The sequence below is a fragment of the Klebsiella sp. 54 genome (genome assembly GCF_018223875.1).
Taxonomy (GTDB): Bacteria; Pseudomonadota; Gammaproteobacteria; order Enterobacterales; family Enterobacteriaceae; genus Klebsiella; species Klebsiella quasipneumoniae.
The window spans coordinates 57,672-115,342 of sequence record NZ_JAGRRA010000003.1 but is presented as its reverse complement, the minus strand read 5'-3'; the positions used below and the strand labels follow the sequence as shown (position 1 = coordinate 115,342).

Sequence of the window (57,671 nt, the reverse complement as noted above, 5' to 3'; positions counted from 1 at the left end):
AAGTAGTAGTGATTAAGGTGGCGCAGAATAAAGGGATCTGCGCGCTGTTCAATAAAGGGGTTGGGCCAGTTATTCATCAGGCTTTCCTTACGTGTTCACTGGTTTTCAGTTCCTGGTATTCATTCAGCTCGCTGTAGTTGCTGCGGCGCTTCTCTAAATCGCTCTGGATCTGGCGCATCAGGGTGCGGTCAACTTTCAGCAGGCGCACCACGCCGGCGGTGATCAGGTAGCCGACGCCGGGGATAACCGAGAACAACAGCACGATGCCGTTGAGGGCGGAGGCGCTTTGCGCTTTGGCGCCAGCGTCGTAGCCGTACCATGACAACAGGAATCCGACCATCGCCCCGGCGACCGCCAGGCCGACTTTGAGGAAGAACAGATTGCCGGAGAAGCTAATGCCGGTGATGCGCTTGCCGGTTTTCCACTCGCCGTAGTCGTCAACATCGGACATCAGCGACCAGTGCAGCGGGGAGGGAATTTGATGCAGGATGTTGAGCAGGAAGTAGAGCACCATAATCAGCGTGGTGGCGTGCGGATTAAAGAAATAGAAGGCGCAGGAGAAGATCGCCAGCACGATATTGGTCCAGAAGAAGACCTGCAGTTTGCACCAGCGGTCGGTGAGGACTTTTGCCAGCATGCTGCCAATCATCATCCCGACCACGCCGAGGCTGATAAACAGAGTGGCAAAATGGGTGCTTTGCCCCATTACCCAGGTGACGTAGTACATGGTGGCGGCCATGCGGATAAAGCCCGGACAGACGTTGCACAGCGTGAGCAACAGGATGCGTACCCACTGGTCATTTTTCCACACGTCTTTGAGATCTTTTTTCAGTTCATCATTGGTCTGTACCGCCGGGTGGATGCGTTCGCGTACGGTAGCGAAGCAGAACAGGAACATACACATGCCGATGAAGGCCAGCACGGTCATCGCCATCTGATAGCCCTTCGCTTTATCGGCGCCGCCGAACCAGTCGACCATTGGCAGTAGCGTCAATGACAGCAACAGCGTGGCGATACCCACCATCACGAAACGATAAGACTGGCAGGCAACGCGCTCTTTCGGATCGGCAGTCATCACCGTTCCCAGCGAGCAGTAGGGGATGTTAATCGCGGTATAGGTAATCGACAGCAGAAAGTAGGTGACAAACGCATAGATGACTTTGCTGTTATAGGTCCACTCAGGAGTGGTGAACATCAGTACGCTGAACAGGGCGTAGGGGAAAGCAATCCACAGCAGCCATGGACGAAAGCGGCCATATTTACTGCGGGTGCGGTCGGCGAGGGCGCCCATGATCGGGTCGGTCACCGCATCGATGACGCGCACCGACAGCAGCAGTACGCCCACCAGCGCCGGCGCCAGACCGAAAATATCGGTATAAAAATAGTTAACAAACAGCATGATGGCGCCAAAGATGATATTGCATCCGGCATCCCCCATCCCATAACCAATCTTTTCTTTTATTGAAAGTCTATTGTCTGCCATGTGCGGTCTCTCCGTTGCAGTATGGAGAGAATTATTGGCTGCTATCGAGAGAATTACGTTGCAGGAACGCGTTGACGATATGGATAAAAAAGCTATGGAGGGGAAAGTGTGAAGCAGATAACAATGCTCTGCGCCCGTCATTCAGGGAGGGGGCGCAGAGCAAAGAGAATTATTGATGAGATGTATTATTGTGCTTTTATGGTGGCGGCGGCTTTCTGTTTAAACAGATAGCCCACGCCCAGCACGGCGATCCATACCGGGATCAGCCAAACGGAAATCGCCATCCCCGGGGTCATCAGCATAATTACCAGCACCGCGGCCATAAACAGCAGGCACACCCAGTTACCCAGCGGGTAGAAGAGGGCGGGGAAGCGAGTGGTGACCCCCTGCTGCTGTTTGGCGCGACGGAATTTGATATGCGCGAGGCTGATCATCGCCCAGTTGATCACCAGGGCGGAGACTACCAGCGCCATCAGCAGGCCAAATGCGGATTCCGGCGCCAGGTAGTTGATCAGCACACACAGGGCGGTGACCACGGCGGAGACGAGAATGGTATTCACCGGCACGCCGCGTTTGTCGACGCTGAGCAGCGCTTTCGGTGCGTTCCCCTGCTGGGCAAGACCGAACAGCATACGGCTGTTGCAGTAGACACAGCTGTTATACACCGACAGGGCCGCCGTCAGCACCACTACGTTGAGGGCGTTTGCCACCAGCGTATCGCCAAGCTCATGGAAAATCAGGACGAACGGACTGGTGTCCGCAGTCACACGCGTCCACGGCAGAAGCGAGAGCAGGACCGCCAGCGAGCCAACATAGAAGATCAGGATACGGTAGATAACCTGGTTAGTGGCTTTCGGGATGCTTTGCTCCGGGTTATCCGCTTCCGCCGCGGTGATACCCACCAGCTCCAGACCGCCGAAGGAGAACATGATGATCGCCATCATCATTACCAGCCCGGTAAAGCCGTGCGGCAGGAACCCGCCTTGATCCCAGAGGTTACGTACCGTCGCCTGCGGGCCGCCGTTGCCGCTGAACAGCAGCCAGCCGCCGAACAAAATCATCGCCACAACGGCGACCACTTTGATAATGGCAAACCAGAACTCCATTTCCCCGAACACTTTCACGTTGGTCAGGTTAATGGCGTTGATGGCGATGAAGAAGACCGCCGCTGAGGCCCAGGTCGGGATTTCCGGCCACCAGAACTGGATATATTTGCCGACGGCAGTGAGTTCCGCCATGGCCACCAGGACATACAGTACCCAGTAGTTCCAGCCGGAGGCGAAGCCGGCAAAGCCGCCCCAGTATTTATAAGCAAAGTGGCTAAACGAACCGGCTACCGGCTCTTCTACCACCATTTCGCCCAGCTGACGCATGATCAGAAAGGCGATAAAACCGGCAATCGCGTAACCAAGAATGATACCCGGGCCGGCGGACTGAATGACGGACGCGCTCCCCAGAAACAGGCCGGTGCCGATAGCCCCGCCCAGCGCGATGAGCTGGATGTGGCGGTTTTTCAGGCCGCGCTTCAGCCGATCGCCGTGCTGTTGACCTTCCATATGAAACCTCGTGTGTGGTTATTTTTTGTGTACGTCATCCGTCAGGTTGCTGCTTCACTGCTGTCCCTGCCAGAAAGCATAGCCAGCGAAAATTTGGGCGACGTGGCCCACTTTTTACCTGAGTGATGGCGCGCACATATTGTTGTGTTTGTGTATTTAACGACTTCCGTTTCTGTATTGTTTTGTTTACGGAAGGCGGTGCGGTAATTAAGAAAAAGGCCTTTCGTCTCAGGGAGAATAGTGGTAAGCGCGTTTGAATGCACCTGCTTTATGAAGGGATGATGACCATGTGTCTAAAAAGACATCAATAGACACATTCTGTATTATTCCGACGCACTGCTTCTTTCTGATTATTTATTCAATGATATTGTCTTTATATTCATTTATTGGGTCATTGAATCGGTTCAGATAGCGTAATTTTTCGTTTCCATTAAGTTAATGCTACCTCTTTATGAGTAAACGTAACATTTGTGCAAGGTTACATTTCTGAAATGTTATTTCTGTAAGGTTGTTAAAATGTCCGTCGTTTACTGATTTCAATCAAAACCTGTATGGACAGAAGGTGAATACTTTGTTACTTTAGCGCTACGAACTTTAAATTGGTAAGACCAATTGACTCCGGGCTAATGGCAGAGACAGGGAATATGGCCTACAGCAAAATCCGCCAACCAAAATTATCCGATGTGATAGAGCAGCAGCTGGAGTTTCTGATCCTTGAGGGGACCTTGCGCCCCGGTGAAAAACTCCCGCCTGAACGCGAACTGGCTAAACAGTTCGACGTTTCCCGCCCCTCGCTGCGTGAGGCGATTCAACGCCTCGAAGCCAAGGGCCTGTTGCTTCGTCGTCAGGGAGGTGGAACGTTTGTTCAGAGCCGCCTGTGGCAGAGCTTCAGCGATCCGCTGGTCGAGCTGCTGTCCGATCACCCTGAATCCCAATTCGATCTGCTTGAGACCCGTCACGCGCTGGAAGGCATTGCAGCTTATTACGCGGCGCTGCGCAGCAATGATGAAGATCGCGACCGTATCCGCGAGCTGCATCAGGCTATTGAGCGGGCTCAGCAGTCGGGCGATCTGGACGCTGAGTCCGGCGCCGTCGTCCAGTACCAAATCGCCGTCACCGAGGCGGCACACAATGTGGTTTTGCTCCATCTGCTAAGGTGTATGGAGCCGATGCTGGCGCAAAACGTGCGTCAGAACTTTGAATTGCTGTATGCCCGCCGGGAAATGCTCCCGTTGGTCAGCAACCATCGCACTCGCATTTTCGAGGCGATAATGGCCGGGGAGCCGGAGCAGGCGCGTGAGGCGTCGCACCGTCACCTGGCGTTCATTGAGGAAATTTTGCTGGACCGTAGCCGTGAGCAGAGTCGTAGAGAACGCTCGCTGCGTCGTTTACAGCAACGAAAGGACGAGAACTCCGGTTCTTAAGCGCCATTTTTAGAGCGCGGCAACTAAACGCAGAACCTGTCTTATTGAATTTTTGGTTGTTCAAAGGTGAAGAACGAAGAGTTCAATGGGACAGGTTCCAGATTAATCAACGATTAGATAGATAAGGAATACCCCCCATGTCAGAACGTTTACCAAATGACGTGGATCCGATCGAAACTCGCGACTGGCTACAGGCGATCGAATCGGTCATCCGTGAAGAAGGTGTTGAGCGCGCTCAGTATCTTATTGATCAACTCCTTTCTGAAGCCCGCAAAGGCGGGGTGAAAGTGGCTGCTGGCGCATCAACCGGCGGTTACGTCAACACTATTGCCGTTGAAGATGAGCCGGAATATCCGGGTAATCTGGATCTGGAACGTCGTATCCGTTCTGCGATCCGCTGGAACGCCATCATGACCGTTCTGCGCGCATCGAAAAAAGATCTCGAACTGGGCGGCCACATGGCTTCTTTCCAGTCTTCCGCAACCTTCTACGAAGTGTGCTTCAACCACTTCTTCCGCGCACGCAATGAGCAGGATGGCGGCGACCTGGTGTACTTCCAGGGTCACATCTCTCCGGGCGTTTATGCGCGTGCGTTCCTGGAAGGTCGTCTGACTGAAGAGCAGATGAACAACTTCCGTCAGGAAGTTCACGGTAAAGGTCTGTCCTCTTATCCGCACCCGAAACTGATGCCGGAATTCTGGCAGTTCCCGACCGTTTCTATGGGCCTGGGCCCAATCGGGGCGATTTATCAGGCTAAATTCCTGAAATATCTGGAACACCGTGGTCTGAAAGACACCTCCAAACAAACCGTTTACGCGTTCCTGGGCGACGGTGAGATGGACGAGCCGGAATCTAAAGGCGCGATCACCATCGCGACCCGTGAGAAGCTCGACAACCTGGTGTTCGTTATCAACTGTAACCTGCAGCGTCTTGACGGTCCGGTCACCGGTAACGGCAAAATCATTAACGAACTGGAAGGCATCTTCGCGGGCGCTGGCTGGAACGTTATCAAGGTTATCTGGGGCGGTCGTTGGGATGAGCTGCTGCGTAAAGACACCAGCGGTAAGCTGATTCAGCTGATGGAAGAAACCGTTGACGGCGATTACCAGACCTTTAAATCCAAAGACGGCGCTTATGTGCGCGAGCACTTCTTCGGTAAATATCCGGAGACCGCTGCGCTGGTTGCCGACTGGACTGACGAGCAGATTTGGGCCCTGAACCGCGGTGGCCACGATCCGAAGAAAGTTTATGCTGCTCTGAAAAAAGCGCAGGAAACCAAAGGCAAAGCGACCGTTATCCTCGCCCATACCATTAAAGGTTACGGCATGGGTGACACTGCTGAAGGTAAGAACATCGCTCACCAGGTTAAGAAAATGAACATGGACGGCGTTCGCTACGTCCGCGATCGTTTCAACGTGCCGGTTGCCGATGCCGATCTGGAAAAACTGCCGTACGTCACCTTCCCGGAAGGTTCCGAAGAGCACACCTATCTGCACGCTCAGCGTCAGAAACTGCACGGCTATCTGCCGAGCCGTCAGCCGAACTTCACTGAGAAGCTGGAGCTGCCGACGCTGGAAGATTTCCGCCCGCTGCTGGAAGAGCAGAATAAAGAGATCTCTACCACTATCGCGTTCGTTCGTGCCCTGAACGTGATGCTGAAGAACAAATCCATCAAAGACCGCCTCGTGCCGATCATCGCCGACGAAGCGCGTACTTTCGGTATGGAAGGTCTGTTCCGTCAGATCGGTATCTACAGCCCGAACGGCCAGCAGTACACCCCGCAGGACCGTGAGCAGGTTGCATACTACAAAGAAGACGAGAAAGGTCAGATCCTGCAGGAAGGGATCAACGAGCTGGGCGCAGGCGCATCCTGGCTGGCTGCGGCGACCTCTTACAGCACCAACAACCTGCCGATGATCCCGTTCTACATCTACTACTCGATGTTCGGGTTCCAGCGTATCGGCGACCTGTGCTGGCAGGCAGGCGACCAGCAGGCTCGCGGCTTCCTGATCGGGGGTACTTCCGGTCGTACGACGCTGAACGGCGAAGGTCTGCAGCACGAAGATGGCCACAGCCATATTCAGTCTCTGACTATCCCGAACTGTATCTCTTACGATCCCTCCTACGCCTACGAAGTGGCGGTCATCATGCATGACGGCCTGGAGCGTATGTACGGTGAGAAACAAGAGAACGTTTACTACTACATCACTACCCTGAACGAAAACTACCACATGCCGGCCATGCCGGAAGGCGCCGAGGAAGGTATCCGCAAAGGTATCTACAAACTCGAAACCATCGAAGGTAGCAAAGGTAAAGTTCAGCTGCTGGGCTCCGGTTCTATCCTGCGTCACGTCCGTGAAGCAGCGCAGATCCTGGCGAAAGACTACGGCGTGGGCTCTGACGTGTACAGCGTCACCTCCTTCACCGAACTGGCGCGTGATGGCCAGGATTGCGAACGCTGGAACATGCTGCACCCGCTGGAAACCCCGCGCGTGCCGTACATCGCTCAGGTGATGAACGACGCTCCGGCAGTGGCATCCACTGACTATATGAAACTGTTCGCCGAGCAGGTTCGTACCTACGTACCGGCTGACGATTACCGCGTACTGGGTACCGATGGCTTCGGTCGTTCCGACAGCCGTGAAAACCTGCGTCACCACTTCGAAGTCGATGCTTCCTATGTGGTCGTTGCAGCGCTGGGCGAACTGGCTAAACGTGGTGAAATCGATAAGAAAGTGGTTGCGGACGCAATTACCAAATTCAACATCGATGCAGAAAAAGTTAACCCGCGTCTGGCGTAAGAGGTAAAAGAATAATGGCTATCGAAATCAAAGTACCGGACATCGGGGCTGATGAAGTTGAAATCACCGAGATTCTGGTCAAAGTGGGCGACAAAGTTGAAGCTGAACAGTCGCTGATCACCGTAGAAGGCGATAAAGCCTCTATGGAAGTCCCGTCTCCGCAGGCTGGCGTCGTGAAAGAGATTAAAGTCTCCGTCGGCGATAAAACCGAGACTGGCAAACTGATTATGATTTTCGATTCCGCCGAGGGTGCAGCAGCCGCTGCACCTGCGCAGGAAGAGAAGAAAGAAGCCGCTCCGGCCGCCGCTGCTCCAGCAGCTGCCGCGGCAGAGAAAGAAGTGAACGTGCCGGACATCGGCGGTGACGAAGTTGAAGTCACTGAAATTCTGGTGAAAGTGGGCGATACCGTTGCGGCTGAGCAGTCTCTGATCACCGTCGAAGGCGATAAAGCCTCGATGGAAGTGCCGGCGCCGTTCGCGGGTACCGTGAAAGAGATCAAGATCAACACCGGCGATAAAGTGTCCACCGGCTCCCTGATCATGATCTTCGAAGTGGCGGGCGCTGCGCCTGCTGCCGCACCTGCTCAGGCTGCTGCTCCGGCGGCGGCTGCTCCAGCTGCGGCTGGCGGTGCGAAAGACGTTAACGTACCGGACATCGGCGGCGACGAAGTTGAAGTGACCGAAGTGATGGTAAAAGTCGGCGATAAAGTGGCTGCTGAGCAGTCCCTGATCACCGTCGAAGGCGACAAAGCGTCTATGGAAGTGCCGGCGCCGTTCGCGGGCACCGTCAAAGAGATCAAAATCAGCACCGGCGATAAAGTCAAAACCGGCTCCCTGATCATGGTCTTCGAAGTGGAAGGCGCTGCGCCTGCCGCCGCACCGGCTCAAGCGGCTGCGCCGGCACCGGCTGCAGCTCCGGCTCAGGCCGCTAAGCCTGCCGCGGCACCGGCTGCGAAAGCGGAAGGTAAAACCGAATTCGCTGAAAACGACGCTTACGTCCACGCCACTCCGCTGATTCGCCGTCTGGCGCGCGAGTTCGGCGTTAACCTGGCGAAAGTGAAAGGCACCGGCCGTAAAGGTCGTATCCTGCGCGAAGACGTTCAGGCTTACGTGAAAGACGCTGTTAAGCGTGCTGAATCCGCACCGGCGGCTGCCGCTGGCGGCGGTATCCCGGGCATGCTGCCATGGCCGAAGGTTGACTTCAGCAAGTTCGGTGAAATCGAAGAAGTGGAGCTGGGCCGTATCCAGAAAATTTCTGGTGCCAACCTGAGCCGTAACTGGGTCATGATCCCGCACGTTACCCACTTCGACAAAACCGATATCACCGATCTGGAAGCGTTCCGTAAGCAGCAGAACGCCGAAGCTGAGAAGCGTAAACTGGACGTGAAATTCACCCCGGTTGTCTTCATCATGAAAGCCGTGGCCGCTGCGCTTGAGCAGATGCCGCGCTTCAACAGCTCGCTCTCCGAAGATGGTCAGCGTCTGACACTGAAGAAATACATCAACATCGGTGTGGCGGTGGATACCCCGAACGGTCTGGTGGTTCCGGTCTTTAAAGACGTGAACAAGAAGAGCATCACCGAGCTGTCTCGTGAACTGACCACCATCTCGAAGAAAGCGCGCGATGGCAAACTGACGGCGGGCGAAATGCAGGGCGGTTGCTTCACCATCTCCAGCATCGGCGGCCTGGGTACCACCCACTTCGCGCCGATTGTTAATGCGCCGGAAGTGGCCATCCTCGGCGTGTCTAAGTCCGCGATGGAGCCGGTATGGAATGGTAAAGAGTTCGTGCCGCGTCTGATGCTGCCGATTTCTCTGTCCTTCGACCACCGCGTCATCGACGGTGCTGATGGTGCCCGCTTCATTACCATCATCAACAACACCCTGAGCGACATTCGCCGCCTGGTGATGTAATTGAAAAAGCCGGCCTGACGGCCGGCTTTTTTCTGATAACCTCAGGCTGTTTGGGATTATCAGCAACAAAGGACAAAATCGTTTGCCGTTTGTTGTTTAAAAATTGTTAACAATTTTGTAAAATACACGCGGATAGAACGTCCCGGTGGACTTGGGCGTAAAAATAATAGCGTCAGACCCGCCGGATATAAATTACAGAGGTCATGATGAGTACTGAAATCAAAACTCAGGTCGTGGTACTTGGGGCAGGTCCTGCAGGCTACTCTGCAGCCTTCCGTTGCGCTGATTTAGGTCTGGAAACCGTCATCGTAGAACGTTACAGCACCCTCGGTGGGGTGTGCCTGAACGTGGGTTGTATCCCTTCTAAAGCGCTGCTGCACGTGGCAAAAGTTATCGAAGAAGCGAAAGCGCTGGCCGAACACGGCATCGTTTTCGGCGAACCGAAAACTGACATTGACAAGATCCGCACCTGGAAAGAAAAAGTCATCACTCAGCTGACCGGTGGTCTGGCTGGCATGGCCAAAGGGCGTAAAGTGAAGGTGGTTAACGGTCTGGGTAAATTCACCGGCGCTAACACCCTGGAAGTGGAAGGCGAAAACGGCAAAACCGTGATCAACTTCGACAACGCCATCATCGCGGCGGGCTCCCGTCCGATTCAACTGCCATTTATTCCGCATGAAGATCCGCGCGTATGGGACTCCACCGACGCCCTGGAGCTGAAATCTGTGCCGAAACGCATGCTGGTCATGGGCGGCGGTATCATCGGTCTGGAAATGGGTACCGTATACCATGCGCTGGGTTCAGAGATCGACGTGGTTGAAATGTTCGACCAGGTCATCCCGGCTGCCGATAAAGATGTGGTGAAAGTCTTCACCAAACGCATCAGCAAGAAATTCAACCTGATGCTGGAAACCAAAGTGACTGCCGTTGAAGCAAAAGAAGACGGTATTTATGTTTCCATGGAAGGCAAAAAAGCGCCGGCGGAAGCACAGCGTTACGACGCCGTGCTGGTGGCTATCGGCCGCGTACCGAACGGTAAAAACCTCGACGCAGGCAAAGCGGGCGTGGAAGTTGACGATCGTGGCTTCATCCGCGTTGACAAACAAATGCGCACCAACGTGCCGCACATCTTTGCTATCGGCGATATCGTCGGTCAGCCGATGCTGGCGCACAAAGGCGTCCACGAAGGTCACGTTGCCGCAGAAGTTATCTCCGGCCTGAAGCACTACTTCGATCCGAAAGTGATCCCATCGATCGCCTACACCGAGCCAGAAGTGGCATGGGTGGGTCTGACCGAGAAAGAAGCGAAAGAGAAAGGCATCAGCTACGAAACCGCCACCTTCCCGTGGGCTGCTTCCGGCCGTGCTATCGCTTCCGACTGCGCAGACGGCATGACCAAACTGATCTTCGACAAAGAGACCCACCGTGTTATCGGCGGCGCGATTGTCGGCACCAACGGCGGCGAGCTGCTGGGTGAGATCGGCCTGGCTATCGAGATGGGCTGTGACGCTGAAGACATCGCGCTGACCATCCACGCTCACCCGACTCTGCACGAGTCTGTTGGCCTGGCGGCAGAAGTTTTCGAAGGCAGCATCACCGACCTGCCGAACGCCAAAGCGAAGAAAAAGTAACTTTTTCTTTCAGGCAAAAAGCATAAGCGGCTCCCGGAGCCGCTTTTTTTATGCCTGATGTTTAGAACTATGTCGCTATTCATAAACCGCTACACCTCATACATACTTTGTAAATAGTCACTATGTAAACTTATAGGTAGTTAATGATATCAATGAGGTGTGTGATGAAACGCTTTTTAACCACAGCGCTGGTCGCAGCAGCGTGCTTATCCGGTGTCGCCTGCGCGGCTGACGCCACGATTCCGTGGGCGGATAACAGCGGTGGTACGGAAACGACCCATATTGCGGCGATGGGCCAGGATCTGAATGCTCAGCATCAGCAAGTGACCAAGACCAGTGAAGGAGTATGGGCGGCGAATTCCGGCAGCATCAGCGCTGACGAATCGGCATTGTCCAGTACGAAACCAGCCTTTGCCGGCGATCCGTCGCTGATGCCCCACCAGGGCTAAGTGAATGAAAACGCCCGGTTGCGTATACGTAACCGGGCGTTTTTTTATGGATTGACCACCTGCCAGCCGGCGTCAGCGTCGGGGGCAAAGCGCGTTATCGCCTGGGCCTTTGCCGCGCTCTCTTCACCGAGATTGGCCTGATAAACGGTATCGTGCTGATCGATCATAAAGCTCATCACGCCGGTTTCCCCCCACGCCACAGGCCACGCCAGCAAGGCGACGCTCTGCTCATCTCTACCGGTGATAATGCGGAAGCGGTAGCCATGGTAGCCGCTGCCGGGAACCGTCGGGCTAAAGGCTGGCCCAAGCGGACTTGGCGCTTCGCCCGGCGAGGTGGGCCAGTACAGACCATCTTTTTTGCCTTCGCTACTGATGATTTTCTGCGCCCAGCGGTGGTTCAGTTGATAGTAATCCTGCTGGGCGTCAACGTAGGCATGCATGGCGGCTATCGCCGACAGTTCATTACGGCCGATAGCGCGGGTGAGGATCTCTTCTTCGCCAGCGGCCATATCAAAGCGCCAGCCCTGGGATGCTTTGACGATGGGGACTGGCAGCCGCCATGCTTCGCTACCGACGTCGAGCCAGGCTTTTTCACCCTGCTGCACAATCACATGTTTCACCTGCCAGTCGCGCTGGAAGCGGTCGACGGCAGTGGGGTCGATCCCGTCGGGGGGTAAAAAATGCAGCCAGTTATCGCCAAGCACTTCACTCAGCGCCGCATCATTTTGCTGGCCGATCGCCTCGGCCAGCGCGTTTGCGGCCTGCTCGGGGGTGGCATACTGCTGCTGGGCGAAGGCGGCAAGCGGCGACAGCATTAACGTGAACAGGGCAATTGATAATGGGTTTCTCATTCTGCTCATCCTCAGCGGCGGCGTAGTTCATGGTGTTCAGAAAGACGCTCTCTGGCGCCGTCGCGCTGCTCGCGGTTTACGCTGGAAAACTGACGACTCTGCCGTCCCCGTTCTTGCTGCGCTTGCCAGGAGGGGGCGCGGCTTTCGTTGCCGCTAAGGGCGCTGGCGCGCAGATGACTGACCGTCTGCTGACGCTGGGCTGGCGTGGCGGACTGGAGCTGCTGCCGGCGCTGTTGCTGCTGCGGTGTAGTATTCTGCTCGCGGCTCTTAATGGTTTCCCTACGCTGCTGTTGCTGCGGCGTCGGGTTTTTCAACTGCGCTTTCGCCGCGTCTCGACGCTGCTGGGTCGATGTCGGCTCGCTGTCGTAACCGCGGTAGTTGCTGCGCTGGGTGGCTTGTTTCAACTGCGCCGAGGCCGCCTGACGCTGGGCATCGCGCGAGGCGGTGTTTGCCGCCAGGTTGCCCGCCGTGGCGGTCGGCGCGCTGCGCTGCTGAAGCTGGGTCATCGCCGCCTGGCGCTGCGCCTCACGATCGACCGGCGCATGCTGGGTCGCGCTCAGTCCGCCGGATACGTTGGCCTGATGAAAGCGCTGGGCGACGGTATTATCGGGGTATGGCACGTGACCGCGATAGGCGGGGTTGTGCTGCCAGTTTACGCGGTCGCCCGGCAGGTTTTGTCCGGTAATGCGGTTAAAGTTATTCACATTGATATTGATGTTATCGCCGTTATGCGAGTAATCGCCGCGGTGGTAGTCGTCATCGTGATGGTGGTGGTCATCATCATCATCCCAGTCGATGCTGCTGAACAGCGCCCAGGTGGTCGCCACGCCCAGGCTGTAACCGAAGCCTTTGACGAAGCTATCGGTAAACTGCTCCCCGGGAGGCGGCGGCAGATAGACCGGAGGATAGGCGCTGTTCGGCCAGGTACCATAGACGGTGGAGGGGTTGTAGTTGGGAACATAGACCACCTGCGGATCGGTCGGTTCTATTTTTATGACCTGGGTTGGCGCAGGCGCCGCCGCGGTAGTGCTTGACGTTGATACGGTGCTGCTTTTCGAAGTGGTGGCCGGCACAGGCGCCGCTGCGGCGACAATCACTTTTTGCTGCGGCGTAGATTTCAGCGTCCCTGTCTCCTGGGCGATGGCACGCAGGCGTTGCACCGAGTCCATCACATCATGCGGCTGGGCCAAAAACGCATTACCCAGATTTTCCACCCAGGGCGGATTCTCGCCCATCATCGCCAGCAGGGCAGGGAAAGCGACAAGCGATTTGACGCTGGGATCCCATGGCTGGCTGGCAACTGCCTGAACGGCGGGATCCCCTTTCATGGTGGGGTTATCCTGGGACCACTGCACCGCCTGCATGACGTTGTCCGGGTAGGTGGAAGCCATCAGCACCTGCGACAGCAGACTGTCCGGGTAGAGCGCGATGGGGGCAACCCACTGGTCAATCTGCGCCTGGGTGTAGGTGGCGGCCACCGGCTCCGCGGCGGCGGGTGCGGCTGGCGTTGGCGCTGGCGCAGGCTGCGCCGTCGGCTGAGTGACCGTCTCTGGAGTACGGCTTTGCACATAGAGTGTTCCCGCCGCCGCGAGTAAGCCAGCGCTACAGAGCAGGGTGATAATATGGGGTTTGAACGGCAGTGACATAGAAGCTCCTGACCCAAAAAGTAACCCATCTCGCTAAAGTATCGGCGAAAACGGCGCGTTTGCTGAGTATAAGTAAGCGGTATGGCTTTTTATTGATGATTGTTGGGATCGGCCCATGGCGTTGTACGCGGAAAGGAATTTTTGTCGCGGGATTTGAACAGAAAGCCTGCAATATCCTGCCCTTAACGATTCAGCTAAATTTTAATGTTGCTTTTTTGTAAACAGATTAACACCTTTCAAAAATCCTGCTATGCTGCCGACGCGGTATCGGGCATTTACCCTACAAACTGCTGTCTCACAGGAGCGTGAAGAAAATCGCCCAGCCACTAAATCCTTCAAGATGCGTCAAGGCGGCAAACTGCCAATACCGAAGCAGATTGATTGAAGAGGTGTAGGCCGCATTATGACAATGAGAAGCGAGGAGAACCGTCGTGCTAGAAGAATACCGTAAGCACGTAGCTGAGCGTGCCGCCATGGGGATTGTTGCCAAACCCTTAGATGCAACCCAAATGGCCGCGCTGGTAGAACTGCTGAAAAACCCGCCTGCGGGCGAAGAAGAATTCCTGTTAGACCTGCTGATTAACCGTGTACCGCCGGGCGTCGACGAAGCCGCCTATGTTAAAGCTGGATTCCTTGCCGCGATCGCCAAAGGCGAAACGACCTCCCCCCTGGTTACCCCTGAAAAAGCCGTTGAACTGCTGGGCACCATGCAGGGTGGTTACAATATCCACCCGCTGATCGATGCCCTGGACGACGCGAAACTGGCGCCGATTGCCGCGAAAGCGCTGTCCCATACTCTGCTGATGTTCGATAACTTCTACGACGTGGAAGAGAAAGCGAAAGCGGGTAACGAGCACGCTAAACAGGTTATGCAATCCTGGGCCGACGCTGAGTGGTTCCTGAACCGCCCGCAGCTGGCAGAAAAAATCACCGTTACCGTTTTCAAGGTGACTGGCGAAACGAACACCGACGACCTGTCTCCGGCGCCGGATGCCTGGTCGCGTCCGGATATCCCGCTGCACGCCCTGGCGATGCTGAAAAACGCCCGCGAAGGCATTGAACCGGATCAGCCGGGCGTGGTTGGCCCGATCAAACAGATCGAAGCCCTGCAGCAGAAAGGCTACCCGCTGGCCTACGTTGGCGACGTGGTCGGGACCGGCTCTTCACGTAAATCGGCCACCAACTCGGTGCTGTGGTTTATGGGCGACGATATCCCGAACGTGCCGAACAAGCGTGGCGGCGGCCTGTGCCTGGGCGGCAAAATCGCGCCAATCTTCTTCAACACCATGGAAGATGCAGGCGCGCTGCCTATCGAAGTGGATGTGTCAAACCTGAACATGGGCGACGTGATTGACGTTTACCCGTTCAAAGGCGAAGTGCGTAACCACGAAACCAACGAACTGCTGGCCAGCTTCGAGCTGAAAACCGATGTGCTGATCGATGAAGTGCGCGCCGGCGGCCGTATCCCGCTGATCATTGGTCGCGGTTTGACTACCAAAGCGCGCGAAGCGCTGGGTCTGCCGCACAGCGATGTCTTCCGTCAGGCGAAAGACGTGGCGGAAAGCACCCGCGGCTTCTCTCTGGCGCAGAAAATGGTTGGCCGCGCCTGCGGCGTTGCCGGTATCCGTCCGGGCGCCTACTGCGAGCCGAAAATGACCTCCGTCGGTTCTCAGGACACCACCGGTCCAATGACCCGTGATGAACTGAAAGACCTGGCGTGCCTGGGCTTCTCCGCTGACCTGGTGATGCAGTCCTTCTGCCACACCGCAGCCTATCCGAAGCCGGTTGACGTCACCACGCACCATACTCTGCCGGACTTCATTATGAACCGCGGCGGCGTCTCGCTGCGTCCGGGCGATGGCGTTATTCACTCCTGGCTGAACCGCATGCTGCTGCCGGATACCGTGGGTACCGGCGGCGACTCCCATACCCGTTTCCCCATCGGGATCTCCTTCCCGGCGGGCTCTGGTCTGGTGGCCTTCGCCGCCGCGACCGGCGTGATGCCGCTGGATATGCCGGAATCGGTGCTGGTGCGTTTCAAAGGTAAAATGCAGCCGGGGATTACGCTGCGCGACCTGGTTCACGCTATCCCGCTGTACGCCATCAAGCAGGGCCTGCTGACCGTTGAGAAGAAAGGTAAGAAAAACATCTTCTCTGGCCGCATCCTTGAGATTGAAGGCCTGCCGGATCTGAAAGTGGAGCAGGCGTTCGAGCTGACCGATGCCTCTGCTGAACGTTCTGCTGCAGGTTGCACCATCAAGCTGAACAAAGAGCCGATCGTTGAGTATCTGAACTCCAACATCGTCCTGCTGAAGTGGATGATTGCCGAAGGCTACGGCGATCGCCGCACTCTGGAGCGTCGTATTCAGGGTATGGAAAAATGGCTGGCGGATCCGCAGCTGCTGGAAGCCGATGCTGACGCGGAATACGCGGCAGTAATCGACATCGATTTGGCGGATATCAAAGAGCCGATCCTGTGCGCGCCGAACGATCCGGACGATGCCCGCCTGCTGTCTGATGTGCAGGGCGAGAAGATCGACGAAGTGTTCATCGGCTCCTGCATGACCAACATCGGCCACTTCCGTGCCGCCGGTAAGTTGCTGGACAGCCACAAAGGCCAGTTGCCGACTCGCCTGTGGGTGGCGCCGCCAACCCGTATGGACGCCGCGCAGCTGACCGAAGAAGGTTACTACAGCGTATTTGGTAAGAGCGGAGCGCGTATCGAAATCCCTGGCTGTTCTCTGTGTATGGGTAACCAGGCGCGCGTGGCCGACGGCGCGACGGTGGTTTCCACCTCTACCCGTAACTTCCCGAACCGTTTAGGTACCGGCGCTAACGTCTATCTGGCCTCTGCCGAGCTGGCGGCGGTAGCTTCTCTGCTCGGTAAATTGCCGACGCCGGAAGAGTACCAGACCTTCGTGGCGCAGGTGGATAAGACAGCGGAAGATACCTATCGCTATCTGAACTTCAACCAGCTGGATCAGTACACTGAAAAAGCTGACGGCGTGATCTTCCAGACCGCGGTGTAAAACCATTCGGTCAGCCTGGCTGACCGTTTGGCTACAAACTCCCCAATGCCCGGTGAACATTGCATCACCGGGCATTTTTATTTCCAAACCTCCTGCCTGTTACGCTTTTTTTCTTTCGGTCTGCTGCGATAATTACTCCATGGGTACAGTGCAGCGGTGACGCATTGCCCTTGCAGAGGAAAAGACGATGGACTACGAATTTCTGCGCGATATTACCGGAGTGGTAAAGGTGCGAATGTCGATGGATCACGAGGCGATTGGCCACTGGTTCAACGAGGAGGTGAAAGACAATCTTGCTCTGCTTGACGAAGTGGAGCAGGCTGCGCGCACCGTGAAAGGCAGTGAACGTTCCTGGCAGCGTGCCGGACATGAATATACGCTGTGGCTGGATGGCGAAGAGGTGATGATCCGCGCCAATCAGCTGGAATTTTCCGGCGACGAAATCGAGGAGGGGATGAGCTACTACGACGAAGAAAGCCTCTCTCTGTGTGGTGTTGAGGATTTCCTGCAGGTGGTTGCCGCCTATCGTGAGTTTATGCAGCAGCGTTGATGACTCGTTTTGCGCCGGGCTGCGGAAAACCGTAGCCCGGCTAAGCGTCGCGTGCGCAGGGCACATCCCCGGGTCGCGACGAGTACCTTTCCCCCGCTTCCCGCCGGCGCAGAACCCAGGCCCGGCGCGCAAAATCGCCGCCGGGCATTTGAGGCATTACACGGCAGGAATATTGCGGCCGTAGTAAATCTCGCGCATCTCTTTCCACAGCAGGTCGGTAATGACCTTGCGCTCTTCAGCGGTCAACTCTTCCGGTCGGGTATGGAACATGTAATGCTTAAGGTCGAACTCCTTAAGCAACATTTTGGTATGGAAGATATTTTCCTGATAAACGTTGACGTCGACCATGTCATACAGCGACTTCATATCGTCAGACATAAAGTTCTGAATTGAGTTGATTTCATGATCGATAAAATGCTTCATCCCATTGATGTCGCGGGTAAAGCCGCGCACGCGGTAGTCAATGGTCACAATGTCCGATTCCAGCTGGTGGATCAGATAGTTCAGCGCTTTGAGCGGTGAAATAACCCCGCAGGTAGAGACTTCGATATCGGCGCGGAAGGTGCACAGGCCGCCTTCCGGGTGGCTCTCCGGATAGGTATGCACGCAGATATGGCTTTTATCGAGATGGGCGACCACGGTTTCAGGCAGCGGGCCGGGGTGTTCGGTCTGGTCGATAAGCCGCGGGTCGACGGGCTCTTCGCTTACCAGAATGGTCACGCTGGCGCCCTGGGGTTCATAATCCTGGCGGGCGATATTCAGGATATTAGCGCCAATAATAGAGCAGGTTTCGCTCAGGATCTCTGTCAGGCGATTGGCATTATAAAGTTCGTCGATATAGGCGATGTAGCCGTCGCGCTCTTCTGCCGTTTTGGCGTAACAGATATCGTAGATACAAAAACTCAGGCTTTTGGTCAGGTTGTTAAAGCCGTGCAGCTTCAATTTTTTCAATTTAGTTCACCCCCTTATTTCGCTTCACGGTGCGGACAGAGCATCATGCAGATATTGTGGTAAGGCGAAGGCCGCCGTATGGATTGCCGGATTGTAGTAACGGCAGGTCAGGTTGGCTTTGTGAAAGCGCGCCTGAATGATTTCGCTGGAAAGATGGCGCAGCGCCTCGTTGTCGCTCGCCCAGGCAAAGGTCATGATCCCGCCGTAATAGGTCGGAATCGCCGCCTGGTAGAAGCTGACGTCGCGAAAATAGTGGCTCAGCTTACGATGACTGCCCACCGCTTCATCCTGCTGCAGGAAGCAGACGCCGTTCTGCGCAACGAAAATCCCTCCCGGATTCAGGCAGCGTTTGCAGCCTTCATAAAAAGCCGAGGTGAAGAGGCTTTCCCCCGGGCCAATAGGGTCGGTACAGTCCGAAATGATCACATCAAACGTTTGCGTCGTCTGGTTAACAAAATTGACGCCATCATCAATTACCAGCGTAAAGCGCGGATCGTCATAGGCGCCGGCGCTATGGTTGGGCAGGTGCTGGCGGCAGAATGAGACCACCCCGGCGTCGATTTCCACCATGGTGATGCTTTCGATGCTGCGATGACGAGAGACTTCGCGCAGCATCGCGCCATCGCCGCCGCCGATGATCAGGACATGCTTGGCGTTGCCGTGAGCCAGCAGCGGCACGTGGGTCATCATTTCGTGATAGATAAACTCATCGCGTTCGGTGGTCTGCACGACGCCATCCAGCGCCATTACCCGGCCAAAGGCGCGGTTGTCAAAGATGATCAGATCCTGATGATCGGTTTTTTCGTGGTACAGCACGTTATCAACGCTAAAGTACTGACCAAAATGGTCATGCAGCGTTTCATGCCACAGTGGATTATCGGCCACGGTGAGGCTCCTCCTTCGTTAACATCTGTTACACCCGTAAAACGAGTGCAACATCATAGACAACTATAGATGAGGATGCACGGCGGTTATTGCAGCAATGCGGCAGGAATAACAGCACCGCCCGGAGAGGGCGGTGGGGAGACAGGGCTATTTTGCCGGCGCGGGTTGGCTATCCACTATCCGCACGGAATAGACCATGGTGGCGCCTGGGGGGATCTTCGGTGGCAACCCTTTACTGCCATAGGCTTTGTCGGGCGGGACGACCAGCGTCACGGAGCCGTGGTTCTGCAGGCGCTTCAGCGGCCCGCGAAATACCGGGGGATAGGCATCCAGTTTCTGGGTAAGCGCCTGATCTTTCGTCTCCATATCATTGATCACCGTTCCGTCCGTCAGCATCTCTTTGATCACCACGGTCACCAGATCGTTGCCGCTAATTTTTCCTTTACCCGGGTAATCGATACGGCTGTAGACGCCCTCTTTGAAGACCACACCTTTTTTGCGCGCAAATGCCTGCTGGTATTTCTGACCGGCGCTGATGTTTTTCTGCTCGATTTTATTCAGGTTCTGGAAAACCTGCTGTGAAATGTCAAACAGCGCTTTGTTACGCTCCTGTTCGCCGAGGCGAAGCTGGCCGCTGAAGGCATCCTCGATGCCCTGCAGCACCAGGTCGGCGTCGACGTTAACCCCCTGAGTGCGACGAGTCGTGAGGACATTAAGCGCCTCTGTACCCATCGAGGCGCCGATGGCGTAAGCCTGCTGTTCACCTGGCGCGCTGAGTTTGGCGGCGGTTTTGCCGGTGGTATTTCTCGGCGGGACCGTCAGCTGCGTCCGCAGCAGCTGGATTTCATCCTCTTTCATCCGCAGCTGGGCGTTATCTTTGTCCGCCTGCAGGCGATAGGCCGCCACTATGGCCGCCATCTCGGGGGGCTCATCTTTTGCCGCCACGGCGGCATCGGCGCGGCTCGATGGCGCTTTTTCCGCCGCGGCGAGCCGGTTAACCAGCGACTGCTTATCGGCGTTAAGGGCTTTAACCTGGTCGAGGGCGGTCTGCTGCGTCTTCTCTGCCGCGGCGAGCCGGTTTGTCAGCGACTGCTTATCGGCGTTAAGGGCTTTAACCTGGTCGAGGGCGGTCTGCTGCGTCTTCTCTGCCGCGGCGAGCCGGTTAGCCAGCGACTGCTTATCGGCGTTAAGGGCTTTGACCTGGTCGAGGGCGGTCTGCTGCGTCTTCTCTGCCGCGGCGAGTCGGTTTGTCAGCGACTGCTTATCGGCGTTAAGGGCTTTGACCTGGTCGAGAGCGGTCTGCTTCTCTTTTTCCATCACGGCCAGCCGGGTGGTTAACGACTGCTTGTCGGCGGCGAGGGCTTTTGCGTGGTCAGGAGCGGCCTGCTGCGCTTTTTCCATCGCAGCCAACCGGGTAGCGAGCGTCTGTTTATCCGTATTCAGAGCGGTGAGGATGGCGCTGAGCCGTTTATTTTCAGCTTCGGCTTGCTGAAGCTGTGACGTTAATTGTTGGATCTGCTGCAGCGCGGCGGCCTGACTTTGCTGCAGAATAGAATTCTGGGCTGTGCTTTCTTTTTTTATTAACGCCTCATTTTTCGCGGTGGCGGCGGTTAAGGCGACCTGTAATTCTTTTATTTTGTTATTTAATGCCGCTTGCTCATTCGCGATGGAGGTTTCGGTGGCCGGAGTGTTAGCAAGCTGTTTTTTTAATTGCTGAATAGTTTTATCTTTTTGCTCAATGGTCGCCTGCTGGCTGGCGATTCTTTTTTGCATTTGCGCGGTATTAGGCGTCTTTTTTTTATTATCCGCATTTTGACGACCGCCTGACGTTTGCTTTGCGGTTGCAGTATCGCTTTTTTCATGCGCCTGGGTTTGCTGCTGGGCGTAGTCAAGAAACGCCGGCGCGGCGCCGGCGAAGAACGGTGTTGAAAGCGCCAGCGCCGCGACGAGCATCAGCAGGGGCGCGTTGAGGGTCAGCGTGGCGGCTCTGTTCATGGCTGTTTGCTTTCACCCCGCTGTACCAGGCTATCGATCAGCGTTTTCTGGATATCGGCGCATAGTTTGATGGATTTAAACTGATACATGGAGTCAATGCCAAGCCGGGTGGGATCCGCCACTTTCTCGCGCACGCTGTTGTATTGTGATGCCGCACGCACTAAGGCATTGAAGTCATTGCTAAGTTTGGTTGCCTGCTGTGGGTTAACCTCTTTTAGCGAGTCCAGCGCCTGTCGGCAGGATTCAATACGCGCTTGTTCGCTAGCCGCGCGCTCCTGTTCTGCCTGCTGCTGTGACGTTAGCGGAGTGGTGAGCGGTTTTACCTGCTGGCGAGAGGCGGTATTGCTACAGCCGGCTAATAACATAGCGGCGAGTGGAATAATACGAAGAGTCAGCGAGATATTCACAATTTCAGTCCATGAAGTAGATATATTTTCAACGGATTCTAAAAGGCTGTTTTTTATTTTGCAATATATCATTAGGGATATTTTATTGTTTTTTTCTGGAAAGGCTGTTAGTGCGGGTTTAATTTATTTATTGGATTTATGTATTGCGATATATATAAGGTTTATTTTATATAAAATAATAATGGTAAATATTAGAGGCGGGTGAGGAGGGGAAAAGCGCGGCGCGTTGCCGCCCGCGCGGGAAATTATTTGACGTAAGCCAGCAGGCTAAGTGAATCGCGGGCCAGCGCTTTACATTTTTTCGCCGTCGGAAGGTTAATGCCGCTGAGATCGCGATAGCTGTCTTCGCCAAGCGCTTTCATGTTGTAGCTGTCGTAGTTGCTCAGGTCCCACTGGTTCTGTTGGGCAAAGAACACCAGGGCGCGCCGGATCTGCGTGTTGGGCAGGTTCTGGTAGCCACAGTCGTTTTTCAGAAACACAAAAACCGCGGTTAAATCAGCCATGTCTTCCGCTTCGGATTCGCTGAGCGCGTAGCTGTTGGCGGAGAGAGTAAGCAGGCTGCCGAGTACCATTGTTCTGAAAAGCGTCTTCATTTTTTCTACCGTTAGATCACCGACGCTTCAAATTAGCATACTTCTTTACACAGCGCCGATCTTTATTCTCACTCTTCTGCTTGACCTTCCCGTTACGGTAGGGTTTAAGCTCAAATATTCGCCCGCAGAATAAAAGGATGTGAATATGCAACGTCGAGACTTCCTCAAACTGACCGCCGCGGTCAGCATGGCCAGCGCGTTACCGCTTTGGAGCCGTGCGGTCTTTGCAGCCAGTCGCCCGGCCCTGCCGGTACCGTCGCTGTTGACGGCCGATGCGCGCAACCGTATCGCGCTGACCATCCAGGCGGGCAAAACGCAGTTTGGCGCGATGAACGCCACCACCTGGGGGTATAACGGCTCGCTGCTGGGGCCCGCGCTGCAGCTGACGCAGGGGAAGACCATCACGGTGGACATTACTAACCAGCTGGCAGAAGAGACCACGCTGCACTGGCATGGTCTGGAGGTCCCGGGCGAGGTCGACGGGGGACCGCAGGGGGTTATCGCCCCGGGCTCCACTCGGACGGTGAGCTTCTCGCCAACGCAACGGGCGGCCACCTGCTGGTTTCACCCCCATCAGCACGGGACCACCGGTCGGCAGGTGGCGATGGGGCTGGCGGGGCTGGTGCTGATCGAGGATGAAGAGAGCGGACGCCTGCTGTTGCCGAAGCAGTGGGGAATCGATGATGTACCGGTTATCGTACAGGACAAGAAGTTTACCGCCGCTGGCGAAATTGATTATCAGCTGGATGTCATGAGCGCCGCCGTCGGCTGGTTTGGCGATACGCTGTTGACCAATGGCGCTCTCTATCCTGAACATGCCGCCCCGCGCGGCTGGCTACGTCTGCGCTTGCTGAACGGCTGTAATGCCCGTTCCCTCAATTTTGCGACCAGTGATAAGCGCCCGCTGTACGTGGTGGCCAGCGACGGCGGTCTGCTGGCGGAGCCGGTGAAGGTCAATGAACTGCCGGTCTTGATGGGGGAGCGTTTTGAGGTGCTGGTGGACACCAGCGACGGTAAACCTTTTGATCTGGTGACCCTGCCGGTGAGCCAGATGGGCATGGCCATTGCGCCTTTCGATAAACCACAGCCGGTACTGCGCGTCCAGCCGCTGGTTATTCCTGCCTCAGGTAAGCTGCTGGATACCCTGGCCGCTCTGCCGGCGCTACCGTCCCTGACGGGGCTGACGCAGCGTCAGCTCCAGCTGTCGATGGATCCGATGCTTGACAGGATGGGCATGCAGGCGCTGATGGAGAAATATGGCGATCAGGCGATGGCCGGAATGGATCACGGCATGATGGGGCACGGCGGGATGGGCGACATGGGGAGTATGCACCACGGCGACATGAGCAACATGAACCACGGGTCCGGCATGAATCATGGTATGTCGTCGGCTAAGGGGTTTGATTTCCATAACGCCAACCGCATCAACGGCAAAGCCTTCGACATGAATGTGCCGATGTTTGCCGCCGCCAGAGGAGAGTATGAACGCTGGGTCATCTCCGGCAAGGGCGACATGATGCTGCATCCGTTCCACATTCACGGCACCCAGTTCCGCATCCTTAGCGAAAACGGCAAGCCGCCAGCGGCGCATCGTAGCGGCTGGAAAGACACCGTTCGTGTGGAAGGGGACGTGAGTGAAGTATTAGTGAAGTTTGATCATCCGGCGCCGAAGGAGTTTGCCTATATGGCCCACTGCCACCTGCTGGAACATGAAGACACCGGGATGATGTTGGGGTTCACGGTTTAGGGCGGTATAGCCCTGGCGCGTGGAAATAGGGGATCAAGACAAAAAAAACGGCAACTTTCGTTGCCGTTTTGCGTTTTATTTCGCCTCATCCGGGAGCGCATAGGCGACGATATAATCGCCCATTTTTGTGCCGAACGAGCCGTGACCGCCGGCAGAGATGACAACATACTGTTTGCCATTCACTTCGTAAGTCATCGGAGTCGCCTGGCCGCCGGCTGGCAGACGGGCTTCCCACAGTTTCTCACCATTGCTCATATTGTACGCGCGCAGGTAGTTATCCGCGGTCGCGCCGATGAACAGGACGTTACCCGCCGTGGAGATCGGCCCACCCAGCATCGGCATACCCATGGTGAACGGCAGTTTCACCGGCATCGGGAACGGCAGGCTATCCTGCGGAGTACCGATACGTTTTTTCCATACCACTTCGTTGGTTTTTAGATCCAGCGCGGAGATATAGCCCCATGCCGGCTGTTTGCACGGCAGGCCGAACGGCGACAGGAACGGGTTCAGGGTGACGCCGTAAGGGACACCGTACTGCGGCTGCACGCCGGACTCGGTGCCTGAGCCTTTCGCATCTTTCGGCGGTTCCATTGGGTTGCCCGGGCCGCGTGGGATCAGTTTAGAGACGAACGGCAGCGCCATTGGGTTGGCGATAGCCACCTGACGGTTCGGATCGACGGAGATGCCGCCCCATTCAAACATCCCCAGGTTACCCGGGAAGACGAGGGTGCCCTGCTCAGACGGCGGGGTAAAGATACCTTCATAGCGCATCTGGTGGAAAATCACGCGGCACACCAGCTGGTCGAACATGGTGGCGCCCCACATGTCCGCGCCGGTCAGATCTTTCTTCGGACGGAAGCTCAGATCGGAGAAGGGCTGGGTTTTGGCCACATAATCGCCTTTGGCGGCGCCCTGCGGGACCGGTTTTTCCGGGGCCGGGACCACCAGCTCGCCGTTACGACGATCCAGCACGAAGATGTTGCCGGTTTTCGCCGGAGCATAGATGACCGGCACGGTTTTGCCATTGACTTCAATGTCAGCCAGCGTCGGCTGAGAAGGCATGTCCATATCCCACAGGTCGTGGTGGACGGTCTGGTAGCTCCAGGCCAGTTTACCGGTGGTGGCGTTCAGCGCGACAATCGAGCTGGCATAGCGCTCTTGCTCCGGCGTGCGGTTGCCGCCCCAGATATCCGGAGTGGTCACGCCCATCGGCAGATAGACCAGATCCAGTTTGGCGTCGTAGGCGGCAGGCGCCCAGGAGTTCGGTGAGTTGAGCGTGAAGTGATGCTCATCGCTTGGGATGGCGTTCGGATCTTTCGCGCCTGGATCGAAGGCCCACAGCAGTTTCCCGGTATTCACATCAAAACCGCGGATCACGCCTGACGGCTCACGGGTAGAGAAGTTATCGGTGACTGCGCCGGCAATCACGATGGTCTTATCGGTGATAATCGGCGGGGAAGTGGGTTCATACATGCCCGGCGTGGTCACTGGCATGTTGGTCTGCAGGTTGAGAATACCTTTGTTGGCAAAGGTTTCGCACAGCTTACCGTTGTCGGCGTTTACTGCGAACAGGCGACCATCGTTCACCGGCAGGATAATGCGGCGCGGACAGTCGGCCACGACGTCAGCAGGGGCGTTATCCGCTTTCGCTTCGTGATACGAGACACCGCGGCAGGTGACGTGCTGGAATGACGGGTCGGCGTTCAGTTGCGGGTCAAAATGCCACTTCTCTTTACCGGTGGCGGCGTCAAGCGCGAACAGGCGCTGATGGGCGGTACACAGGAAGAGCGTGTCGCCGACTTTAATCGGTGTCACTTCGTTAGTGATTTCACCCGGATCGTTCGGCTGTTTCAGGTCGCCGGTGCGGAACACCCAGGCTTCCTTCAGGTTCTTCACGTTGTCGGCATTAATCTGCTTCAGCGGGGAGAAGCGCTGACCTTCCTGGTTGCGGCCATAGGCCGGCCAGTCGCCGTCGGCAACGGTGGAGATCGGCGCGGCCGGGGTGGCGTCGGCGCTCAGGGTGCCGTTGATCTCCTGCGGGTCGTTAAAACCAGCCCAGGTCAGCATGCCGCCGCTGATCAGCAGGGCGACGACCAGCGCGCCTACGGCGCCAGCGGAAGGCACCGGCAGACGACGCCAGACAAAAGGCAGGATCAGCCAGATACCAAAGAAGACGAGGATGTCGCTACGCGGCGTCAGCGCCCAGAAGTCGAAGCCGACTTCCCAGACGCCCCAGATCATGGTCGCCAGCAGCAGCGCGGCGTACAGCCACAGCGCAGCGCGCTTGCCGCGCAGCAGCATCACGGTCACGCCCAGCATCACCAGACCGGCGATGGGGTAGTACCAGGAGCCGCCAAGCACGACCAGCCATGCTCCGCCGATTAAAAGATAGAGGCCGCAGAACGCTGCAAATAGCGCAGTCAGCGTCACCAGGAGCCTTGATTGTTGAGACTTTGTTTCAGCCATAGAAAGTTACTCATGTGTTTGTTAATTTTTTAACTGCAATTAATTATAGGATTTAACAAGTGTGATCGGAATCACAAATATGGCTTTATTAATCCCTGCACCGTAGATTTCTTTTTGCTGGTATACTGGATGGCTTGCCGGTCATCGTCGGGGCGAAAGCAGCGGCTTTGATGATTTATATTTAGAATCAAATGGTTAGTCTTATGAAACATACTGTAGAAGTGATGATCCCGGAATCCGAGATCAAAGCGCGCATCGCGGAACTGGGTCGTCAAATCAACGAACATTATCAGGACAGCGGCAGCGAAATGGTGCTGGTGGGGCTGCTGCGCGGCTCGTTTATGTTCATGGCCGACCTGTGCCGTGAAGTGCAGGTGCCGCATGAAGTCGATTTTATGACCGCCTCGAGCTACGGCAGCGGCATGTCCACCACCCGTGATGTGAAAATCCTCAAAGATCTGGACGAAGACATCCGTGGTAAAGACGTACTGATCGTGGAAGACATCATCGACTCCGGCAATACCCTGTCTAAAGTGCGTGAGATCCTCAGCCTGCGCGAGCCGAAGTCGCTGGCCATTTGTACGCTGCTGGATAAACCAAGCCGCCGTGAAGTGAATGTCCCGGTTGAGTTCGTCGGTTTCGCCATTCCGGACGAGTTCGTGGTGGGCTACGGTATCGACTACGCTCAGCGCTACCGCCATCTGCCGTATATCGGCAAAGTCACCCTGCTGGACGAGTAAGGGGATATTCCACTCAGGCGCGCGCCGCTCGCGCCTGAGTGGCTAAGTCTGAAGGCTATTTGTGGTTGATGTGCTTGATCTTGAGGTTGGAGATCCCGTGGCGATAGCGCTGTTCGAGGGTTTCCCGGCTCACGGCGGTGACATCCAGATCGCGCAGCAGTCCGTCGTGAATACCGTATGCCCAGCCGTGGATGGTGACTTTCTGTCCGCGCTTCCACGCCGATTGCATAATCGTCGAATGTCCCAGGTTGTATACCTGCTCCATCACGTTCAGTTCACAAAGGGTATCCAGACGGCGCTCCTCCGGCATTTCCCCCAGCAGCGAGCTGTGTTTAAACCAGATATCGCGGATATGCAGCAGCCAGTTGTCGATGAGCCCCAGCTCCGGGTTCTCCACCGCCGCCTGCACGCCGCCGCAGCCGTAGTGGCCGCAGATAATGATGTGCTCAACTTCAAGGACATCGACGGCATACTGTACCACCGACAGGCAGTTGAGGTCGGTGTGGATCACCAGATTCGCCACGTTACGATGCACAAACAGTTCGCCTGGCTCCAGGCCGGTGAGTCGCTCAGCGGGAACGCGGCTGTCAGAACAGCCAATCCACAGGAAGCGCGGTTTCTGCGTTTGCGACAGTTTCTCAAAAAAGCCGGGGTCCTCTTCCACCAGCATTTTTGACCATAGTGCATTGTTGCTGATGAGTGTATCTATATCATTCATGGACGTTATCGGCCTGTAACCAAGTAAGTGCGTTGCGCTAATATAGGGTAAGCTCACCTTTTTTAAAACCATCTTAACCCGTGATACTTCAGGCTGCAGATGCGCTGGCCGCGCGAGTACAGCGCAAACGTCAGTCAGGCGGGTTAATGACGTGTCATGACACGAGAAGAGATATTTAATGACCATTGCTCTGGAATTAAAACAGCTCAAAAAAACCTACCCCGGCGGGGTTCAGGCACTGCGGGGAATCGACCTGCAGGTTGAAGCGGGGGATTTCTATGCCCTGCTGGGCCCGAACGGGGCGGGAAAATCCACGACGATCGGCATCATCAGCTCGCTGGTGAACAAAACCTCCGGTCAGGTCAATGTCTTTGGCTACGATCTGGAGAAAGATGTCGTCAACGCCAAGCGCCAGCTTGGCCTGGTGCCGCAGGAGTTTAACTTTAACCCGTTCGAGACCGTGCAGCAGATCGTCGTTAACCAGGCGGGCTACTACGGCGTTGAGCGTAAAGAAGCCATCGCCCGCAGCGAAAAGTACTTAAAACAGCTCGATCTATGGGAAAAACGTAGCGAACGCGCGCGGATGCTCTCCGGCGGGATGAAGCGCCGCCTGATGATCGCTCGCGCGTTGATGCATGAGCCGAAGCTGCTGATCCTCGACGAGCCGACCGCCGGCGTCGATATCGAACTCCGCCGCTCGATGTGGGGTTTCCTCAAGGATCTCAACGATCGCGGAACCACCATTATTCTGACCACCCACTATCTCGAAGAGGCCGAAATGCTGTGCCGCAACATCGGCATCATCCAGCACGGTACCCTGGTGGAAAACACCTCGATGAAAGCGCTGCTGTCGAAGCTGAAGTCAGAGACCTTTATTCTCGACCTCGCGCCAAAAAGCCCGGTGCCGAAGCTCGAGGGCTACCAGTATCAGCTGGTCGATACCTCGACGCTGGAAGTGGAGGTCCTGCGCGAGCAGGGGATTAACAGCGTCTTTGCGCAGCTGAGCGCCCAGGGGGTGCAGGTACTGAGTATGCGTAACAAAGCCAACCGTCTGGAAGAGCTGTTTGTCACCCTGGTGCATGAGCGAAAAGGAGAGTCAGCATGATGCAGCTTTATTGGGTCGCGCTGAAAAGCATCTGGACCAAAGAGATCCATCGTTTTATGCGCATCTGGGTGCAGACGCTGGTGCCGCCGGTGATCACCATGACCCTGTACTTCGTGATTTTCGGCAACCTGATCGGCTCGCGCATCGGCGAGATGCATGGCTTTACCTATATGCAGTTTATCGTGCCGGGCCTGATCATGATGGCGGTGATCACCAACGCTTACGCCAACGTCGCCTCGTCGTTCTTCAGCGCCAAGTTTCAGCGCAACATTGAGGAGCTGCTGGTGGCGCCGGTGCCGACGCACGTGATTATCGCCGGCTACGTGGGCGGCGGGGTGGCGCGCGGGCTGTGCGTGGGCATCCTGGTGACCGCGGTGTCGCTGTTCTTTGTGCCGTTCCAGGTTCACTCCTGGCTGTTTGTTGCCCTGACGCTGCTCCTCACTGCGGTGCTGTTCTCGCTGGCCGGGCTGCTGAACGCGGTCTTTGCCAAGACCTTCGATGACATCAGCCTGATCCCGACCTTTGTGCTGACGCCGCTGACCTATCTCGGCGGGGTGTTCTACTCGCTGACCCTGCTGCCGCCGTTCTGGCAGGGGCTGTCGCATCTGAACCCCATCGTCTACATGATCAGCGGTTTCCGCTTCGGCTTCCTCGGTATCAACGATGTGCCGCTGGTGACCACCTTTGCGGTGCTGGTGGTCTTCATCGTCGCCTTCTATCTCCTCTGCTGGTCGTTAATCCAGCGCGGCCGCGGCCTGCGTAGCTGATACTCATCACGGTTTAGCGCTTCCGGACGCCAATACGCGAAGCGCTAACCGCTTATCTTTGACCGCCATCACCGATACGCCATCTTCCCCTTGCTACATTGTTGGCTGGCTAAGGAGGGAAGCATGCTTGGTTGGGTCATTACCTGCCACGATGAGCTGGCGCAGGAGATGCTGGATCGTCTTGAACAAAAATTTGGTCCACTGGCCCAGTGCCGGGCGGTCAATTACTGGCGCAATCTCAGCAGCAATATGTTGAGCCGGATGATGTGCGATGCGCTGCATGCCACCGACTCCGGGGACGGGGTCATTTTCCTTACCGACAGAACCGGCGCGGCGCCTTATCGGGCCGCGGCGCTGATGAGCCACAAACATACCCACTGCGAAGTGATCTCCGGCGTCAGCTATTCATTACTTGAGCGAATGTATCTGCTGCGGAATACGTTAAGCAGCGAGGCGTTTCGCCAGGCTATCGTCAGCGCGGGCGGTCCGATGGTGAGCAGCCTGTGGCATCAGCAGCAGAAGAACCCCCCGTTCCGGTTGCGTCATGATACCTTTGGAAATTAAGCAGCGGGACAGATGCCGCTTTTGTTACAATAACCGCCGTTGATGGTTTACCGGTTCGATGCGCATGCTTGCCCGATTTTTTACTCTGCTTCTTTTACTGACCTCACTCAGCGCCTCCGCCAGTCTGCTTAGCCAGCAGGGCGAGCCTGTGCGCTATATGCAAACCACCGAAGACGCGGTTATCTGGGCGCAGGTGGGGAACCATGTGGTCAGCGTCGGCAATGTGCGTGCCGGGCAAATCCTCGCGGTTGTCCCGACGGCGGCTGATTACTATGAGTTTCGCTTCGGCTTCGGCACCGGGTTTATTGACAAGGGCCATCTGGAGCCAGTGCAGGGTAAGCAGCGGGTGGAGGACCGTCTTGGGGATCTCAATAAGCCGCTGAGTAACCAGAATTTACTCACCTGGAAAGATACGCCGCTCTATGACGCTCCCTCAGTGAGCAGCGCGCCGTTCGGCACGCTGGCCAATAATCTGCGCTATCCGATCCTCAGCAAGCTGAAGGATCGGCTCAATCAGACCTGGTTTCAGATCCGCATTGGCGACCGGCTGGCGTGGGTCAGCAGTCTGGATGCGCAGGAGGATAACGGGATCCCCGTGCTGACCTATCACCATATTCTGCGTGACGAAGAGAACACCCGTTTCCGCCATACCTCGACCACCACCTCGGTACGCGCCTTTAATAACCAGATGACCTGGCTGCGGGATCAGGGTTATACCACGCTGACCCTCTATCAGCTGGAAGGCTACGTGCGCAATAAAATCAACCTTCCGGCGCGGGCAGTCGCCATCACCTTCGATGACGGCTTGAAATCGGTAAATCGCTACGCCTATCCGGTGCTGAAACAGTATGGCTTCCACGCCACCGCCTTTATTATTTCATCGCGTATTAAGCGTCATCCGCAGCAATGGGATCCGAAATCGCTGCAGTTCATGAGCATTTCTGAGCTCCGGCAGATCCAGGACGTCTTTGACATTCAGTCGCATACCCACTTTCTCCACCGGGTGGACGCCAGCCGGCGGCCGATCTTATTCAGCCGCAACTACCATAATATTCTGTTTGATTTTGCCCGCTCGCGCCGGGCGCTGAGCCAGTTTAATCCACATGTGCTCTACCTTTCCTATCCCTTCGGCGGGTATAACGCCACGGCGGTGCAGGCGGCGAATGACGCCGGGTTTCATATGGCGGTGACGACGGTGCGTGGGAAGGTGAAGCCGGGGGACAATCCGTTTCTGCTAAAGCGGTTATATATCTTACGCACGGATTCGCTGGAGACGATGTCGCGGCTGATCAGTAACCAGCCGCAGGGGTAAACTTCGGCGCTGCGCCTGAGCGCTGCGCCGTGGACATCAGGCGACCTGCACCGGAATCGCTTTTGCCTGGCGCTTCATTTCGTTGTCGCCTTCGAAGTAGGCGATGTTGGGCTGCCAGCGGCGCGCCTCTTCGTCAGACATGGTGACGAAGCTGGCGATGATCAGGATATCGCCGACGCTGGCGCAGTGCGCGGCGGCGCCGTTAACGGAGATGATTCTGGAGCCCCGTTCGGCGGCAATGGCGTAGGTGGAGAAACGGTTGCCGTTGGTGACGTTCCAGAGGTGAATGGTTTCATTCTCCAGAATACCGGCCGCATCCAGGAAGTCCTGGTCAATGGCGCAGGAACCTTCATAGTGCAGGTCAGCCTGCGTCACTTTTACGCGGTGGAGCTTGCCCTGCAGCATATTACGCATCATAACTTCTACCCTATAACCTTAATGTAGCAGAGCGGACACGACGTCCGCCCTGAGAAAAGCCCGGGCAAGTATTGCCCGATTTTTACCCGCTGTCTACTGACCGAGCGTGACGATATGGTTGTCGATCAGGCGGGCCTGACCGAGCCAGGCGGCCATCAGGATCACCGCGCGCTGGCTGGCGTCGGTCAGTTCAAGCAGGGTGTCGGCATCGCGGATCTGAATGTCGTCGGCGCGGAAACCTTTCTCGTTCAGCTCCTGTTCGGCGATAGCGATGATCTCGTCGAGCTGACGGTCGCCGGCGGCCAGTTTTTCCGCCACCGCGCTCAGCACTTTATACAGGCCGGGAGCGATTTTGCGCTGGTCGGCGGTCAGGTAGCCGTTACGCGAGCTTAGCGCCAGGCCATCCTTCGCGCGGACGATCGGCACGCCGATAATATCGATATCGTAGCCCATGTCGGCAACCATCTTGCGGATCAGCGCCAGCTGCTGGAAGTCTTTCTCGCCAAAGCAAGCGACGTCAGGCTGAACCAGGTTAAACAGCTTACTGACGATGGTCGATACGCCGCGGAAATGGCCCGGGCGGCTGGCGCCTTCCAGCATGGTGGACAGGCCGGGGACGTCGACGTAGGTCTGGCCTTCGGTGCCCTGCGGGTAGACTTCCGCCGGCGTCGGCGCGAAGACAAAATCGACATGACGCTTGTTCAGCTTTTCACAATCATCCTGTAGGGTGCGCGGGTAGCGCGCCAGGTCATCGGCGCGGTCAAACTGCATCGGATTGACGAAAATACTGACCACCACCACGTCCGCGCTGGCTTTGGCTTCATCAACCAGCTTCATATGACCATCATGCAGGTTGCCCATCGTCGGGACCAGCGCGATACGCTTGCCTTCCTGACGCAGACGGCGGATATGCTGACGCAGCAGCAGCACGGATTCTATAATCAGCACAACAAGACTCCTTAATGGAAACTGTGTTCTTCGCCCGGATAGACCCCGGATTCGACTTCGGCAATATACTGCCGCACCGCGGCGCGGATGTCGCCCGCCTCGGCAAGGAAATTCTTGGCAAATTTCGGAATGTGGCCGCCGGTAATGCCGAAAGCGTCATGCATCACCAGGATCTGCCCATCGGTGACGTTGCCCGCGCCGATACCGATCACCGGAATGGTCAGGGCTTCGGTGATGCGTTTCGCCAGGGCGACCGGGACACACTCCAGCACCAGCAGTTGCGCGCCTGCCGCTTCCAGCGCTAACGCGTCTTCAAACAGTGTCTGCGCCGCATCGCCGCGTCCCTGCACTTTATAGCCACCGAAGACGTTCACCGACTGCGGCGTCAGGCCGAGATGGCCGCAAACCGGCACCGCGCGTTCCGCCAGCATCTTCACGGTCTCGGCCAGCCAGGCGCCGCCTTCGAGTTTGACCATATTGGCGCCAGCGCGCATCACGACGGCGGCATTTTCGAAGGCCTGCTCCGGCGTGGCGTAGGCCATAAACGGCAGGTCGGCGAGCAGCAGGCTGTTCGGCGCGCCGCGGCGGACGGCGCGGGTGTGATAGGCGATATCTTCTACGGTGACCGGCAGGGTGGAGTCGTGACCCTGCACCGTCATTCCCAGCGAGTCGCCCACCAGCAGCACATTAATGCCTTCATCGGCGAACAGCTTCGCGAAGCTATGGTCGTAGGCGGTAATGGTGGCAAAGCGCTTCTTTTCCTGTTTGCATTTCTGCAGCAGGGCAATGGTGGTCGGTTTCATAACATTTCCTGATGATGAAAGTCATATTAACCGGCATTCTAACAGCAGCATTCAGAGGGGCAATGATTTTGGGCAACCGATTACGACGATCGCCGCAAATGCTAAAAAAGGAGAGGGAATTACCAGATAGCGGGCTTTGCCGCGCCGAGATCATCCAGCACGGCGCGCAGCGCCATGCCGTCAGGAAAGTGGAGGTTCGGGGCGATCTCGAACAGCGGCCAGAGCATAAAGCCGCGATTTCTCATATCGTAGTGCGGAACGGTCAGGCGCTCGCTGTTAATGACCGCATCGCCAAACAGCATAATGTCGAGATCGAGGGTGCGCGGCCCCCAGCGTTCGGCTTTGCGCACCCGACCCTGCTGCAGCTCAATGCGCTGGGTGTGATCGAGCAGCGCCTCAGGGGACAGCGTGGTTTCCAGCGCGACGGCGGCGTTGAGATAGTCAGGCTGATCCTGCGGGCCCAGCGGCGGCGTGCGGTAGAACGAAGAGACGTTCACCACGCGGCTGTGCGGAATTTCGCCCAGGGCGTGGATCGCCGCCTGCACCTGCGCCAGTGGCGAAGCGAGGTTACTGCCGAGGGCGATATAGGCCAGGGTCATGCGTTACCCTGGCGTGGCGCGCGCTTGCGCGGACGGCGGTGGCGACGGCGCGGCGCCGGATCGTCCCCGAGGTCGTTGAGCATATCTTTTTGCGCCGGCGGCGCGGCGACCTGGAATTCGCCCCACCATTTGGTCAGACGCTGCAGTTCGCCGTTGTTTTCAGCGCCAGCGCGTAGCTCCAGCAGATCGTAGGCGGCGCGGAATTTCGGATGCTCCATCAGCTTCCAGGCGCGTTTGCCCTGGCGACGGGACATGCGCAGCTGCAGCTGCCAGATATCGCGGATCAGGGTGGTGATGCGCTTAGGGATCGCCAGCGTACGGCAGGCTTCGTCCAGTACGTCGTTCATCGCCAGGGCGAAGGCGTCATAGTACGCCAGACCGCTCTCCTGGGCGATTTTCTGCGCCGTCTCCAGCAGCGGATACCAGAACATCACTGCGAACAGGAAGGCCGGATTGACGCGCATGTCGTTACGAATGCGGGTATCGGTGTTCTTCAGCACCTGGTTGATGATCCGCTCCATCGGGCTATCGCCGCGCTCGGTAAAGTAGCGGGTGATGGTCGGGAACAGCGGCTGGAACAGGTTGTATTCCCGCAGCAGCAGGTAGGTCTGATAGCCATGCCCGGCCTGCAGCAGCTTGAGCACTTCTTCGAACAGGCGCGCCGGCGGCACGTCGTGGAGCAGGGCGGCCAGCCGCGGCAGCGGTTCGGCCGTTTCCGGACTGATGGTCATATCCAGCTTGGCGGCGAAGCGCACCGCGCGCAGCATGCGTACCGGATCCTCGCGATAGCGGGTTTCCGGATTGCCGATCAGGCGGATCACGCCGTCCTGCAGATCCTTCATGCCGCCGACGTAGTCGCGAACGGTAAAGTCCGCCACGCTGTAATAGAGGCTGTTGATGGTGAAGTCGCGACGCTGGGCGTCCTCTTCGATCGAGCCGAAGATATTATCACGCAGCAGCATGCCGTTCTGGCCCCGCTGGGAGGTGACGCGATCGGTAGTGTGCCCTTCGTGATGGCCACGGAAGGTAGCGACCTCAATAATTTCCGGCCCGAACATGACGTGCGCGAGGCGGAAACGGCGCCCGACCAGACGGCAGTTGCGGAACAGCTTACGCACCTGATCCGGCGTGGCGTTGGTCGTGACGTCAAAATCTTTTGGCTTTTTGCCAAGCAGCAGGTCGCGGACGCCGCCGCCGACCAGCCAGGACTCGTAGCCCGCCTTGTTGAGGCGGTACATGACCTTGAGGGCGTTTTCACTGATATCTTTGCGGGAAATAGCATGCTGCTCACGCGGGATCACCGTCATAGGCGTTGGTTCGACGGCGGCTTCTGCCTCGCGCTCCTCACGGCTTAGCACCTTACGGCAAAAATTAGCGACTCGGGTAAAAATGGTGCACCTCGTAGTGTCAGACGGACTTCAGATCAACTGTACAGTGTAAAAATAGCGGCTAATCATAGCTCAGCGGGAGCCATTTGAGAATGCTCGATTTTCGCCGGCTGCCAGTTGGCGACGGCCTGGGCGAGTAAATCATCGATGCTCAGGGCCTGCCACTCCCCGGCGATCTCCTGATTCAGAAAGCGGAGCGCCCGGACGATTTCGGGGCGCGGATCGCCTTCCGGCAGCGCCGGCGCGTGGTTTTGTTTAGAGAGCTTATTGCCGTCGGCATTGAGGGCCAGCGGCAGATGGAGGTAGTCCGGTGCCTGCCAGCCAAAATGCTGATACAGCGAAATCTGCCGCACCGTCGGCTCAATCAGATCGGCGCCGCGGACGATCTCGGTGATCCCCTGAAAGTGGTCATCGACCACCACCGCCAGGTTGTAGGCAAACAGTCCATCGCGACGGTGGATAATAAAATCTTCTCGCGCCAGCGGCTCGTTGGCGACCAGAGTGCCGCGCAGGCGGTCGGTGAACTGCAGAACCGGACGGGTCTGGCGCAGACGCAGCGCGGCGTTTTCCGCCCCCAGCCCAAGGTCGCGGCAGTGACCATCATAGATCCCGCCTACGGCGTGGATACGCGCGCGGGTGCAGGTGCAGTAGTAGCTCAGCCCTTGCTCGCTCAGCCAGGCCAGCGCCTCGCGGTAGGCTTCGTGCCGTTGCGACTGCCAGAGCACCTCGCCGTCCCAGTGCAGACCGTAGTGGTCGAGCTGGCGCAGGATGGTGTCGGCGGCCCCGGGGACTTCGCGCGGCGGGTCGATATCTTCAATACGAACGCGCCAGATACCCTGGTTCGCGCGGGCCTGCAGGTAGCTGCCGAGCGCGGCGATCAGAGAGCCGAAGTGGAGTTCGCCGGAGGGGGAGGGAGCAAAGCGCCCTATATAGCGTGAGTCAGTCATGGTACGGACAACAGAACCAGGCGGGAGAGACTCCCGCCAGAGAGTGAGGCAGCAGGGGATTAGCCCGCCATCTGTTTTTCGCGAATTTCCGCCAGGGTTTTGCAGTCAATGCACAGATCCGCTGTCGGACGCGCTTCCAGACGGCGAATGCCGATCTCCACGCCGCAGGATTCGCAGTAGCCGAAGTCTTCGTCTTCAACTTTTTTCAGCGTTTTCTCGATCTTTTTGATCAGTTTACGTTCGCGGTCGCGGTTACGCAGCTCCAGGCTGAACTCTTCTTCCTGGGCGGCACGGTCTACCGGGTCCGGGAAGTTAGCAGCTTCATCCTGCATGTGCGATACGGTGCGATCCACTTCATCCCTGAGTTGATTACGCCATGCTTCAAGAATACGCTTGAAGTGCGCCAGCTGGGCTTCGTTCATATACTCTTCGCCCGGTTTCTCTTGGTACGGCTCCACCCCAGCGATGGCGAGAATACTCAGGGACGATGTTTTACGGTTTTGCCCTTCTTGCATGTTGCTTCTCCTTAACACGCACTATCGATCCCCATGTGGGGGAAAATCAGGCCGCTATAAATAGCAGATGCTTTTCCGGATAGCAATTATCTAAACGTTACACTTGACAACCCTGTGAAGAAAAGCGTATTCGCGCTTGCGACCCGAACACTATTTAGCCACTTATTTACCGGGGTTTAACACCACGGCGATCGGCTTATTCAGAGTCATCCTCGTCGTAGAAAGTTCCGCTTTCCAGGCGAGAATTTCCACCCCCTTGTCGCGGGCTTCTGTTAACAGCTGTGCGTATCTGGCATCAATATGATGCGCGGGAGAGAAACGGTCAATTGCCGAATGCAGGACGGCAAATAAAATCACCGCGCGGTCGCCATTTGCCGCGACGGCCATCAGCTCCCGCAGGTGCTTCTGTCCGCGCATAGTCACCGCATCAGGAAAATAACCGTATTCTTTCTCCGCCAACGTAACCGATTTCACTTCAATATAGCAGTTTTGGCGATCATCTGCCTGTAACATAATATCGATACGGCTATTCTCAGCGCCATATTTCACTTCGCTTTTCAGCTGGTTATAGCCGGAAAGTTCAGGGATTATTCCGGCGGAAATTGCTTCTTTCGCCAGCGTATTCGCGCGCAGCGTGTTGACGCAAATAACGGCGCCCTGCTGCGTTTCAGTTAATTCCCAGGTATGGGCATATTTGCGCTTCGCATTGTCAGAAGTGGAATACCAGACGGTGTCGCCCGGGACGGCGCAGCCGGTCATGGCACCGGTATTTGGGCAGTGGAGCGTCAATTCGCGGCCATCGGGGGTCACCACGTCGGCAAGAAAACGTTTGTAACGTTTAAGCAAAATGGCGGGTTGCAACGGCGGATCAAACTGCATCAATTTTCCTTATCAAACGGATAATGTTCCAGCGCCGTGTAGCGCGTGCGCCCGTGGCTAAAGCTGGATTCATAGAGCACGAACTCGTTCACCGGAAACGTCCAGCGAAAGCCGGGCGGCGGGATCGGCACCGCCTGACGGGCATCGCGCCACAGGGTAATGTGCGGATGAAACGGCTGCGGACTCTGATAGCAGCCGCTGCGCGCCGCCTGAGCGCGCAGCATACTGGCAAGCTGCAGCAGGCCGCGCGGTGGCTGACGTGTCCCGAGCCAGACCACCCGCGAACGCAGCCACTGTCCGGCATCGTCCAGCGTCAGGGTAAAGCCCGGCTGCTGGAGGCGGCCGGCGAGGGCAGACAGCGCCCGTTGTTTTTCCGCGCTCACCTCGCCGAGAAACGCCAGCGTCAGATGAAGGTTATCCGCCGCGACGGGCCTGCCGGCATCCTCAGGGAAGTGCGTTGCCCGCCACTGGACAATCTGTTTGCGGACGGCAGGCGGTAGTTCAATCGCAAAAAACAGCCTTTTCGGCTCAGACATGATAGAGACTCGGTAATGAATTAGGGGGATGCTACAATGCGAGCCCCTGAATGTTAACCCCCGGAGCCTTTTGTGTCCTCATTGCCGGTTGCCGCCGTCCTCCCAGAACTGTTATCCGCCCTGCAGCATGCGCCGCAGGTTTTGCTCAACGCGCCGACCGGCGCCGGGAAGTCGACCTGGCTGCCGCTGCAGATCCTCGCTGAGGGTAACATCGCGGGACGCATTATCCTGCTGGAGCCGAGGCGTCTGGCGGCGCGCAATGTCGCGCAGCGGCTGGCTGAACTGCTCGGCGAAAAGCCAGGGGAGACCGTGGGTTACCGCATGCGTGCCGAAACCTGCGTCGGGCCACAGACCCGCCTGGAGGTGGTCACGGAGGGGATCCTGACGCGCATGATCCAGCGCGATCCCGAGCTGACGGGCGTGGGGCTGGTGATCCTCGATGAGTTTCACGAGCGCAGCCTGCAGGCGGATCTGGCGCTGGCTCTGCTGCTTGATGTCCAGCAGGGGTTACGTGACGATCTCAAACTGCTCATCATGTCGGCGACCCTCGATAACGATCGCCTGCAGCGTCTGCTGCCTGAGGCGCCGGTGGTGGTCTCGGAAGGGCGCGCTTATCCGGTGGAGCGTCGCTTCAGCCCGCTCTCCGCGCACCAGCGTTTTGATGAGGCGGTGGCGGTAGCGGCGGCGGAGCTCCTGCGGCATGAACAGGGATCGATGCTGCTGTTTCTGCCCGGCGTCGGCGAGATCCAGCGCGTTCTAGACCAGCTGACGGAGCGCGTGGCGGAGGATGTCATCCTCTGCCCGCTGTATGGCGCTTTGCCCCTAAGCGAGCAGCGCAAAGCGATCCTCCCGGCGCCGGCCGGGAAGCGCAAAGTGGTGCTGGCCACCAACATTGCCGAGACCAGTTTAACCATCGAGGGCATCCGCCTGGTGGTCGACACCGCCCAGGAGCGCGTTGCCCGCTTTGACCCGCGCACCGGCCTGACCCGGCTGGTGACGCAGCGCATCAGCCAGGCATCGATGACCCAGCGCGCCGGACGCGCCGGTCGTCTCTCCCCGGGGATCTGCCTGCATTTGCTCGGCAAAGAACAGGCCGAACGAGCGGCGGCGCAGAGCGAACCGGAGATCCTGCACAGCGATCTGTCGGCGCTGTTGCTGGAGCTGCTGCAGTGGGGTTGCCACGATCCGGCCTCGCTGGCCTGGCTGGATCAGCCGCCGGCGGTGAACCTGGCTGCCGCGCGCCGCCTGCTGGAGGCGCTCTCGGCGCTGGACGGCGAGCGGCTGTCGGCGTTTGGCCGCAAAATGGCCACCCTCGGCAACGAGCCCCGGCTGGCGGCGATGCTGGCCGCTGCGCAGACCGATGACGAAGTGGCGACGGCGGCCAGGCTGGCGGCGATCCTTGAGGAGCCGCCGCGCGGCGGGCTGGTGGATTTGGGCGCCGTCTTTTCCCGTCAGCAGGCCAACTGGCAGCAGCGCGCGCAGCAGCTGATGAAGCGTCTGGCCTGCCGCAGCGGCCAGCCCGATGCGGGACGAATGGCTGCGCTCCTGGCGTCGGCCTTCGCCGACCGCATCGCCCGCCGCCGCGGTCAGGAGGGACGCTATCAGCTGGCGAACGGTATGGGCGCGATGCTGGACGCCGACGACGCGCTGGGCCGCCATGAGTGGCTGATCGCTCCGCTGCTGCTGCAGGGCAGCGCCTCACCGGATGCCCGCATGCTGCTGGCTCTGCCGGTGGATATCGGCGAGCTGATCGCCGCCCGTCCCGAGCTGGCGCAGCGTTCCGACACGGTGGAGTGGGATGAAGCGCAGGGGACGCTGAAAGCCTGGCGGCGGACGGTGACGGGCCAGCTGGTGATTAAGACCCAGCCGCTGGCGAAGCCCTCTGAGGCGGAGCTGCATCAGGCGATGCTCAACGGGATTCGTGAGAAAGGCCTCAGTGTGCTCAACTGGACGCCAGAGGCCGAGCAGCTGCGGCTGCGGCTGCAGTGTGCGGCGCAATGGCTGCCGGAAGAGGCGTGGCCCGCGGTGGATGACGCTTCGCTGCTGGCCTCGCTGGAGGCATGGCTGCTGCCGCAGATGAACGGCGTTCACTCGCTGCGGGCGCTGAAGGCGCTGGATCTGCGGCAGGCGCTCCAGGACTGGCTGTCATGGCCGCTGCGCCAGAAGCTGGATCGCGAGCTGCCGACGCACTATACCGTGCCGACCGGCAGCCGTCTGGCGATCCGTTACCATGCGGAGAACCCGCCGGCGCTGGCGGTGCGTATGCAGGAGATGTTCGGCGAGGCCACGACGCCGGTTATCGCCGAGGGGCGAGTGCCACTGGTGCTGGAGCTGCTGTCGCCCGCTCAGCGTCCGCTGCAGATCACGCGCGATCTCAGCGCCTTCTGGCAGGGGAGCTACCGTGAGGTACAGAAAGAGATGAAGGGACGCTATCCGAAACACGTCTGGCCGGACGATCCGGCCAACGCCGCCCCGACCCGGCGCAGCAAAAAATATTCGTAGCCCCAGGCGCCGGGCGGCATTCTGCCCGGCCAGTCGAACCACTCACGCTAGACCATCTGCTGCCAGAGAAAAACGCCCCCTCCCGCCAGCGCCAGCCAGGGGCCGAAGGCCAGCGGCTGCTGCAGCGACTGCCGGGTCCACAGGCGCTGCAGCAGGGTCCACATCAGCCCGCTGGCCGAGGCGAACAACAGCACCTGCGGCAGAGCCTGCCAGCCGCACCAGGCGCCCAGCGCCGCCAGCAGCTTAAAATCGCCATAGCCCAGAGCCTCTTTGCCGGTCAGCAGGCGGAACAGCCAATAGACCGACCACAGTGCCAGATAACCAGCCATCGCCCCGGCGACCGCGTCCGGCAGGGCAATGTACACCTCGTTAAGATTAAACAGCAGTCCGGCCCACAGCAGGGGCAGGGTCAGGCGATCGGGCAGCAGCTGGGTCCGGGCATCAATCCGCGCCAGTATCAGCAGAAAGGAGAGCAGCACCAGGCCGCCCGCCAGCGCCAGTCCCGGCGCGAGCAGCGCCCCGGCGAGGATAAACAGCAGGCCGGTGGTCAGCTCGGTCAGCGGATAGCTCCACGAGATGCGCGCCTGACAGCAGCGGGCGCGACGGCCTAGCCAAAGGAAGCTGAGCAACGGGATATTGTCCCGCCAGGCTATCGGCTGGCGACACTGCGGACAGGATGAGCCCGGCGTGCTGAGGGTTAGCGGCTCGTCGTCCGCGGTCTGGGCCAGCATGCGCGGCAGACGGTAGATCACCACGTTGTAAAAGCTGCCCAGCGCCAGGCCGAACAGCAGCAGAAAGCCATACCAGATAAGAGGGAAATGCAGGGATAATGCGGCTAATGTCGTCATTTTTGCTCCTTTAATCACCATTTTCCCTGCAGCTGCCACGGCGTCGGGCCCGGGTCGTTTTTGGCCATCGGGCGGGTGACCAGCAGCGCCAGCAGGGGCGGTATCCCCTGTCTGGGCTGTAGCGTACCGTGAAACAGATAGCGGCCATCGGGCGACAGGGTTCCCTGGCCGCTGAGGCTCAGCTGATGAGAATCCTGGCGGATGGCCAGCGCCACGGCGCCGGTCGCCGTACAGCTTAAGGTGCCACTGACCTGGGCTAACTCCAGGCTACCGACCGGAGAGTGCAGCCTGGCCTGACGCCACTGCGCGCGTCCGGCGGTGATTTGCTGACAGCGCCCCTCGCTGAAGTGCGCTTCGGCCAGGCTGAAAGTGACCTCTCCGTCGGCGCTGACGGGCATGGTCGGCGTTAGCCAGCGACCGAGCAGGCTGGCGGGGGCGGTGAGCCGCCCCTCCTGCAGGCGCAGATCGCGGATGCCCCACAGCCGGGCCTGACCCTCCACGCCGCGGGGATCGCTGAGCGCGATCTGCCAGCCAGCCGGGGTAAGCGACCACGTCAGCCGCTCAAGTCGTTCGCCGCGCCAGGAGACTGACTGCGCCGCGCCGCGCCAGATGCTGCCGCTGAGGTTGGCCACCTGTACCTCGGGCGGCAGCATCGGGACTAACAGGCGCGCCGGGGCGGTGGCGGTCAACCACAGCAGATAGAGCGCCAGCAGTAGCCCAACCGCGAACCCGTTAGCTTTCATCGTCGCGCTCCAGCAGCAGATGGTTGACCGTGACCCAGCCCGGCCGCGACGGCTGTGCGGTTACGGATAGCGAGACCGCGTTGACGCCGCGCATCGCCGGGGCGTCCAGCCAGTCCATCAGCGCCTGAAAGGCGCAGGGCTGAAGGGTGACCTGAAGACGTTTTCCCTGCGGCTGCAGACGAACGACTTCCAGCCCGTGGCTCGCCGCCTCGCGCATCACCAGCGCGGTGAGCGCCTCTTTTGCCGCCGGCGCGGGCTGCTGGCTGAGCTGCTGCAGGCGCGGCCCCTGCTGCGTCATCCAGCGCAGGCTGGCCTGTTCTTTCACCAGGGTTTGCCGCCACTGCGCCTCGCGGGCTCGCCAGGGCTGCCACAGCCCGTACCAGAGGGCGCACACCACCAGCAGCCCCGCGAGTCCGAGCAGCAGGCGCTGCTCCGACGGCGTGCGCTGCCGCCACCAGATAAACAGATTAGCCATCGTTTTCCTCCAGCGTCAGTTGTCCCTCAATGCCATCCGGTTTCGTGGTCATGTCGCCTGGCCGGACGCGAAACCGCGGCTGCGCCCGCTGGGTGAACTGCTCCAGCGCCCGGGAAGAGGCCGCGGCGATATCCAGCTGCAGACGGTTGCCCGCGGCATCCCAGCTCAGCGCCCGCAGGCGGATCCCCGGCGTGTCGCTGATGATGTTCTGCAACGCGCTGAGGCGGTCGACGAGGGGGGCATGCTGCGCCTGACGGGCGAGGGTTTGCAGATGCTGCTGCATCTGCAGTCGCGGGTTAATCACCTTTTTCTCCGTAGGAAACCAGCGATGATAGTAGGCCCGGCTGGCCTGCTGGGCCGCCTCGGCCTGGCGCGCCAGATCGCGATGATCCAGAACGCTATTCACCGCCGCCAGCAGCGCCAGGGCCAGCGCGGCATACCGCGCCGGACGCCAGCTCCCCTGCGCAGGCTGCCGACGGCGGATGGCAAACTCTCCCTGCAGCAGGCTGAGCTTCTGCGCCGCCGGATGATTTGCGGCGAGGGAGAGCAGCGTCTGCGCAGGCTGCGCGCGCCACGCTCCCGGCGCCGCGGGCGGCGGCGAATAGCTGTCGATGACGTGCTCTTCCGCCTCGCCCTGCAGCAGCTCCGCCAGCCAGGAGCTTTCCGCCGCCATGCCGCTCCATGGCTGGTGGCGGATCAGCCACTGCTCGTCCACCTGCACCGCGCTCCACGCCGGCGGTTGCCAGGGCAGGGCCAGCACATCGGGCGTCAACGCCAGGGGGCGTAGGGAGAGCGACTCGCAGCGCGCCAGCCAGTCGCGCATTTTTTGCCGCTGCACGGCGACGATCTCGCACTGGGCCTGCTGGCGGTGGAGCAGGGCAAAATGGGTGGCTTCCACATCGTCGGCCAGCTGCTCTTCCAACAGGAACGGGGCCACCTGCAGCGGCGGTTTACGCAGGCCCGCCGGCAGGCTGAGGGGGTGAAACGCGCAGTCGCTGGCCGGGATCAGCACCCAGGCTGGATAATGCGCCGCCAGCGCCGGGAAAGGGCTGGCGTCGTCAGCCGGCCACCGGCCGCGGGCTTCGTGATGCGGATCGCCGGGGGCGAAGAGTTGCCAGTGCAGCGGCGCCTGCCCGGGGGCGAAGCGCACGATCAGCATGGCCTGGGGGGAAGCGTTAAACTTATTCATCAACCACCATAGAAAGTCCGTATCGCCGCTGGACGACGGTAAAGGCGCGCCCCTCCTGTTGCAGGACGCTGTGCAGCTGAAAGCGAAGGTTGCCGGTCACCACGGTGAAGGCGGCGATAAAGCGTGTGCTGCGCACCGTCAGCCAGGGGCGGGCGAGCGTGGTATCGGTTTTCTGCAGCGTAGGCTGCGCGAGAAACGCGGCGACGCTGCTCCATCCGGTTCGCGGGCGGTTGTGCAACAGCTGTTGCGCCTCCTGCAGCGTCAGATCGCCGGGAAAGAGGGCCACCAGCAGGGCGGCCTGGGAGGGCCGCAGGGTGTTGACATTGACCTGCAGCGCGTCATCCGGCTGGACGCAGACGAAGGGGAGCAGGCGCTGATAGAGCGCGGCGTCCATACCGGCCAGCAGGCGCAGCTCGCTGACGTCCTGCATCGGCTGGTTGGCGGCGAGATAGCCAGGGGTTTGCGCCATATAAACCTCGTCCTCCGCCCCGTTCAGTCGTGGCTGGCCGTCGCTGTCCGTCCAGTCGCCGAGGGCGGCGGCGATCTGGCTGGCGCGCAGCGGTGATTCGCCGAGCAGCGCCAGCAGCCGGACGAAGACGTCGGTCGGGTAGGGCGTTTCGCCGCTGGTCTCATCCGCGCGATGGTTGATGGCATTGAGGTTAAAGCAGGCGTGCCCGTCGCGGATCGTGGCGAGGATTTCGCCCTCGTCGAGGGTAAAGCGGCGTCCCTCCTGCGCCCAGGTTTGCGCCAGGTTCGTTTGACTGGGCGAGTCCAGCGCGTCGCGTTGCAGCAGCGCAGCGGCCATGTTTTCCGCCGCCAGGGCGTACCATCTGGCCTGCAGATTATCGAGGGTCACGGCGGTGTGTTGATACATGACCGAGGTGCGTTCGGTCATGGCGCTGGCGAGGATCATCATCAGGGCGAGGATGAACAGCACCATCAGGAGCGCGACGCCGCGTTGCCGATTTTTCACTGGCCGCCCCCCGGGGTAAGTAAAAACAGGCGGGTTATCTCCCCGCTGTTCGCCAGGATCAGGGTGATCTCCAGCCCCTGCGGCAGCGTCTGAGGGCGGTCCCAGGTCTCCTGCCAGCGCCCGTCGGCATAAAACCGCAGGCGAAACGCCGTCACCCCGCGCAGCAGCACCCGGACCGTCGGCTGGCTGCCGGTCAGCGGATCCTGCTGATCGAAGCTCAGCCGTTCAAGCTGCTGCTGGCGCAGGCGGTAGCTGACGTTCTGGATCTCCGAGCGCGGGAGGATCCCCAGCGGATTCGGCCAGCCGCTGCGGCTGAAGGCCAGCCCCCAGTCATCGCTCTGCAACTGAAAACGTCCGGCAAAGAAAAGCGTGTCGCTGTTTCTGGCGCGACGGGGAATGATGTGCGTGACATCGTCGGCTATCTGGCGAAAAGCGCGCTGGAGGGCGGCGATCTGCTGGCTCTTCTCGCGGGTGAGGCCATCGGCGCGGATGACGTTCTGCAGCACCATCACGGCGGCGGCGCTGAGGACGGCGAGGATAGCCAGCGCCAGCAGCGTTTCAATCAGGGTGAAACCGCGCATTTTCGTTATCATGGCGGCGTCACCCAGGTGCGCAGAGTCGCCAGCGGCGCGGGATCGCTTTTTTGCCGCCGGACCTCCACGTCCAGCGCCCGCAGCTGCGGCAGCGCGGTTTCCACCCCCTGCCAGCGGACGAACCAGCGCGTCCCGGCGGCCTCCACGGTGGTTTCAGACCAGCTGAGGGCAGGCCAGCGTTTCTCCAGCCGCAGCTGCACCAGCTGATTATCCGCCAGCCAGCTGGCGAGGATTTTCTCTTCCATACGCCCGAGCTGCCGCGTCTGCTGCAGGGTGGATTGCATCACCGCCAGGCCGGCGAGGGCGAAAATCACCAGCGCGACCATCACTTCGATAAGCGTCATTCCGCTCTCGCGTTTCATGGCTGCTCCCGCGCCGCCAGCGGCTGACTGTCGCCCTGGGCGTCGATGTTGATGCCCGTCGCGGCGTCAATCCGCAGCTGAAACGGGGTGACTTCGCCGCCGGGAAAGATGATCACGTCGGGCTGCTCGCCCGGCGTCCACGCCTGGCCGTTGGGAAAGCGCAGCGTCAGCCTGGCCCGCGGGAGGGTTTCCGCCGTAGTGGCGCGCCCGGCCTGCAGCGGCAGCCACTGCGCGTTGCCCCAGCGGTCGTCAGCCGCCGCCGGGGCACCTTCGTCGGCAGGCTGCAGGCGCATAAACTGCCAGCGGTCAGGGTGGATAACGATCCCGAAGAGCTGGCCGGTTTGCTGCCCGCGCTCGCGGACAAAATCCAGCTGCGCCTGAAAGCGCGCCAGGATCTGCGTGGCCTCCTGGGTGCGGGCGGAGGGAAACGCCAGCAGCACCATGCTGGCGCTGACGCCGATCAGCAGCAGGACCAGCATCATTTCCAGGAGGGTGAAACCGCGCTGAGACACTATTTCTTCCCGAGGGTCCAGTTGCCGATGTCGTCATTGGTGTCGGGCATCCCGTCCGGGCCGACGCTGAAGACGTCGATGGCGCCATGCTGACCGGGGCTTAACAGCTGATACTCATTTCCCCATGGGTCCTGCGGCAGGCGGCGGATATAGCCGCCTTCCGGGTAGTTGCGGGCATGCGGCTCGACGGCCGGGGCGGTCACCAGCGCCTGCAGACCCTGTTCGGTATTCGGGTAGCGGCTGTTGTCCAGCTTATACATGTCCAGCGCCCCCTCGAGCGCCACCAGATCGCTGACCACCTTCTGGCGGTCCGCTTTCTCCTTGTTGCCCATCAGGTTAGGTACCACCAGGCTGGCGAGGATGCCGAGAATGACGATCACCACCATAATTTCCAGTAACGTGAAGCCGCGTTGCCGTTGCATAGTTTTCTCCATTAATACAGTCACATACTCATAAGGGTATTCAGTTGCAGGATCGGCTGCAGGATGGCCAGCACGATAAACAGCACCATGCCGGCCATGGTGACCACCAGCAGGGGTTCAAACAGGCTGAGAGACATCTGGATCTGCGCGCTCAGTTCCCGGTCCTGGTTCTCCGCCGCACGCTCCAGCATGGCGGTCAGCTCACCGCTCTGTTCGCCGCTGGCGATCATGTAGCGCATCATCGGCGGAAACAGGGCCGTGGCCTCCAGCGCGCGATGCAGGCTGACGCCTTCGCGCACCGACTCGCTGGCGGTCTCCAGCTGGCTGCGCGCCCAGGCATTGCTGAGAACGCCCGCGCTGATGCGCATCGACAGCAGCAGCGGCACCGCGCTGGCGTTGAGAATGCTTAAGGTGCGGGCGTAGCGCGCGCTGTTGACGCTGCGCGTCACGCGGCCGATGACCGGCAGGCGCAGCAGCGCCCGGTCCCAGGCGAGCCGCCGGGCAGGCTGGCGCAGCAGATAGCGCAGCCCCAGCAGCGCCAGTAACGACAGCAGCACCAGCCAGGGGCCCGCGCTGCGCACCATGTCGCTCAGGCTCATCAGCAGCCGGGTAGAGAAGGGCAGAGCCTGTTTAAGATGGACAAACTGCTCGACGACTTTCGGCACCACGGTGGAGAGCAGAATGGCGATCACGCTGATGGCGACCAGCGTCAGCACGATGGGGTAGATCATCGCCTGCAGCAGGCGGGCGCGAAGCTGCTGGCGCTGCTCGGTATAGTCCGCCAGCCGATTCAGCACGCCGTCGAGATGGCCGGAGGTTTCGCCAGCCGCCACCATGGCGCAGAACAGTCCGTCGAAGCAGGCGGGATAGCCGCGCATCGCCTCCGCCAGCGAATGGCCTTCGAGCACTTTGCTCCGCACCCCGGCCATTAACGTTCTCAGCGGCGCCTTTTCGCACTGTTGGGCGACGGCATCGAGCGCTTTCTCCAGCGGAATGCCGGCGGCGACCAGGGTGGCCAGCTGGCGAGTGAGCAGGGCTAAATCACCGGCGCTGGTGCGCCGGGTAAGGAGCCCGCCGCGCCACAGCCGGCTCGCCGGGTCGGCGGCGGCCACTTCCAGCGCCAGCCAGCCTTTGTCCCGCAGCAGCTGGCGGGCGTGGCGGGCGGAGTCGGCCTGTTGAACGCCGCGGCGGGTTTTGCCCTGCGCGTCCAGCGCCTGATAGCGAAACAGGGCCATCTCAGACGCTATCCGCCGTTTGCTGTTCGGTGACCCGCATCACCTCCTCCCAGCTGGTGATCCCCGCCAGCGCTTTATCGCGCCCGGCATGGCGCAGGGTCTGCCAGGCCGGCCCCAGCTGCTGGATCAGGGTGATCTCATTTTCGCCGCGGTGGATGGCGGCGCGGACGCGGTCGTCGATCGGCAGCAGCTCGTGAATGCCGGTGCGTCCGCGATAGCCGGTGAAATTACACCGGGCGCAGCCTTTTGGCCGCCACAGCGGCGTGCCGGTCGGGACCGCCATCTGCCGGGCGGCGTCAGCATCCGCCAGCCAGGGCTGACGACAGTGCGGGCACAGTTGGCGCACCAGCCGCTGCGACATCACTGCCAGCAGCGACGTGGAGAGTAAAAAAGGCTCCACGCCCATATCCTGCAGGCGGGAAATAGCGCCCAGCGCGCTGTTGGTGTGCAGAGTCGACAGCACCAGGTGGCCGGTGAGCGAGGCCTGAACGGCGATCTGCGCGGTTTCGCCATCGCGGATTTCGCCCACCAGCACCACGTCCGGATCCTGGCGCAGGATGGCGCGCAGGCCGCGGGCGAAGGTCATCTCGACTTTGGCGTTGACCTGGGTCTGGCCGATGCCCTCCAGCTCATATTCCACCGGATCTTCAATGGTCATGATGTTGCGCTCCCGGGCGTCGAGGCGGCTGAGGGCGGCGTAGAGCGTCGTGCTTTTCCCGGATCCGGTCGGCCCGGTGACCAGAATGATGCCGTGTGGCCGGGCGATCAGCGCGTCGACCTGGTCGAGCAGGGCGGGGGGCATGCCCAGCGTCAGCAGATCCAGGTTGACGCTGTTTTTGTCCAGCAGGCGCAGCACCACGCGTTCCCCATGGCTGGAGGGCAGGGTGGAGACGCGCACGTCTATCGCCCGCCCGCCGATGCGCAGCGCCATACGGCCATCCTGGGGAACCCGTTTTTCCGCAATGTCCAGGCTCGCCATCACCTTGATACGCGAAATTAACAGCGCGGCCAGCCGCCGCTGCGGGCGGAGAATTTCCCGCAGCACGCCGTCGACGCGAAAGCGGATCTGCAGATGGCGCTCATAGGTTTCGATATGGATATCGGAGGCTTTCTCTTTGATAGCCTCGGTGAGCATGGCGTTGATCAGACGGATAATCGGTGCATCGTCCTCGCTGTCGAGCAGATCGTCGGTATCCGGCAGCTCTTCGGCGAGGGTATAGAGGTCAAGCTCATTGCCGATGTCGGCCATCATCCGGTGCGCTTCCGCCGAGTCGCGCTGATAGCTGAGCACCAGCGCTTTCTCGAACGCGTCCGGCGCCAGACGGCTGACGCTCATCGGCCCGTCCGCCAGGCGGCGCGCTTCCAACAGCGCCCGGGCGGCGGTGTCCGCGCGGCACAGCGCTTCGCAGCGTTCGCCGTCGCTGAGCAGCACCAGATGGTGCGCCCGGGCCCAGGCGAAGGGCAGCAGCGGACGGCGTTCGGCGGCTGGCGTCATAGGCGGCCTCCGAGGTTAAAAGCGTCAATGGCGGCGCTGACCTGGCGGAAGGCCTGGGTCTCCTGCTGCGGGTAGATGTGCAACAGATCGTTGCTGAGCGATGCTTCGCTGCTCTCTTTGCCCCGCTGTTTGGTTTGCGCATCGTTGAAGGCGGTGTACTGGCCGGAAGAGGCCTGGCGGTACTCATCGCGGTCGCGAATAATGGTCGGGCGGATAAACAGCATTAGGTTGCGCTTCGACACTTTCTTGCTGTCGGAGCGGAACAGCGCGCCGATCACCGGGATGTCGCCGAGCAGCGGCACTTTGTCGGCGGTATCGGTGACGCTTTTATCCAGCAGCCCGCCAACCACCACCGTTTCGCCGCTGCCGACCAGCACGGCGTTATTCACCGTCCGGGTATTAAAGGTCGCTCCGAGATCGCTGCTGGTGCTGGAGGCCGAATCGGCGACGCTCGATACTTCCTGCTCAATCTCCAGCAGCACGGCATCGCCTTCGTTAATCTGCGGCTTCACCTTCAGCTTAATGCCCACGGTTTTGCGCTCGACGGTATTAAAGATGTTGTCGCCGGAGGTGGTTTGCGAGCCGGTTAACACCGGGACTTCCTGGCCGACGTTGAAGGTGGCTTGCATATTGTCGAGGGTGACGATGCTGGGGGTGGCCAGAATATCGTTCTTGGTACTGCTGGAGAGGGCGGTCAGCAGCATCGCCCAGTTCCCCTGATAGAAACCGGCGGCGATACCGTTAAACGAGCCGAGGGCGCTGGCCAGCGAGCTGCTGATGGTGCCGTCTTTGTTGTACTGGTTGGCGCCGGCGATGACGCTGGATATCGGCAAACCGCTGTTGGTGAACTGGGTCATGCCGGCGTTTTTATTGGCCCACTGGATACCGAGATTGAGGCCGTCGGCATCCTGCACTTCGGCGATAATCGCCTCCACCAGCACCTGAGGGCGGCGGATATCCAGCTGGGCGATCACTCGCTCCAGATCGTTCATCACGTCCGGCGCGGCGGTGACGATCAGGGCGTTGGTCTGGCCGTGGGCTTTGATAATGATATTTTTATCGATCGCGGCCACCGGTTTGGCGCTTTGCTTATCGTTCTGCAACGAGCTGCTGATCCCGGTCAGGACCTCCACCAGATCGGCGGCTTTGGCGTACTTCAGGTAGATCACTTTGGTGTTGCCCTGCACCGCCTGCTGGCGGTCGAGCTGTTTGATCATGGCGATAATGCGTTGGCGCGAGTTTGGCTCGCCGCTCACCAGCACCGAGTTGGTACGCTCATCGGCCACCACGTTCGCCACCATCGATCCCGGCAGCGCCGATTTGCTGGTGTCTTTGTTGAGTTCGGTAACCAGTTTGACCACCTCCGCGGCGGAGGCCCAGGAGAGAGGCACGGTCACCACGCTGCGATCCCCGGCGTTGTCGACGCGTTCGACAATAGTCAGCAGGCGTTTGATCACCGCCGCGCGGCCGGTCATCAGCAGGACGTTGGAGGGTTCATAATGGACCACGCTGCCGGCGCCAGCGTTATCGTTCAGCTGGCGGAGCAGCGGCGCGAGATCGCGGGCGGCGACGTTGGTCAGGGGCACCACCCGGGTGACGACCTCATCGCCTTCGCCCGGCGCGGCCTCGCTGGCGACCGGAACGGCCGAGGTCTTGGCATCTTTAGCGCGGACCACCTTCAGCACGCCGTTATTCATATTAATCACGGCGAAGCCGTATACATCCAGCACGCTGAGGAAGAATTGATAATATTGCTCTTCATTGAGCATATCGTAACTGCGCACGGTGATAGTACCGCGTACGCTGGGATCGATAATCACCGTTTTATTCAGGTTTTTGCTGACGGTATTGATAAATTCCTGGATATCGGTGCCTTTAAAACTGGCGGAAAATTCCTCCGCGGCGGCCGGGGAAAATAGCAGCGGGGTTAATATCAGCAGCGCAGGCAGCATTTTTCGCAGGCGTTTCATGGTTGGCAATTATTCATCCCCCAGGGCGAAAACAATATCGTGTCGTTGGCCTTCCCGCTCAACGGTTAGCGTTATTTCGGTCATGTCGGCCAAATTCTGCAGCGCCTGTTGCGCTTGTTCCTGATCGCGTAAATCGATGCCATTTAAGGCAATCGCCAAATCATTTGCCTGTAGGCCGGCCTGGCGAAACAGCGAGGGGTCTTTGCCAGGATTAAGTCGATAGCCCTGCAGTTTGTCGCCGCTGAGTACCGGCGAAATCGTTAAATACATGAGGATATTTTGCGGCTGCTCGCGGAGTCGCTTCATCAGGGGCGGACGGGGCGCGGCGGCGGGCGATGACGACGGCGCGCGGGTATCGTTAAATAATAAAATGGCCTCCTGGCGCCCCTGATAGTTGACGATGATCCGGTCTGGCAGGATGGCAGCGATCTGCGCATCGTACCCCGGGGTGGTATCGCCGACGCTAAGGCTAACCTGCTGATTTCCCTTTTCAATAATCGCGATGGATCGCGCCGGGTTGCTGCTGGCGAGCAGCCCGGCCAGGCGTAGCTTCAGGCTGGAAACCGGCACCTGATTGAGGCTGGTGGCCGCCGCTGGCGCGGGGGGGGTTTTAGCCGCCAGGCCAAACAGGGTAAATGCGGGCCGTACGTTTTTTAATTCCGGTTCCGCTGCCGGAGGCGCGGTTAACGGCAGGGCGGAAATATCCTCAGAACTGACAGGGAATACCACCCGCCAGGTTAATTTCGCCAGCTGCGGAATGGCGGTTATTAATATGATGAGCGTCACAATTTGGGGTAATAATTTAATTATCCCTTTATTTATATTTGTTAACCCCATCACAGAAACTGGCATTTTAATTCCTTTGCTAATTTATTTTTCTGCACGCTGGCGTAATACCCTACCGAAACAGGTAGGTGATTATTGGTTTTTGAATGAATTATTGCCGGAGAGTGGCGATAAGCGTGGCGAATCATAATCAGTTTGCGGTTTGCGGTCGTCATTCCCTTTATTCATTTACTCCCCCGGCTTCCTACGCCCCCCTCTCATTTGTGGGGGATGATTGCGCCTGGGAAAGCAAAAATATCTAATTAGCGCGCTGTAAAGATAATCATCCTTTCTTACCTTTTATAATTTAATAAGCATATTAGGGACTATCGAATGCTCAGATATACCTGTCATGCCCTATTTATTGGATCGTTAGTATTATTGAGTGGCTGTGATAACAGCTCTTCCTCCTCTTCCTCTGGCTCACCTGGCGACCCAGGTAATCCCGGCACGCCCGACCCGCAGGATGTCGTCGTCCGTTTACCGGACGTTGCCGTCCCTGGCGAAGCGGTACAGGCCTCTGCCAACCAGGCTGTCATTCATCTCGTCGATATCGCCGGCATCACCAGCAGCACGCCGGCCGACTATGCCAGCAAAAACCTCTATCTGTGGAATAACGAAACCTGCGATGCGCTGAGCGCGCCGGTGGCGGACTGGAATGATGTCAGCACCACGCCGACCGGCAGCGACAAATATGGCCCTTACTGGGTGATCCCGTTGACCAAAGAGAGCGGATGTATCAACGTTATCGTCCGCGATGGCACCAATAAGCTTATCGACAGCGACCTGCGCGTCTCTTTCAGCGATTTCACCGATCGGACGGTATCGGTCATCGCCGGCAACAGCGCGGTCTATGACTCCCGCACCGACGCCTTCCGCGCCGCCTTTGGCGTGGCGCTGGCCGATGCGCACTGGGTCGATAAGACCACTCTGCTGTGGCCGGGCGGGGAAAATAAACCCATTGTGCGCCTCTATTACAGCCACAGCAGTAAGGTGGCAGCCGACAGTAACGGCGAATTTACCGATAAATATGTCAAGCTGACCCCCACCACCGTCAGCCAGCAGGTGAGCATGCGCTTCCCGCATCTCGCTAGCTATCCTGCCTTTAAGCTGCCGGATGACGTCAACGTCGATGAATTGCTGCAGGGCGAGACGGTGGCGATATCCGCCGAAAGCGACGGGATCCTGAGCTCCGCCACCCAGGTGCAGACCGCCGGCGTACTGGACGATACCTATGCCGCCGCCGCCGAGGCGCTGAGCTATGGCGCCCAGCTAACCGATAGCGGCGTGACCTTCCGCGTCTGGGCGCCCACGGCGCAGCAGGCCGAGCTGGTGATCTATAGCGCGGACAAGAAAGTGATAGCCAGTCACCCGATGACCCGCGACAGCGCCTCCGGCGCCTGGTCCTGGCAGGGAGGGAGCGACCTGAAAGGCGCGTTCTACCGCTACGCGATGACGGTCTACCACCCGCAGTCGCGTAAAGTCGAGCAGTACGAAGTGACCGATCCCTACGCCCATAGTTTGTCGACCAACTCGGAGTACAGCCAGGTGGTCGATCTGAACGACAGCGCGCTGAAGCCGGAAGGCTGGGACGGGCTGACGATGCCGCACGCGCAGAAAACCAAAGCCGACCTGGCGAAAATGACGATCCACGAATCGCATATTCGCGATCTCTCCGCCTGGGATCAAACCGTTCCTGCGGAGCTGCGCGGTAAGTATCTGGCGCTCACCGCCCAGGAGAGCAATATGGTCCAGCATCTGAAACAGCTGTCGGCCTCGGGCGTGACCCATATTGAGCTGCTGCCGGTCTTCGATCTGGCGACGGTCAATGAGTTCAGCGACAAAGTCGCTGATATTCAGCAGCCGTTCAGTCGCCTGTGCGAGGTCAACAGCGCGGTGAAGAGCAGCGAGTTCGCGGGCTATTGCGACAGCGGTTCGACGGTTGAAGAGGTGCTGACTCAGCTGAAGCAGAACGACAGCAAGGATAACCCGCAGGTGCAGGCGTTGAATACGCTGGTGGCGCAGACCGACTCCTATAACTGGGGCTACGATCCGTTCCACTACACGGTACCGGAAGGATCCTACGCCACCGATCCAGAAGGCACGGCGCGCATTAAAGAGTTCCGCACCATGATTCAGGCGATCAAGCAGGATCTGGGAATGAACGTCATTATGGACGTGGTGTACAACCACACCAACGCCGCAGGCCCGACCGACCGCACTTCGGTACTGGATAAGATCGTCCCCTGGTACTATCAGCGTCTGAACGAAACTACCGGCAGCGTGGAATCGGCTACCTGTTGCTCCGACTCGGCGCCAGAGCACCGGATGTTCGCCAAGCTTATCGCCGATTCACTGGCGGTATGGACCACCGATTATAAGATCGATGGCTTCCGCTTCGACCTGATGGGCTACCACCCGAAAGCGCAGATCCTCTCGGCCTGGGAACGCATTAAAGCGCTGAACCCGGATATCTACTTCTTTGGCGAAGGCTGGGATTCCAACCAGAGCGATCGCTTTGAAATTGCCTCGCAAATCAATCTCAAAGGCACCGGGATCGGCACGTTCTCCGATCGTCTGCGCGACGCCGTGCGCGGCGGCGGGCCGTTCGACTCCGGTGATGCATTGCGCCAGAACCAGGGCGTGGGCAGCGGGGCCGGCGTTCTGCCGAATGAGCTGACCACCCTGACCGACGATCAGGCGCGTCACCTCGCCGATCTGACCCGTCTCGGCATGGCCGGTAACCTTGCGGACTTCGTGCTGATCGACAAAGACGGCGCGGTGAAGAGAGGCAGCGAGATTGACTATAACGGCGCGCCAGGCGGCTACGCGGCTGATCCGACGGAAGTCGTGAACTATGTGTCAAAACACGATAACCAGACGCTGTGGGACATGATCAGCTATAAAGCCGCTCAGGAGGCAGATCTCGATACCCGCGTCCGGATGCAGGCGGTGTCGCTGGCGACGGTGATGCTCGGCCAGGGGATCGCCTTTGACCAGCAGGGCTCAGAGCTGCTGCGCTCTAAATCCTTTACCCGCGACTCGTATGATTCCGGCGACTGGTTTAACCGCGTGGACTACTCCCTGCAGGACAACAACTACAACGTCGGTATGCCGCGCAGCAGCGATGATGGCAGCAACTATGACATCATCGCCCGCGTGAAGGACTGGGTGGCCACCCCGGGCGAAGCCGAGCTCAAGCAGATGACCGCGTTTTATCAGGAGCTGACCGCGCTGCGTAAATCGTCGCCGCTGTTTACCCTCGGCGACGGCGCGACGGTGATGCAGCGCGTGGACTTCCGCAATACCGGCGCCGATCAGCAGACTGGTCTGCTGGTGATGACCATCGATGACGGGATCCAGGCTGGCGCCAGCCTGGACAGCCGCGTCGACGGCATCGTGGTGGCGATCAACGCTGCCCCGGAAAGCCGGACGCTGCAGGATTTCGCCGGCACATCGCTCCAGCTGAGCGCTATTCAGCAGGCGGCGGGCGACCGGTCGCTGGCCAGCGGCGTGCAGGTTGCCGCTGACGGCTCGGTCACGCTGCCGGCCTGGTCGGTTGCCGTCCTCGAATTGCCGCAGGGCGAATCGCAGGGCGCCGGCCTGCCGGTGAGCAGTAAATAAGGTGACGTGGGGCGCCCGTAAGGGCGCCTTCTCGTTATCGTGAGGGAACAGGAGACCGTTGTGATTGTTCGTGATGACAGTGAAAGAGGGATCCCCCCGCTGGTGGCGCATCAGCCGCCCACCACACTGGCGGACGCGCCGGTGGTCCGCGGCCGGATGGTGCAGATCCCTGGCTGGATTATCCCGCTATACGCCGGATTATTTATCGCGCTCGGCTGGTTTGGCGGCGAGCAGTGGCGTCACCCGGCACCGCCGCAAACGCTGCCCTTGCCGGTGGCGCATGCGGCGCTTCTGCCGTTAACCGCTGCCGGAGAGGCCGCGCCAAAGACGCCGCCGCCGGCGGCAAAAGCCAGCGCGCCCGCCGCGCCGGTGGTGGACAGCGATACGCTGCCGCCTCTGCGCTACAGCGCCCATGTCTACGCCTCGTTAGCGGAAAAGCGCAGCATTGTGTTAAACGGCAAAGCGTGGACCGAGGGCGATTCCCCGCTGCCCAATCTGGTGGTGGAGCAGATCCAGCAGGATGTGACGATCTTTAGCTTCAATGGCACGACCTTTACCCTCGCGGCGCTGGAGGACTGGCCCGGCGGGAAAATTGACGAGGAGCCGAAAGGCGAATAAGGAGCAAGCGCAATTCAATGCGCGTTGAAGATATTTTGCTTAGTCGCCGCGTAGGCTGGCAATAAAGGGAGCAAGCTGGCGATTAAATTGACTGCACTGTGTGGCTTCCGGGGTGCTGTCCTGTAAAAGCTGTTGGTAAAGCCGGTCGCTATTTTGACTTAACGTTGCCGGGTCAATATTTCCCCATCCGCGCGCTTTGCCTACATTCACCACCGCCCGATAAATAGTTTCATCGGCGGGCAGATCGCTACGATTACATTTATTCTTGAGATAGCGCGTTCCTGCCGCCACGGACGAGAGCTGCTCGAGCTGCGCCTGGCTACTGATGGCCGGACTGAGCGTTGAGGCGGGTTTCTGTTGGCAGCCAGAGAGTAAGGCCACCACGCAAAGCGGGAATATAAGTGGAATGCGCATAGTAGAGTAATCAAAATAATGAATCACTGGCCGCTAGTTTAACAAATATTTCCCTGGTGTCATCATAAAATATTATTCTACATAAATGTTAACAGCCTCTCATTTTTATTGGCAGAAACTCGATTCATCCCCTTTACTTCTCTCAATAATAAATGCTGTCGTCCAGGAAATATATTTTCAGTCTGAGGCGATGCCGCCGCATTTGGCATCAGGGCGAGCGTCATTTTTTATGTTATTAAAAAACATACTCTTTCCC

Annotated in this window: 53 protein-coding genes (1 of these 53 only partly in view); 17 read left to right on the top strand and 36 right to left on the bottom strand. The window is 59.0% G+C overall.

Annotated elements, in window-relative coordinates; translation table 11 throughout:
* The 3 genes from KHQ24_RS10255 to aroP form a co-directional block, all read right to left on the bottom strand.
* Nucleotides 1–77, bottom strand: the 5' end (the start) of a protein-coding gene (locus KHQ24_RS10255; RefSeq protein ID WP_060656785.1) for a family 43 glycosylhydrolase. The gene continues 874 nt to the left of window position 1, outside the view; 77 of the gene's 951 nt are visible here — the first part of the coding sequence; the start codon lies at nt 75–77; its stop codon lies beyond the left edge, outside the window.
* Nucleotides 77–1,483 (bottom strand): glycoside-pentoside-hexuronide (GPH):cation symporter, encoded by a 1,407-nt coding sequence (locus KHQ24_RS10250; protein ID WP_124989057.1) that lies wholly within the window; start codon nt 1,481–1,483, stop codon nt 77–79. The genes KHQ24_RS10255 and KHQ24_RS10250 overlap by 1 nt, the downstream gene beginning before the upstream one ends.
* Nucleotides 1,484–1,668: 185 nt before the next feature.
* A complete protein-coding gene (aroP, locus tag KHQ24_RS10245) occupies nt 1,669–3,039 on the bottom strand; it encodes an aromatic amino acid transporter AroP (RefSeq protein WP_017901172.1) in 1,371 nt (456 codons plus the stop codon).
* A 644-nt stretch (nt 3,040–3,683) separates the two neighbouring features.
* On the opposite strand from aroP, the gene pdhR reads away from it, so the two are divergent.
* The 5 genes from pdhR to KHQ24_RS10220 all read left to right on the top strand — a co-directional run bounded on the left by pdhR (nt 3,684) and on the right by KHQ24_RS10220 (nt 11,257).
* Entirely contained in the window at nt 3,684–4,463 is a 780-nt protein-coding gene (gene pdhR / locus KHQ24_RS10240) for a pyruvate dehydrogenase complex transcriptional repressor PdhR (protein ID WP_002888699.1), read from the top strand.
* Between the two features lie 137 nt (nt 4,464–4,600).
* Nucleotides 4,601–7,264: a pyruvate dehydrogenase (acetyl-transferring), homodimeric type gene (gene aceE / locus KHQ24_RS10235; protein WP_004204365.1), complete on the top strand. Its 2,664-nt coding sequence runs from the start codon at nt 4,601–4,603 to the stop codon at nt 7,262–7,264.
* Nucleotides 7,265–7,278: 14 nt separating this feature from the next.
* Complete coding sequence (gene aceF, locus KHQ24_RS10230) at nt 7,279–9,177, top strand: pyruvate dehydrogenase complex dihydrolipoyllysine-residue acetyltransferase (RefSeq protein WP_023319734.1); 1,899 nt, start codon at nt 7,279–7,281, stop codon at nt 9,175–9,177.
* 206 nt (nt 9,178–9,383) lie between these two features.
* Nucleotides 9,384–10,808, top strand: coding sequence for a dihydrolipoyl dehydrogenase (gene lpdA / locus KHQ24_RS10225; RefSeq protein ID WP_002888731.1), 1,425 nt, complete (start codon nt 9,384–9,386; stop codon nt 10,806–10,808).
* A gap of 164 nt (nt 10,809–10,972) precedes the next feature.
* Entirely contained in the window at nt 10,973–11,257 is a 285-nt protein-coding gene (locus tag KHQ24_RS10220; protein WP_004204367.1) for a hypothetical protein, read from the top strand.
* A gap of 44 nt (nt 11,258–11,301) precedes the next feature.
* Here the strand turns inward: KHQ24_RS10220 and KHQ24_RS10215 are convergent, their stop codons facing one another.
* Nucleotides 11,302–12,108 (bottom strand): DUF2950 family protein, encoded by an 807-nt coding sequence (locus KHQ24_RS10215; protein ID WP_124989058.1) that lies wholly within the window; start codon nt 12,106–12,108, stop codon nt 11,302–11,304.
* An 11-nt stretch (nt 12,109–12,119) separates the two neighbouring features.
* Entirely contained in the window at nt 12,120–13,754 is a 1,635-nt protein-coding gene (locus tag KHQ24_RS10210; RefSeq protein WP_124989059.1) for a DUF3300 domain-containing protein, read from the bottom strand.
* A gap of 431 nt (nt 13,755–14,185) precedes the next feature.
* Here KHQ24_RS10210 and acnB point away from each other — a divergent pair, with 431 nt between their 5' ends.
* Nucleotides 14,186–16,783 (top strand): bifunctional aconitate hydratase 2/2-methylisocitrate dehydratase, encoded by a 2,598-nt coding sequence (gene acnB, locus KHQ24_RS10205; RefSeq protein ID WP_004204372.1) that lies wholly within the window; start codon nt 14,186–14,188, stop codon nt 16,781–16,783.
* A 187-nt stretch (nt 16,784–16,970) separates the two neighbouring features.
* Complete coding sequence (gene yacL / locus KHQ24_RS10200) at nt 16,971–17,333, top strand: protein YacL (protein ID WP_004204373.1); 363 nt, start codon at nt 16,971–16,973, stop codon at nt 17,331–17,333.
* A 156-nt stretch (nt 17,334–17,489) separates the two neighbouring features.
* On the opposite strand, the gene speD is transcribed toward yacL, so the two are convergent.
* The 5 genes from speD to KHQ24_RS10175 all read right to left on the bottom strand — a co-directional run bounded on the left by speD (nt 17,490) and on the right by KHQ24_RS10175 (nt 22,164).
* The gene (speD, locus tag KHQ24_RS10195; protein WP_004204375.1) at nt 17,490–18,284 is read right to left on the bottom strand and encodes an adenosylmethionine decarboxylase; all 795 of its coding nucleotides are present in this window, start codon (nt 18,282–18,284) and stop codon (nt 17,490–17,492) included.
* A gap of 24 nt (nt 18,285–18,308) precedes the next feature.
* The gene (gene speE / locus KHQ24_RS10190; RefSeq protein WP_017901167.1) at nt 18,309–19,169 is read right to left on the bottom strand and encodes a polyamine aminopropyltransferase; all 861 of its coding nucleotides are present in this window, start codon (nt 19,167–19,169) and stop codon (nt 18,309–18,311) included.
* Between the two features lie 147 nt (nt 19,170–19,316).
* Nucleotides 19,317–20,570 (bottom strand): FKBP-type peptidyl-prolyl cis-trans isomerase N-terminal domain-containing protein, encoded by a 1,254-nt coding sequence (locus tag KHQ24_RS10185; RefSeq protein ID WP_211777284.1) that lies wholly within the window; start codon nt 20,568–20,570, stop codon nt 19,317–19,319.
* A gap of 590 nt (nt 20,571–21,160) precedes the next feature.
* Entirely contained in the window at nt 21,161–21,571 is a 411-nt protein-coding gene (locus tag KHQ24_RS10180; protein WP_004204380.1) for a hypothetical protein, read from the bottom strand.
* A gap of 245 nt (nt 21,572–21,816) precedes the next feature.
* On the bottom strand, nt 21,817–22,164 hold the full coding sequence (locus KHQ24_RS10175) for a YacC family pilotin-like protein (RefSeq protein ID WP_004204381.1): 348 nt from the start codon (nt 22,162–22,164) through the stop codon (nt 21,817–21,819).
* 145 nt (nt 22,165–22,309) lie between these two features.
* On the opposite strand from KHQ24_RS10175, the gene cueO reads away from it, so the two are divergent.
* Complete coding sequence (gene cueO, locus KHQ24_RS10170) at nt 22,310–23,911, top strand: multicopper oxidase CueO (RefSeq protein WP_017901164.1); 1,602 nt, start codon at nt 22,310–22,312, stop codon at nt 23,909–23,911.
* A 75-nt stretch (nt 23,912–23,986) separates the two neighbouring features.
* Here cueO and KHQ24_RS10165 read toward each other — a convergent pair whose 3' ends face one another.
* Nucleotides 23,987–26,377, bottom strand: a complete 2,391-nt coding sequence (locus KHQ24_RS10165) for a glucose/quinate/shikimate family membrane-bound PQQ-dependent dehydrogenase (protein ID WP_004204383.1) — start codon at nt 26,375–26,377, stop codon at nt 23,987–23,989.
* A gap of 106 nt (nt 26,378–26,483) precedes the next feature.
* Between KHQ24_RS10165 and KHQ24_RS10160 the strand changes: the two genes are divergently transcribed.
* Entirely contained in the window at nt 26,484–26,576 is a 93-nt protein-coding gene (locus tag KHQ24_RS10160; RefSeq protein ID WP_226951095.1) for a hypothetical protein, read from the top strand.
* A gap of 4 nt (nt 26,577–26,580) precedes the next feature.
* Entirely contained in the window at nt 26,581–27,117 is a 537-nt protein-coding gene (hpt, locus tag KHQ24_RS10155) for a hypoxanthine phosphoribosyltransferase (RefSeq protein WP_004204384.1), read from the top strand.
* 55 nt (nt 27,118–27,172) lie between these two features.
* Here the strand turns inward: hpt and can are convergent, their stop codons facing one another.
* Entirely contained in the window at nt 27,173–27,835 is a 663-nt protein-coding gene (gene can / locus KHQ24_RS10150; protein WP_004204385.1) for a carbonate dehydratase, read from the bottom strand.
* A gap of 178 nt (nt 27,836–28,013) precedes the next feature.
* On the opposite strand from can, the gene KHQ24_RS10145 reads away from it, so the two are divergent.
* From KHQ24_RS10145 to KHQ24_RS10130, 4 genes are all read left to right on the top strand, one after another.
* Nucleotides 28,014–28,940 carry an ABC transporter ATP-binding protein gene (locus KHQ24_RS10145; RefSeq protein ID WP_004204387.1) on the top strand — a complete coding sequence of 309 codons (927 nt, stop codon included), beginning with the start codon at nt 28,014–28,016 and terminating at the stop codon, nt 28,938–28,940.
* Nucleotides 28,937–29,707, top strand: coding sequence for an ABC transporter permease (locus tag KHQ24_RS10140; RefSeq protein WP_004204389.1), 771 nt, complete (start codon nt 28,937–28,939; stop codon nt 29,705–29,707). The genes KHQ24_RS10145 and KHQ24_RS10140 overlap by 4 nt, the downstream gene beginning before the upstream one ends.
* Before the next feature lie 123 nt (nt 29,708–29,830).
* Nucleotides 29,831–30,271 (top strand): PTS sugar transporter subunit IIA, encoded by a 441-nt coding sequence (locus KHQ24_RS10135; RefSeq protein ID WP_004204391.1) that lies wholly within the window; start codon nt 29,831–29,833, stop codon nt 30,269–30,271.
* A gap of 58 nt (nt 30,272–30,329) precedes the next feature.
* On the top strand, nt 30,330–31,583 hold the full coding sequence (locus KHQ24_RS10130) for a polysaccharide deacetylase family protein (protein ID WP_064178513.1): 1,254 nt from the start codon (nt 30,330–30,332) through the stop codon (nt 31,581–31,583).
* Between the two features lie 36 nt (nt 31,584–31,619).
* Here the strand turns inward: KHQ24_RS10130 and panD are convergent, their stop codons facing one another.
* From panD to thpR, 9 genes are all read right to left on the bottom strand, one after another.
* On the bottom strand, nt 31,620–32,000 hold the full coding sequence (gene panD, locus KHQ24_RS10125) for an aspartate 1-decarboxylase (RefSeq protein ID WP_004204397.1): 381 nt from the start codon (nt 31,998–32,000) through the stop codon (nt 31,620–31,622).
* Between the two features lie 93 nt (nt 32,001–32,093).
* A complete protein-coding gene (panC, locus tag KHQ24_RS10120; protein ID WP_211777257.1) occupies nt 32,094–32,948 on the bottom strand; it encodes a pantoate--beta-alanine ligase in 855 nt (284 codons plus the stop codon).
* Nucleotides 32,949–32,959: 11 nt separating this feature from the next.
* Entirely contained in the window at nt 32,960–33,751 is a 792-nt protein-coding gene (panB, locus tag KHQ24_RS10115; protein ID WP_004204400.1) for a 3-methyl-2-oxobutanoate hydroxymethyltransferase, read from the bottom strand.
* 119 nt (nt 33,752–33,870) lie between these two features.
* Nucleotides 33,871–34,350, bottom strand: coding sequence for a 2-amino-4-hydroxy-6-hydroxymethyldihydropteridine diphosphokinase (gene folK, locus KHQ24_RS10110; RefSeq protein ID WP_064187718.1), 480 nt, complete (start codon nt 34,348–34,350; stop codon nt 33,871–33,873).
* A complete protein-coding gene (gene pcnB, locus KHQ24_RS10105; protein WP_071592560.1) occupies nt 34,347–35,741 on the bottom strand; it encodes a polynucleotide adenylyltransferase PcnB in 1,395 nt (464 codons plus the stop codon). Before pcnB ends, folK begins: the two co-directional genes overlap by 4 nt.
* 62 nt (nt 35,742–35,803) lie before the next feature.
* Nucleotides 35,804–36,685: a tRNA glutamyl-Q(34) synthetase GluQRS gene (gluQRS, locus tag KHQ24_RS10100; RefSeq protein ID WP_004204403.1), complete on the bottom strand. Its 882-nt coding sequence runs from the start codon at nt 36,683–36,685 to the stop codon at nt 35,804–35,806.
* A gap of 59 nt (nt 36,686–36,744) precedes the next feature.
* Nucleotides 36,745–37,200, bottom strand: coding sequence for an RNA polymerase-binding protein DksA (dksA, locus tag KHQ24_RS10095; protein WP_002888845.1), 456 nt, complete (start codon nt 37,198–37,200; stop codon nt 36,745–36,747).
* Nucleotides 37,201–37,362: 162 nt separating this feature from the next.
* Entirely contained in the window at nt 37,363–38,079 is a 717-nt protein-coding gene (gene sfsA, locus KHQ24_RS10090) for a DNA/RNA nuclease SfsA (protein ID WP_004204404.1), read from the bottom strand.
* Complete coding sequence (thpR, locus tag KHQ24_RS10085) at nt 38,079–38,615, bottom strand: RNA 2',3'-cyclic phosphodiesterase (RefSeq protein ID WP_049116602.1); 537 nt, start codon at nt 38,613–38,615, stop codon at nt 38,079–38,081. The genes sfsA and thpR overlap by 1 nt, the downstream gene beginning before the upstream one ends.
* Before the next feature lie 72 nt (nt 38,616–38,687).
* On the opposite strand from thpR, the gene hrpB reads away from it, so the two are divergent.
* Nucleotides 38,688–41,117 (top strand): ATP-dependent helicase HrpB, encoded by a 2,430-nt coding sequence (gene hrpB, locus KHQ24_RS10080; RefSeq protein ID WP_211777256.1) that lies wholly within the window; start codon nt 38,688–38,690, stop codon nt 41,115–41,117.
* Nucleotides 41,118–41,164: 47 nt separating this feature from the next.
* Here hrpB and KHQ24_RS10075 read toward each other — a convergent pair whose 3' ends face one another.
* Genes KHQ24_RS10075 through KHQ24_RS10010 form a run of 14 tightly spaced genes read right to left on the bottom strand, consistent with a single transcriptional unit; the run spans nt 41,165 to nt 52,908 of the window.
* On the bottom strand, nt 41,165–41,965 hold the full coding sequence (locus KHQ24_RS10075) for a prepilin peptidase (protein ID WP_049093658.1): 801 nt from the start codon (nt 41,963–41,965) through the stop codon (nt 41,165–41,167).
* Nucleotides 41,966–41,979: 14 nt separating this feature from the next.
* Nucleotides 41,980–42,708 carry a type II secretion system protein N gene (locus KHQ24_RS10070; RefSeq protein ID WP_053810754.1) on the bottom strand — a complete coding sequence of 243 codons (729 nt, stop codon included), beginning with the start codon at nt 42,706–42,708 and terminating at the stop codon, nt 41,980–41,982.
* Nucleotides 42,698–43,183 carry a type II secretion system protein M gene (locus KHQ24_RS10065; protein WP_004204409.1) on the bottom strand — a complete coding sequence of 162 codons (486 nt, stop codon included), beginning with the start codon at nt 43,181–43,183 and terminating at the stop codon, nt 42,698–42,700. Before KHQ24_RS10065 ends, KHQ24_RS10070 begins: the two co-directional genes overlap by 11 nt.
* A complete protein-coding gene (gene gspL, locus KHQ24_RS10060; RefSeq protein WP_057213470.1) occupies nt 43,176–44,372 on the bottom strand; it encodes a type II secretion system protein GspL in 1,197 nt (398 codons plus the stop codon). The genes KHQ24_RS10065 and gspL overlap by 8 nt, the downstream gene beginning before the upstream one ends.
* Nucleotides 44,365–45,345, bottom strand: a complete 981-nt coding sequence (gene gspK, locus KHQ24_RS10055; RefSeq protein WP_077259420.1) for a type II secretion system minor pseudopilin GspK — start codon at nt 45,343–45,345, stop codon at nt 44,365–44,367. The genes gspL and gspK overlap by 8 nt, the downstream gene beginning before the upstream one ends.
* The gene (gspJ, locus tag KHQ24_RS10050; RefSeq protein ID WP_032426022.1) at nt 45,342–45,938 is read right to left on the bottom strand and encodes a type II secretion system minor pseudopilin GspJ; all 597 of its coding nucleotides are present in this window, start codon (nt 45,936–45,938) and stop codon (nt 45,342–45,344) included. The genes gspK and gspJ overlap by 4 nt, the downstream gene beginning before the upstream one ends.
* Nucleotides 45,935–46,300: a type II secretion system minor pseudopilin GspI gene (gspI, locus tag KHQ24_RS10045; protein WP_004204415.1), complete on the bottom strand. Its 366-nt coding sequence runs from the start codon at nt 46,298–46,300 to the stop codon at nt 45,935–45,937. Before gspI ends, gspJ begins: the two co-directional genes overlap by 4 nt.
* Complete coding sequence (gene gspH / locus KHQ24_RS10040; protein ID WP_004204416.1) at nt 46,297–46,812, bottom strand: type II secretion system minor pseudopilin GspH; 516 nt, start codon at nt 46,810–46,812, stop codon at nt 46,297–46,299. The genes gspI and gspH overlap by 4 nt, the downstream gene beginning before the upstream one ends.
* Complete coding sequence (gene gspG / locus KHQ24_RS10035; RefSeq protein WP_004204417.1) at nt 46,812–47,234, bottom strand: type II secretion system major pseudopilin GspG; 423 nt, start codon at nt 47,232–47,234, stop codon at nt 46,812–46,814. The genes gspH and gspG overlap by 1 nt, the downstream gene beginning before the upstream one ends.
* Before the next feature lie 20 nt (nt 47,235–47,254).
* Nucleotides 47,255–48,469: a type II secretion system inner membrane protein GspF gene (gene gspF / locus KHQ24_RS10030; protein WP_004204418.1), complete on the bottom strand. Its 1,215-nt coding sequence runs from the start codon at nt 48,467–48,469 to the stop codon at nt 47,255–47,257.
* Between the two features lies 1 nt (nt 48,470).
* A complete protein-coding gene (gene gspE / locus KHQ24_RS10025; RefSeq protein WP_109938369.1) occupies nt 48,471–49,964 on the bottom strand; it encodes a type II secretion system ATPase GspE in 1,494 nt (497 codons plus the stop codon).
* Nucleotides 49,961–51,934, bottom strand: a complete 1,974-nt coding sequence (gene pulD / locus KHQ24_RS10020) for a GspD family T2SS secretin variant PulD (protein ID WP_004204420.1) — start codon at nt 51,932–51,934, stop codon at nt 49,961–49,963. The genes gspE and pulD overlap by 4 nt, the downstream gene beginning before the upstream one ends.
* A 9-nt stretch (nt 51,935–51,943) precedes the next feature.
* Nucleotides 51,944–52,786 carry a type II secretion system protein GspC gene (gene gspC / locus KHQ24_RS10015; RefSeq protein ID WP_151629166.1) on the bottom strand — a complete coding sequence of 281 codons (843 nt, stop codon included), beginning with the start codon at nt 52,784–52,786 and terminating at the stop codon, nt 51,944–51,946.
* Complete coding sequence (locus KHQ24_RS10010; RefSeq protein WP_192796526.1) at nt 52,771–52,908, bottom strand: hypothetical protein; 138 nt, start codon at nt 52,906–52,908, stop codon at nt 52,771–52,773. The genes gspC and KHQ24_RS10010 overlap by 16 nt, the downstream gene beginning before the upstream one ends.
* A 184-nt stretch (nt 52,909–53,092) precedes the next feature.
* Here KHQ24_RS10010 and pulA point away from each other — a divergent pair, with 184 nt between their 5' ends.
* Entirely contained in the window at nt 53,093–56,383 is a 3,291-nt protein-coding gene (gene pulA / locus KHQ24_RS10005; RefSeq protein ID WP_151629168.1) for a pullulanase-type alpha-1,6-glucosidase, read from the top strand.
* A gap of 60 nt (nt 56,384–56,443) precedes the next feature.
* Nucleotides 56,444–57,001, top strand: coding sequence for a type II secretion system assembly factor GspB (gene gspB, locus KHQ24_RS10000; protein ID WP_004204426.1), 558 nt, complete (start codon nt 56,444–56,446; stop codon nt 56,999–57,001).
* 39 nt (nt 57,002–57,040) lie between these two features.
* Here the strand turns inward: gspB and gspS are convergent, their stop codons facing one another.
* Nucleotides 57,041–57,415, bottom strand: coding sequence for a type II secretion system pilot lipoprotein GspS (gene gspS, locus KHQ24_RS09995; protein WP_023319765.1), 375 nt, complete (start codon nt 57,413–57,415; stop codon nt 57,041–57,043).
* Nucleotides 57,416–57,671: the final 256 nt, after the last annotated feature.

Coding starts and splice junctions, on each gene's coding strand:
- aceF (WP_023319734.1), top strand. CDS start 7,279: ATGGCTATCGAAATCAAAGTACCGGACATCGGGGCTGATGAAGTTGAA.
- panD (WP_004204397.1), bottom strand. CDS start 32,000: ATGATGCGTAATATGCTGCAGGGCAAGCTCCACCGCGTAAAAGTGACG.
- sfsA (WP_004204404.1), bottom strand. CDS start 38,079: ATGCAGTTTGATCCGCCGTTGCAACCCGCCATTTTGCTTAAACGTTAC.
- KHQ24_RS10145 (WP_004204387.1), top strand. CDS start 28,014: ATGACCATTGCTCTGGAATTAAAACAGCTCAAAAAAACCTACCCCGGC.
- gspL (WP_057213470.1), bottom strand. CDS start 44,372: ATGAATAAGTTTAACGCTTCCCCCCAGGCCATGCTGATCGTGCGCTTC.
- pdhR (WP_002888699.1), top strand. CDS start 3,684: ATGGCCTACAGCAAAATCCGCCAACCAAAATTATCCGATGTGATAGAG.
- pulD (WP_004204420.1), bottom strand. CDS start 51,934: ATGAAACGCCTGCGAAAAATGCTGCCTGCGCTGCTGATATTAACCCCG.
- KHQ24_RS10165 (WP_004204383.1), bottom strand. CDS start 26,377: ATGGCTGAAACAAAGTCTCAACAATCAAGGCTCCTGGTGACGCTGACT.
- gspF (WP_004204418.1), bottom strand. CDS start 48,469: ATGGCCCTGTTTCGCTATCAGGCGCTGGACGCGCAGGGCAAAACCCGC.
- thpR (WP_049116602.1), bottom strand. CDS start 38,615: ATGTCTGAGCCGAAAAGGCTGTTTTTTGCGATTGAACTACCGCCTGCC.
- lpdA (WP_002888731.1), top strand. CDS start 9,384: ATGAGTACTGAAATCAAAACTCAGGTCGTGGTACTTGGGGCAGGTCCT.
- gspI (WP_004204415.1), bottom strand. CDS start 46,300: ATGAAACGCGAGAGCGGAATGACGCTTATCGAAGTGATGGTCGCGCTG.
- cueO (WP_017901164.1), top strand. CDS start 22,310: ATGCAACGTCGAGACTTCCTCAAACTGACCGCCGCGGTCAGCATGGCC.
- aceE (WP_004204365.1), top strand. CDS start 4,601: ATGTCAGAACGTTTACCAAATGACGTGGATCCGATCGAAACTCGCGAC.
- KHQ24_RS10130 (WP_064178513.1), top strand. CDS start 30,330: ATGCGCATGCTTGCCCGATTTTTTACTCTGCTTCTTTTACTGACCTCA.
- yacL (WP_004204373.1), top strand. CDS start 16,971: ATGGACTACGAATTTCTGCGCGATATTACCGGAGTGGTAAAGGTGCGA.
- gspC (WP_151629166.1), bottom strand. CDS start 52,786: ATGCCAGTTTCTGTGATGGGGTTAACAAATATAAATAAAGGGATAATT.
- KHQ24_RS10070 (WP_053810754.1), bottom strand. CDS start 42,708: ATGAAAGCTAACGGGTTCGCGGTTGGGCTACTGCTGGCGCTCTATCTG.
- gspJ (WP_032426022.1), bottom strand. CDS start 45,938: ATGATAACGAAAATGCGCGGTTTCACCCTGATTGAAACGCTGCTGGCG.
- pulA (WP_151629168.1), top strand. CDS start 53,093: ATGCTCAGATATACCTGTCATGCCCTATTTATTGGATCGTTAGTATTA.
- KHQ24_RS10210 (WP_124989059.1), bottom strand. CDS start 13,754: ATGTCACTGCCGTTCAAACCCCATATTATCACCCTGCTCTGTAGCGCT.
- KHQ24_RS10075 (WP_049093658.1), bottom strand. CDS start 41,965: ATGACGACATTAGCCGCATTATCCCTGCATTTCCCTCTTATCTGGTAT.
- dksA (WP_002888845.1), bottom strand. CDS start 37,200: ATGCAAGAAGGGCAAAACCGTAAAACATCGTCCCTGAGTATTCTCGCC.
- KHQ24_RS10135 (WP_004204391.1), top strand. CDS start 29,831: ATGCTTGGTTGGGTCATTACCTGCCACGATGAGCTGGCGCAGGAGATG.
- gspG (WP_004204417.1), bottom strand. CDS start 47,234: ATGCAACGGCAACGCGGCTTCACGTTACTGGAAATTATGGTGGTGATC.
- folK (WP_064187718.1), bottom strand. CDS start 34,350: ATGACCCTGGCCTATATCGCCCTCGGCAGTAACCTCGCTTCGCCACTG.
- KHQ24_RS10215 (WP_124989058.1), bottom strand. CDS start 12,108: ATGAGAAACCCATTATCAATTGCCCTGTTCACGTTAATGCTGTCGCCG.
- KHQ24_RS10250 (WP_124989057.1), bottom strand. CDS start 1,483: ATGGCAGACAATAGACTTTCAATAAAAGAAAAGATTGGTTATGGGATG.
- KHQ24_RS10065 (WP_004204409.1), bottom strand. CDS start 43,183: ATGGCTAATCTGTTTATCTGGTGGCGGCAGCGCACGCCGTCGGAGCAG.
- gspE (WP_109938369.1), bottom strand. CDS start 49,964: ATGACGCCAGCCGCCGAACGCCGTCCGCTGCTGCCCTTCGCCTGGGCC.
- gluQRS (WP_004204403.1), bottom strand. CDS start 36,685: ATGACTGACTCACGCTATATAGGGCGCTTTGCTCCCTCCCCCTCCGGC.
- KHQ24_RS10220 (WP_004204367.1), top strand. CDS start 10,973: ATGAAACGCTTTTTAACCACAGCGCTGGTCGCAGCAGCGTGCTTATCC.
- KHQ24_RS10140 (WP_004204389.1), top strand. CDS start 28,937: ATGATGCAGCTTTATTGGGTCGCGCTGAAAAGCATCTGGACCAAAGAG.
- KHQ24_RS10185 (WP_211777284.1), bottom strand. CDS start 20,570: ATGGAAAAAGCGCAGCAGGCCGCTCCTGACCACGCAAAAGCCCTCGCC.
- KHQ24_RS10175 (WP_004204381.1), bottom strand. CDS start 22,164: ATGAAGACGCTTTTCAGAACAATGGTACTCGGCAGCCTGCTTACTCTC.
- hpt (WP_004204384.1), top strand. CDS start 26,581: ATGAAACATACTGTAGAAGTGATGATCCCGGAATCCGAGATCAAAGCG.
- can (WP_004204385.1), bottom strand. CDS start 27,835: ATGAATGATATAGATACACTCATCAGCAACAATGCACTATGGTCAAAA.
- KHQ24_RS10010 (WP_192796526.1), bottom strand. CDS start 52,908: ATGATTCGCCACGCTTATCGCCACTCTCCGGCAATAATTCATTCAAAA.
- panB (WP_004204400.1), bottom strand. CDS start 33,751: ATGAAACCGACCACCATTGCCCTGCTGCAGAAATGCAAACAGGAAAAG.
- aroP (WP_017901172.1), bottom strand. CDS start 3,039: ATGGAAGGTCAACAGCACGGCGATCGGCTGAAGCGCGGCCTGAAAAAC.
- gspS (WP_023319765.1), bottom strand. CDS start 57,415: ATGCGCATTCCACTTATATTCCCGCTTTGCGTGGTGGCCTTACTCTCT.